Raw genomic sequence first — 57,671 nt, 5'->3', positions numbered from 1 at the left:
GGTCAGGGGACTCAATCCCTGGCCGGGGGCCCGTACAGAGCTGGAAGGCAAGGTTTTGAAAATTTGGCGGGTTTCCCTGGCCGGAGACGCTCCCGTTCAAGGGAAACCGGGCCAGGTGCTGGAGGCGTCCGCCGGCCGCGGTATTCTGGTCCGGGCGGGAAATGCCGTTCTTTCCTTGGATGAACTACAGTTACAGGGCAGGAAAAGCATGCGGGCCGCCGACTTTTTGCGGGGTAATCCACTGACTCCCGGGATTTTTCTGGGTAGCCCTTCAGGTGGTGATTGATTTGGACAACCTGGTCCGGATGCATGAAAGAAAAAGATTATATATCGGCTTGCTCGGAGCCAGCCTGCTGATAGTTAGTATGCTGACCGTGGCCATTTGGTACCTGGTTTTCAGTCCGGAAAAATCCGTGGTCTACCGGCTGGTTTTACTGGCACTGGCTGCTGTACTGATCATTGCCATCCTGCTGGCTGGATTCGGGCTGGCAGGTATCGTGCTTACCATCATACAGTCCAGGCAATTCTCGATTCTGCAAGGTCCCATGAGGGTGGCGCTGAATACTTTTTTCCCACTGGCATTAGCCCTGGGTAAAATTTTTAGAATTGACATGGACAGGATCAAGGGTTCCTTTATCGAAGTCAACAACGGCCTGGTCAACGCCCGGGGGGTCAAAATTGAGCCGGCGCAATTACTGCTGCTGGTACCGCACTGCCTGCAGAACAGCGAGTGTGATATAAAAGTAACCAATAATATCGACAATTGCCGCCGCTGTGGTAAATGCGGTGTCAACGAAATTTTAAATCTCCGTGATCGCTATGGTATCAAGGTGGGGATGGCCACCGGGGGGACGCTGGCCCGCAAGTACGTGCGTGAATACCGGCCCAAGGCCATTGTGGCCATAGCCTGCGAGCGGGATTTAACCAGCGGAATCCTGGATGCCAACCCCATCCCGGTTCTGGGGATAACCAATTTAAGGCCCAACGGGCCATGTTTTAATACTCATTTTTCCCCAGACAGGCTGGATGACGCCATAAAATTTTTTGTGCGGTCTGGATGTGATGGCAGTTGAAACCAAAATTTGAGGCCAGAGAAACGGCCCTGCAGGTGCTATTGGACGTGGACAAGCGTGAAGCTTACGCTAATCTGGCCCTGGGGGCCGTTTTGGATAAGTACAAGCCGGAAAAGCTGGACCGGGCCTTTACCACTGAATTGGTTTATGGAACTTTGCGGGCGCGCAACACACTGGATTGGGCACTTGGGAACTATCTCCGCCGCCCCGTCTCCGGGCTGACCCCGGTGGTGCGCAATATTTTGCGCCTGGGTGCGTACCAGTTGCTTTACATGGACAGGGTGCCTGATTCCGCTGCCGTAAACGAGTCGGCAAACCTGGCCCGCCGGCACGGGCATGCCGGTATCGTCAAATTTGTCAACGGTGTGCTGCGCAACCTGGCACGGGGTAAAGACAAGCTGCCCTATCCCGATCCGGCTGTTGACCCCGTGGACAGTATCGCCCTGCGCCATTCACACCCCGCATGGCTGGTGCGGCTGTGGCTGGAGGAGTTTGGCTATGACGGGACGGTGGCTTTGTGTGAAGCCAACAACCGGGCCGCCCCCAACTCGGTCCGGGTGAACAGATTGAAAACAGATCCAACTGAACTGACAGGTTTGCTTGCGGGCATGGGCATCAACGTTGAGCGGGGCAGGTACGCCGCTGACTGCCTTTACCTTTCCGGTTTTGTGGCCCTTGGCGAATTAGCGCCGTTTAAGGATGGTTTATTTCAGGTGCAGGACGAAAGCTCCATACTGGTGGGACAAGTGGTCAGCCCGCAGCCAGGCGCAAGGGTGATTGACTTAGCAGGCGCTCCGGGCGGCAAGGCCACCCACCTGGCCCAGCTAATGCAAAACCGGGGGGAAATACTGGCCCTGGACATTCATGAACACAAAATCGGGCTGATTGAGGAAAATTGCCGCAGGCTGGGTGTAACTATTGTTAAAACCATGCTGGCCGACGCCAGGTTTTTGCCGGAAAAATATTCCGGCCAGGCGGATTATGTGCTGGTTGATGCGCCCTGTTCCGGGTTGGGTGTGCTGCGCCGCCGCCCTGATGCCAGGTGGCGTAAAAGCCGGGAACAAGTCGGGGAATTAACGGTGTTGCAGGCGCAAATACTAAAAGCCGCAGCGGCTGTTTTAAAACCCGGTGGAGTGCTTGTCTATAGCACCTGCACTATCACCAGGGAGGAAAATTACGGCCAGGTTATGAATTTTTTAGCGGCACACCAGGATTTCAGACTGGAATCTATTGCCGGCCTGGTGCCGGAGAGCCTGGACCATGCCGGTACCCTGCAGCAGGGCTACTTGCAAATACTGCCCCATTTGCACGGACTGGACGGCTTTTTTATGGCCAGGTTGAGGAAACAAGGCTAAAAAGAGGAGTTTTTTACGCGACGTAGAAATAGCAACAATGCCAGGGGGTTTGAGACTGTGGCAGGTAACCCGAATATCAGGGATTTTAACCTGGCTGAATTGGAGCAGCAAGCAGGGTTAATGGGTATTGCAAAATTCAGGGCAGCCCAGCTGGCAGACTGGATTCATAAAAAAGGCGTCACTTCTTTTAACGAAATGACCAATCTGCCCAAGGAAATCAGGGACAAATTAGCTGCCCATTTCAGTGTGGGCGGTTTGGCCCTGTTGGACCGAAAAATTTCCCGGGACGGCGAGGCGGAAAAATACCTGTTGCAGCTGGCCGACGGCCAGGCTGTTGAATGTGTATTAATGCAATATCGCTATGGTGTTTCAGCTTGCCTGTCAACCCAGGTGGGCTGCCGCATGGGCTGTAAAATTTGTGCTTCAGGCCTTGAGGGACTGGTGCGCAACCTTACCCCAGGGGAAATGCTGGATCAAATCCACGCTATGCAAAGGGAATCCGGCAAACGGGTCGGCGGCGTTGTGCTGATGGGCTCGGGCGAGCCTCTGGACAATTACAGCGCCACGGTAAAATTTCTTGAACTGGTCAATGCGCCTTACGGGCTGAATATCGGGCACAGGCACATTACCTTGTCTACCAGCGGCATTGTGCCGCGCATTTATGATTTGATGAAATTGCAGCTGTCTATAACCCTGGCAGTGTCGCTGCATGCCCCGAATAACAATTTGCGCAATCAGCTGGTGCCGGTTAATAAATCTTACCCGCTGGAGAAACTGCTGCCGGCCTGCCGGAGTTATGCTGAAACCACCGGCCGGCGGGTTTCCTTTGAATATTCCCTGCTGGGCAATATCAACGATTCCAGGGAACAGGCCCGGGAACTGGGCAAAGTATTAGCCGGTATTCACTGTCATATCAATTTAATTCCGGCCAACCCCGTGCCGGAGCGCGGGATCGCACGCAGTAGTATTGATAAAATTCGCACTTTCCAAAAGACCCTGGAGGATCTGGGATACCCGGTGACCGTACGCCGGGAACTTGGCCTGGACATCGACGCGGCCTGTGGCCAGTTGAGGCGCCGGGCGCTGATGCGAGGTGATACTGGTGGGGTTTTTGTCGGAGCTGGAAGGCAGCCTGGAAAAAATTATTGAAGGCTTCTTCAAGGATAAGTTTAAAGGAAGTTTACAACCGGTTGATATGGCCAAAAGACTGGCCCGTGAAATGCGGGAGCAGCGCCGTACAGGATTAAAGGATATATTTGTCCCCAACCGCTACGAGATCCACCTTAATCCTGAAGATTACAATGCCAATGAGCCGGTAATTGAACGCCTGTCGGAAGAACTGCGGGAATATGTGGCCGGCAAGGCGGCAGAAAAGAAATATACCATGCTGGGGCGCATTGAAGTTGGCTTTGACCGGGATGAAGCTGTTGCACCCGGCGAAATGGCAGTGAAAAGTTATTTTGACGAAGAAGCAATTGAACCAGAGGAAAGTGCACCGCCTTCCGAGGCAACAATGCAGTACGTGCCCATAAAAGGGGAATTTTTGGCGCCTGCACAGGAAATGCAGGAGCCCGTGGCCGGGCTTGAGGTGCTTGAAGGTCCTTTCAGCGGGAGGCGGTACCCGGTAACAGGTAATTTAGCGGTAATAGGCCGGAGGGAATCCTGCGATATTTTTTTGCCCGATGAAAGTGTTTCCAGGCGGCACGCATTAATCAGCCGGATCGGGCGACGGTTTTACATCAAGGACCAGGCCAGCACCAACGGAACCTATGTTAATGGGTCCAGGGTGGAGCAAAAGGAACTCAGGCCCGGTGATATTATAAAAATGGGAAGAATCATATTAAGGTTCAGGGTGGAATGATGTTGGAAATCTTAATTTTTGTGCTGCGGACGGCCTTTCAGGTATTGATTTACGCTTTTATTTTTGTGGTCATAATTTATGTGGTGAAGGACCTGCGCGGGACGGGGCAGGTGGTTGAGGTGCGCCGGGGGCAAAAAATTTACCAGGGGCAGTGTTATTTAAAAGTGGAACATGCTCCTGGAGATAGCGGGCTTGCAGGGTCGGTCCTTCCGCTGGGCGCGGAAACAAGAATGGGCAGGAACCCCAAAAGCGAGATTGTCCTGTCTGAAAAAGTAATTTCCAACAACCACGCAAGAATTTATTTTGACCAAGGACAGTACTGGCTGGAAGATCTGGGCAGCACCAACGGCACTTTTCTTAACGGATTGCCGTTGAGCGAACCGGCGGTTTTGGCAAATGGTGATCGGATTAAAATTGGAGATTATATATTTAGGCTGGTGAGGTGGAAAAATGAGGTGGAGTCAGATCACCGAGTGCGGCCCGGTGCGACGTAGAAATGAAGATTGGGTGTGTGCTTGTCCGGATCTGGGGCTCTTCGCCGTTGCCGATGGTATGGGCGGGCACCGTGCGGGCAATGTCGCCAGCAAACTGGCCTTGGATGTGCTGGAGGAATATATTAGAAACTCCGCCGGTGCCGGGCAGTTGATTCAAGCAAGGACGCTTTTGTCGGAAGGGATACTGCGGGCTAATGAGGCGGTTTACCGCGCAGCATCGGAGAGTGAAGAATTGCAGGGGATGGGTTCCACCCTGAATGCCTGCCTGCTGCTGGAAAACACCCTTACTGTGGCCAACGTGGGAGATAGCAGGGCATTGTTGCTGCGCAACAATAAAATCAGCAAGTTGACCAGCGATCATTCGCTGGTGCAGGAGTTGGTGGATGGCGGCGGAATCACCGAGGAAGAAGCGTTTAATCACCCCAGACGTAACGTGCTGACCAGGGCCCTGGGGATTGGGCCGCGGGTTGAAGTGGACTTATTCGAGTATAATATTGTCAAAGGCGACAGATTGTTGCTGTGTACGGACGGGCTTTGCGGCTTTGTACCCGAGCAAAGGCTCGGTGAGTTGATGAGTTCTGCAAACGACCCCGACACGGTGGTGCACCGTCTTTTACAAGAGGCTATTGCTTCCGGCAGCAACGATAATATAACCATGATTTTTCTGGTGGTGGATTAATATTGCAAGGACGAGGCAGGGAAAGAACGCTGCTTTTTATCGCGTTTATCTATACGCTTACCGGAGGCGTCGTATTATACCTGCGTGAGCCGGGGGAGTCCAGGATGCTGGCTATTGCTGCAGCGGTGGTCATGTTTGCCGCCTTTATGCTGCTAAGTATCACCTGGCAAATAAAAGGCGTCGGCTATGATCAATACATTACCCCAATTGTCAGTTTTCTTACCGGGACCGGGATGGTGTTCCTGATTAGATTGAAACCGGCTTACGGTTACCGGCAGCTGGCCTGGCTGGTTGTCGGGATAGCGGCTTTTTATTTAACGACCGTGCTGGTTTATAATTACCGCCTGCTTGCAGATTATAAGTATGTTATAGCGTTAACAGGAATTCTTGCACTATTGTTACCCATATTTTTTGGGATAGAATTAGGGGGGGCCAAGAGCTGGCTGGACCTGGGCGTTTTTAACCTGCAGCCTTCCGAATTTGTCAAGCTGTTATTGGTACTTTTCCTGGGCGGCTATCTGGTGGAAAACAGGGTTTTGCTGCACTCAGGCGGGGATAAAAAATATTTTCTGCCCGGTCTCCGGCAGTGGGGGCCGTTGCTGGGAATGTGGCTGGTATCCCTGCTGGTGCTGGTCTTCCAGCGGGACCTGGGCACTGCCCTGATTTATTTCGCAACCTTTTTAGCCATGCTCTATGTGGCCACTTCCAGGTTGCTTTATATCCTGGCCGGCATAGTGATGTTTTCCATTGGCGGCGTTGCTGCCTACATGGCGGTTGGCCATGTGCATACCAGGGTGGCCATCTGGCTGAACCCCTGGCTTTCGGCGCAGGGCGCCGGGTACCAGTTGATTCAGTCGCTGTATGCCATTAATGCCGGCGGCATTGTCGGCGCAGGGTTGGATGCCGGTTTTCCCCGCTTTATACCTGCAGTGCATACAGACTTTATCTTTTCAGCTATTTGCGAGGAAACAGGTTTGTTTGGTGGTGTGGGTATTTTATTGGTTTTTATTTTGCTGGTGTACAGAGGCTTTAAAATTGCCCTGGCTTCACGTGACGATTATTCCGAAATTCTGGCGGCAGGGTTCACAGCACTGCTGGGCCTGCAGGTTTTCATTATTGTCGCCGGGGTAACCAAGCTTTTACCTATGACAGGTATCACACTGCCGTTTATCAGTTACGGGGGGAGTTCTCTGGTGGCAAACTTTATTCTGGCTGGAATGCTGCTCAATATCTCGGGAGAGACGCTACAGCATGAAAAATAATGTTCGCAGGCTGGCTTACGTCATCTTCACCGGCCTTGTGGCCATTTGCGTTTACCTGTCACTGATTCCTTATTATCTGAAGCACGTTCCGGGTGGGGGAGCTTTGGCCGACCCCCGGATTACCGCCCGCGAAAGCATGATCAAGCGCGGTAGTATTTATGACCGTGCGGGCCGGGTGCTGGCCCGGAGTGTGCCGCAAAAAGGCGGCGGGTTTGTCAGGGAATACCCCCTGGGCAGCTCCGCGGCGCATTTAATCGGCTATTACTCCATAAAAGCCGGCTCTGCGGGGCTGGAAAGAACCAGGGCATCAGTTTTACTGGGATTGGATGAAGGCAACCCGCTTTACAGCCTGTTAAACAGGATCACCGGCAAACCCGGGGTGGGTAACGATATAATATTGACCATTGATGCCGGTCTCCAGCAATACGTGGCCGGATTGCTCAATGGACAAAAAGGCGCGGTGGTGGTGATCGACCCTGCCACCGGTGCAATCCTGGCCTCGGCCAGCTATCCAAGTTTTGATCCCACCCGGGTTTTGGATTATATGAACAAACCGGATTCACCTCTATTGGACCGGGCGCTGCAGGGTGCCTACCCGCCGGGTTCAATATTTAAAATAGTAACCGCTGCGGGGATTTTAAAAGATTTACCCGGCATGGCCGGGGAAACGATTCACTGCAGCGGCGAGCTTGAAGTGAACGGCTTTATCTTAAAAGATAATGCGGTGCATGGAAATGTGGATTTTCAAGAGGCATTCGCCAGGTCCTGCAACGTGGCCTTTGGTCGTTACGGGCTGGCTTTGGGGGCCAAAAATTTTATCAATCTGGCCGGTACTTTCGGGATAAGTGTCAGGCCCGGTTTTCCCCTCCCGCTATATCCGGGCTATATACCGCGGGTGGATGAATTAAGCGGACCTGCGCTGGCTTCCAGCGCTATCGGCCAGGGCAAGGTGCTGGTTTCCCCGCTGCAGGCCGCGCTGGTTGCCTGTGCGGTGGCCAACGGCGGCGAGATCATGAAACCTTACCTTATTTCCAGGTATAGCGGTCCCGGTGGCTTTGCAAAAACTTTCAGGCCGGAAAAATGGCTGATGCCTATGACACCGGCAGTTGCCGGCGTATTAAAAGATGAGATGATTGCCGTGGTAAAAAGCGGCACCGGCAGGGCGGCAGCGTTGCCCGGAATTACCGTGGCCGGCAAAACCGGGTCGGCTGAGAATCCTCACGGCAAAAGTCATGCCTGGTTCGTGGGGTTTGCACCGGCTGAGCAGCCGCGGGTTGCGGTGGCCGTTGTCCTGGAAAACCAGGGATCCGGCGGGGCCAAGGCTGCGCCGCTGGCCAGGGAAATTTTGCGCCGGGCGTTGGAATGACAGGTTGGATATTAACGGTATTTTGGTTTATCTCGAGGTGTATAAAAAATGATTGGTAAGCTACTGGGAAACAGGTACGAGATAATTGAAAAAATCGGCGGCGGCGGCATGGCCATAGTATACAAGGGCAAAGACACTTACCTTAACCGTATTGTCACCATCAAAATACTGCGTCCCGAATTCACCTCGGACGAGGATTTTATCAGGCGCTTTCGCCGCGAGGCCCAGGCGGTTGCCAGCCTGTCCCACCCCAATATTGTGAATATCCATGATGTGGGGCAGGAGGACGGCATCCATTACCTGGTTATGGAATATGTCCGCGGTGATAATTTAAAGGAAATTATCAATAAAAATGGCCGCCTGTCCCCTGACGAGGCCATCCGGTTTGCCGTTCAGGTCTGCGACGCCCTGGAACATGCCCACCAGCACAATATCGTGCACAGGGATGTCAAGCCGCACAATATTCTGGTTACCGAAGAGGGCCGGGCGAAATTAACCGACTTCGGCATCGCCATGGAAGCTTCGGCTGCAACGATTACCAGGACCGATACCATTATGGGGTCGGTACATTATTTAAGCCCGGAACAGGCCCGGGGTGAAATAGCCACCCCGAGATCGGATATTTACGCCGTGGGAATACTGCTATATGAAATGCTGACCGGCTCCAAACCTTATAGCGGTGATACCCCTATTGCCGTGGCACTAAAGCATATTCAAGAAACCCCCAGGCCAATCCGGGAAGTTAACCCGGAAGTGCCCCGTGAATTGGCTGCCGTGGTAATGCGGGCCATTGAAAAGAACCCGGAAAACAGGTATCAAAGCGCCGGTGAATTGGCCCGCCACCTGGAAATGGCCCTGGATGACGGCCAGGCTACCGTCGTTTTACCGGCCGGTGAGCTGGCCCAAAGGATAAAACCCGAACCGGGCGGAAAAATTACAGGCAAATCCGGGCCGCCTAAGGTAAAAAGCCCGGCTAAAACCTGGACCTGGGTTGCTGTTGTCGTTTTGCTGGCGGGACTGCTGTCCGGAGGACTGTATGGTTTTTATAACTTATACATGAACGTGCCTGAAATTAAAGTGCCCAGCGTTGTGGGCAAAAGTTTCGAGGAAGCCAGGGACCAGCTGGAAGCACTGGGCCTGCAGGTGGACAAAAAGGAACAATTCAGTAAAGAAGCCGAGGGTATGGTAATCGCACAGGACATCGGGCCGGGTGACCCGGCGGTAAAGCCACCCCGTACCATAACCCTTACCGTTAGCAAAGGACCGGAATCTATCGTTGTGCCGGCTCTGTATGGTTTAACCAGGGCTGAGGCGGAACAGAAATTAATAGAAGCAGGGCTGTTGCTGGGGCAGGTTACAGAGGATTACAGCACGGAAATGGACGAGGGTAAAGTTTTCGCACAAAACCCGGCGCCGGAGGCCAAAGTAACCAAGGATTCCAAGGTGGACATCACACTAAGCCTGGGCCCTGAACATAAAACCGTTAAAGTACCGGACTTGACCGGTAAAACCCTTGATGAGGCCAGGCAGATTCTTGGCGACCTTAACCTGTCGTTAAACGAAGCAAATCCTGCTTGGGATTATAAAGCGGGTTACCTGCACGGGCAAATCATCGGCCAGGAACCGGCACCCGGCACTGAAGTCGAGGAAGGCAGCACGGTCAACGTGGTCTTAAACAACGGCCCGGGACCGGTGGAGAGGCAGGCGACGGTTAAGATAGAGGATGAAATACCCAATGACGGCCTTGCCCACAATGTGGAGATAGTGGTTACGGACGCCGAGGGAAGAAAGGTCCAGTACGCCAATACCCACGTTTGGGGCGATAAAATCAACAAAAAGATAACCTACGTTGGCCAGGGTATTGTTGAAGTATTTATTGACGGTAAAAAGATTATGGAAGGTCAACTTAAGTAAGGTGGATTTATGAAGGGTACCATCATCAAGTCGTATGGCGGGTTCTTTTTCGTCCTGGTGGCGGACCGGGTGCTGAGGTGCAAAATTAGGGGCAGAATTCGTCAACATTACGGGCAGGTCCTGGTAGGTGATGAGGTCGGCCTCGAACTTGCCGCGGGTTCTGCCGGCTCAGCGGGCGAAGGGGTTATTACAGAAGTTTACCCAAGGAACTCGGAACTGGCCAGGCCGCCCGTGGCCAATGTTAACCAGGCGGTAATCATCTTTTCCGTTGATCATCCCAAACCAAACACGGTACTGCTGGACCGCTTCCTTTTACAGGCACACAAGGCGGGGATCGACCCGGTACTGTGCTTTAATAAAATGGACTTAATTGACTTTGGCGACCTCGGTTTTTTTAAGGATTACGAGCCTGCCGGCTATCCCATGGTTAAAGTAAGCGCTAAAAGCGGCCGGAATATAGAATTACTTGGTCAAGTTTTAAAGGGAAAAATATCAGTTCTGGCGGGACCCTCCGGGGTGGGAAAATCCAGCCTGCTCAACGCCCTGCAACCGGGAATACAATTAAAAACGGGTGATATCAGTCATAAGCTTAAACGGGGCAGGCATACGACCAGACACGTTGAATTAATACCGCTGGCCGGTGTTGGCATGGTTGCCGATACGCCCGGCTTTTCCAGTATCTACTTGCCTGCCATGCGCAAGGAGGAGTTGGCCGCCTGTTACCCGGAATTTAATGTTTACTCGGCAGGCTGCAGGTTTTCCGGCTGCCTGCATTACCGGGAGCCGGATTGTGCTGTCAAGGAAGCCGTAACCGGAGGGCTTATTTCGCTGTTGCGCTACCAACAATATACTATGCTGCTGCAAGAAGTGACGGAAGCGGAAAGGAGATACTAGCCTTGGTAAAAATAGCACCATCCATACTTTCGGCTGATTTCGCAACCCTTGGCGAACAGGTGCGCAAGGTGGAGACTGCCGGGGCGGAATTACTGCACATCGACGTGATGGACGGCCATTTCGTTCCCAATATAACCATCGGACCCCTGGTGGTGGAAGCACTGCGCCCGGTGTCCAACCTGATTTTTGACGTGCACCTGATGATTGAAAACCCGGACCTTTATATCATACAATTTGCCCGTGCCGGTGCCGGCATTATCACTGTGCATGCCGAAGCGTGCCCCCACCTGCACAGGACCGTACAATTAATCAAGGAAACAGGGGTGAAGGCTGGAGTTGCCCTTAACCCTTCAACGCCTCCGGATGTTTTGGAGTATGTCCTGGGACAGCTGGACCTGGTACTGGTAATGACGGTAAACCCTGGTTTTGGCGGCCAGAAATTTATCCGGGAGATGCTGCCTAAAATAAGTAAGATCAAAGCAATGCTGGAACAAATCCAATCAAATGCGCTATTGCAGGTTGACGGCGGGGTTAATGTGCATACCGCCAGGGATGTGGCAGCGGCCGGAGCTGACACGCTGGTTGCCGGTTCGGCTATTTTTGGAGCTGCAGACCCGGCCCGGGCGGTTCAAAAAATCAAGGAAGCGGCCTGTTGAAAAAATCTCTAAAAAAGTGTCAAAATATAGACTTTTTAGAGGAAAAAGAGGCAATACATATAATATACTTTAGTTAAAACCGAAAGTGGGTGATTACGTGCAAAACGAGGGCCAACTGGTCATTTTTGAACTGGCTGATCAACTGTACGCCCTTCCTATCCAGGAAACGCAGGAAATCATTAGGATGACGGATATAACTAAAGTTCCGAATACTAAACACTTTGTGGAGGGAATCATTAACCTTAGGGGCAGCATTGTCCCGGTTATTAACCTTAACCGGAGGTTGGGTTTGCCGGAAAAGGAATACGATGAATCCACCAGGATAATTGTAACCGAATTCAACGGGCAAAAAGTTGGCATGATCGTGGACAACGTACAGGAAGTGGGCAGGTACACCGGTGATGAGGTTGAACCTCCGGCAGTGGCCGGGGATAACGTTGACTACCTTAAAGGTGTGGTAAAAAAAGGAGAAGAGCTTTGGCTTCTTCTCAACCTGGGCAAAGTTATTTAACAATGTCGGCCGGCGTCCGGTTTTACGGTAACCGGCCTGTTTATTATTTACATGCAAGTCCAACTGGGTGATAAAAACATGCAAAGCGCCATTGAACTGCAAAAAAAAATAGCGGGCATCGACCGGAAGACCTACGGGGCCTATAAAATACTAATGGGTGACTATCAGTTTAATAATTTCACCTTGTTTATTGATCATGTGCAAAGCGATCCTTTTGCTCCCCCCAGCCGGATGCGGGTAAGGGTGCCCCAGCAACTGGCGGGTTTTCCCGGCCGGCTTTACCAAACAAGACCGGCCAGGGTGGCGGTTGAAGATTTTTTAACCAGGTGTTTTGGTGCCGTGGCCTGTGGCTACTGTGGTAAAAAAGGCACGGGCAAAAGCGGTTTGATCACAATAGACCGCTGCGGGCAGGAGATCCTGGAGCGGACGGCGATGGTTGTCAACGATGAATTCGTCGAGGCAAGGTTCTCAGTGGGACTGCCTGCCCGGGGCAGAACGATTACAGCCGGGGCAGCCGGGGACATCCTGCTTGAATATATCCCCGGTATTGTTAGGCAGGCCTTATTTTATAAAAGTGTTGACCCGAATAAGCTGAAAACCCGGGTTGAACTGGCCGAAGACCAGACGGCATTGAGAAATATGTTACATACCATGGGCCTGGTTGCTTTTGTAGCGGACGGCTCGGTACTGCCCCGTGAGAGCGGGGGCAGCGAGCTGCCGCTGCAGGGACCCGGGGTGGTCGGGTTTAAATCCCCGCCGGAATATAGGGTGAAGGTGAATCTTCCCCACCGGGGTGAAATTACCGGCATGGGCATCCCCAGAGGGATTACGTTGATCGTCGGTGGCGGCTACCACGGGAAGTCGACCCTGTTACGGGCCATCGAGCGGGGAGTATATAATCATGTGCCGGGTGACGGCAGGGAATTTGTCATTACCCTGCCCGATGCGGTGAAAATCCGGGCTGAAGACGGGCGCAGCGTTGCCGGGGTGGATATCAGCGGTTTTATCAATAACCTTCCCTTTGGCCGGGATACCGTTAATTTTTCGACTTCCAACGCCAGCGGCAGCACGTCGCAGGCCGCCAACATTATTGAAGCCTTAGAAATAGGGGCCCCTTTGCTGCTATTGGATGAAGATACCAGTGCAACCAATTTTATGATCAGGGACGCGAGAATGCAGCGTTTAGTGGCTAAGGAGAAGGAACCGATTACACCGTTTATTGACAGGGCCAGAGATTTACTGGATAATTTTAATACTTCCACTATTCTTGTTGTCGGCGGTTCGGGGGATTATTTCGAAGTGGCCGATCAGGTTATACTCATGGAAAATTACAGTCCCCGGGATGTAACCGCCCGGGCCAAACAAATATCCGCATCCAATCCATCCGGAAGGGTGAAGGAAGTCCCGGGACGGCTCGGCGGTATTCGGGAGCGGATACCTTTACCGGAATCTTTCAGACTTGAAAGCAGGGATAAAGTAAAGGCCCGGGGAATGGATGATATTCAGTTGGGCCGCCGGAATATCGAGCTGCAGTTCGTCGAGCAGTTGGTCGACCCCGGCCAGACAGCAGCCCTGGCTCTTATTATTAAGTATGCGGCACAAAAGTACATAAATGGCAAGGCAACATTAAACCAGGTGGTGCAAGCGGTGCTGCAAGACTTGGAAAAGGAGGGACTGGACATTATTTCGGCCTATAAGGGCCGGCACCCCGGTGATTACGCGTTACCCAGGAAATATGAAATTGCTGCAGCCATAAACAGGCTGCGCGGCCTGAAAGTTCAGCAAGCTTGATATCGAAATAATAATATCAAGGAGGAGTTGCTCGTGTTTGTCAAGGATTATATGAGCCCTTCACCAATTACCATAACAACCCAAACCCCGGTATTTGAGGCGCTGAATATAATGCGCAAAAGAAAAATCCATCAACTTCCCGTGCTAAACAGCCGCGGCAAGTTGGCCGGTCTTATTACCGAACTTGAGTTGCTTACGGTTTCTCCTTCACCGGCCTCAACTCTTAGCATTTATGAGATGAATTACCTGCTTTCCAAAATGACCGTTAAAGATGTACTGGCCAAAGAGCCGGTAATAGTTGAGCCATCCTGCACCATTGAAGAGGCCGCGCTAAAAATGCGTGAACACAGCATCAGGTGTCTTCTGGTGGTGGAGAACGATGAGCTTAAGGGAATCATAACTCAGACTGACGTATTTAACGCGCTGATCAGGACCTTCGGCCTCCACAAGGCAGGTGTCCGGATGGTACTGGAAATGGATGACAAGGTAGGAGCACTGGCCGATGTATTAAATATTGTTAAGGAACATGGCATAAATGTATTGGGGGTAGCCTGCAGGGATAAGGATGACAGCACCGTTCAGGTTATGCTCAGGCTAAGGGCGGCAAAGGTGGATGAATTGGAAAAAAGTCTGAACCAAAACGGTTTTCGCGTTGTATATGTAAGTTGAGCAATTGAAATGAATTAATTGCTGCCGAACACAACATTATAAAGAAGACTTGGTTCAGGTGGGGTTTTGACCCCATCTGTTGGGGACATACCTCGACCCAAAAGTTTGACCCATAAGCAGAGGTGTGTCCCCTGACCGCTGAACCTTAGTCGCACTTATTTCGAGCTTACAGCCTGTTAATCCCCATTAGTTGGGGACATTCCTGTCCCCAGAGAAATACCCAAGCTTCAGCAGGTGTGTCCCCTTTCTTTATGCGGGGCGGGGTTTTACAGGCTGTGCGAAGATAAATCAAAAAGGGTAGGGAAAAACTGATGCATGAAGAACAACCACAGGTCCACCTGGCCAGGTATATCACCATAGCTGTGGATATTGCAACCAGAATTGTTCGCGGTGAATACCGGATCGGGCAAAAAATTTTCGGCAGGTCTACCCTGGCGGGGAAATATAATGTTTCGCCGGAGACGATCAGAAGGGCGCTCACGTTGCTTCAAGAGAGAGGCATTGTTGATGTGATGCCCGGAGTGGGCGTGGTGGTGAAATCGGACCGGGCTGCTCGTGAATATCTTGCTGACTACAATCAAAAAAAGGTATTGCTGGACATACAGGAAAGGTTGAGTGAGCTATTAAAAGAAAGGGAAAAATTAAACTACGAAATAGATAAACTCACCAACCAGCTGCTGGATTACACCTTTAAAATGGCCGGACGCCTTCAAAAACTGGATGAAATAACCGTTCCGGACAACTCACCCCTGCTGGGCAGGTCCCTGGCCGAAACAGATTTCAGGGCCAGAACCGGCGCTACGGTGCTTTCAATATACCGCAACGGCCATGAGATCCTGTCCCCGGAAGCCAAAACAACCTTGCATGCCGGTGATGTGCTGATTGTTGTTGGAACTCCGGAATCTGCCAGAATGGTGGACCAAATGGTTAACGGTAACGAAATTGACGGGTAGCAGCCAAGAAATAAGAAATAAATGTATATTTTAGGTATGAATGGTCAATAATAACCCCAAACAACCTTGGGGGGTATAAAAATGGGTTTTAAGGACCTGGAAAAAAAAGCAAGGGACTACCGGAAATCCGCAGAAGACAAAAACAGGGAAGTGGAATCGGAATTAGCATCCTATGAAGATGAAGACAGCATAGAAGAATAAACAAATGGTCTGCCGTGTTGCAGCGAGGCTCCTAAGGCACTATTACATAGGGGTCTCGCTTTTTTTCTCAGCTTTTCCCAACCGTTTAGATATAATTTTTTACTATCAGGCAGTAAAAAACTTGTGATACTTTAAGTGTTGTAATATAATGAAAATAATATTTATTTAGAAAATTTAAAAAAGGAGGGGTGTTTTTTACTGTCTCTCACTAAGTAACTGCTCAATTAGCTTTCAAAATATAGATTTTTACCAAATAAATGAGGGGAGGAATTTTTTTAATGGTGCAAAAAAAAGTGGGGACCGGCTTGATACCGCCGCATGTGCAAAAATTTATCGACTGGGCTGCAGAGGATACGGAGGGTTTTTGGAATCATGCTGCAGAGCAGGCGATGAGCGAAATTAAGTGGTTTAAAAAGTGGGACCGGGCTTTTAAGTGGGACTACCCTACTTTTCAATGGTTTGTCGGTGGACAAACAAATATCAGTTATAGCTGCCTGGACTACAATATTGAAAAAGGACGGGCCGGCCGCACCGCCATTGTCGCCGAGTCGGGGGAGACCGGTGAAAGCAGGGCTGTTACCTATGCCCAGTTATTTGAACTGGTTAAACAATATGCAAGAGCGCTGCGTGGCCTGGGGGTCCAAAAGGGAGACCGCGTCGCCATTTACATGCCTACCGGTGTTGAGTCTGTGGCAACTATGCTCGCCTGCGCCAGGGTGGGAGCAATCCACGTAGTCATTTTTGCCGGTTTTTCCTCCAATGCTGTTGCCGACCGCCTGCAAATTTCCGGCGCCAAGTACGTGATTGCCCAGGATGAAGGGTCAAGACGCGGTAAGCCGGTGGAATTAAAGCCCATCGTAGACGAAGGAATTGCCAAGTGCCCGGCTGGCTCAATCCAAAAGGTCGTGGTGCTGAGAAAGAATCAGGCACGTGAATACCCCATGGCTTCGGGCCGGGATATTTACTGGGATGAGTTTCTGGCCGGCGGAGAAGGGCAAAGTGACGCCTGTGAAATTATGGACTCCAACGAGCCGCTGTTCCTGCTGCCCACCTCCGGGACCACCGCCAAGCCCAAGGTTACGGTACAGAAGCACGGCGGTTACCAGATTTATGTTTACAGTATGTCCAAGTGGATCTACGGCCTGCAGGAGAGCGATGTCTGGTTCTGCACTTCCGATATCGGCTGGATCGTCGGTCATAGCTATAACGTATACGGCCCGCTGATGAACGGCTGTACTACCGTGCTGTACGAGGGCACACCCGACTATCCGCGTAAGGATATGTGGTGGAGTGTGGCGTCCCGGAACAAAGCAACTGCATTGTGGCTGTCGCCTACCGGCGTAAGGGGACTGATGCGCCTTGGTACTGCCGAAGCGCGTAAACACGACCTCAGTTCCGTACAGAGAATCTTCTGCGCCGGCGAAGTTTTGAACCCGCCGGCCTGGTCGTGGCTGCAGGAAGAAGTGTTCGAAAACAAAATCCCCGTTATGGACCACATGTGGCAAACCGAAACCTCGGGGCCGATCTTCGCCAACCCGTATGGCTTGGGGATTATCCCCATCAAGCCGGGTTCTGCCCATATTCCCGTGCCGGGTGTGGTGGCGGAAGTTCTGGATGAAAAGGAGGGCAATGTGCTGCCGCCCAATGAAAAAGGCGTCGTGGTTATTAAAAAGCCCTTCCCGGGCCTGGTTTCCACCCTTTGGGGCGATGAAGAAGGTTACCTCTACAATTACTGGGAGCGCCTGCCCGTCACTAAAGGTAAATACCTCTGCGGCGATGCGGCTTACTTTGATGAGGACGGCTATATCTTCTTTGCCGGCCGCTCCGACGAAGTAATTAAGATTGCCGCCCACCGTATCGGCACCGTGGAAGTCGAAAGCGCCCTGATCTCCCACCCGGCCGTGGTGGAGGCCGGTGTTTCCGGTGTCCCCGATGAACTGAGGGGCGAAGTGGCCTGTGCTTTCGTGGTGCTGAAAGGCGGCTACGAGCCTTCCGAAGAATTGAAAAAGGAACTGATCACCCACGTCCGCAACACCATGGGCGCCATTGTCGTAATGAAAGATATTCAATTCGTCGGCACCCTGCCCAAGACCCGCAGCGGTAAAATTATGAGGCGGGTGATGAAGACCCTCTGGCTGGGCAATGATCTGGGCGACCTCTCCACCATTGAAGAAGAAGCTTCAATCGGCGAAATTAAGGAAGCTATCTCCAAAATGAAGGCGTAAGCTGCAATACTAATTCAATATCAGAAAAAGTTCTGCCGGCCTGGCAGGGCTTTTTCCTTACGGGGAAGCTTTTTCATTGTCTGCAGCTTTGCCCAGGGTGATAATCCGCCGGGATAAAAATTAGGGTTAAGGTTATAATAAGGCCGCCGTTTGATTGCACGGTGGCCTTATTATTTAGTTCGTTGGGGTGATAAAATTGGGCGATTGCAACCGTGAAGTCCCGCCACAGCAAAAGAAAGTCCTGCAGCCATTGTTATTACGTTTAATAAAAAAGTCTTTAAGAACCGGGAAAATAGCTTTAACCTGCCTGGTTATAATATTCAGTCCCTTTATTGTGTGGGTAATATTATCTCTCAACAGAGAACTTATTGTCATCATGGCCGACTGGGACTGGCTTTCATCAACCTTTCCCCTGTTGTTTCATGCCCTGGGCGAGCAGGTCAATACCCCCGCTTTTGCCAGGGGGTTCAACGAGGCTGCGCTCGGTGGGCTGTTAACCCTGTTCGGTGTAATCGTCACCGTATGGTATTACCAGATGGTGAGGGTTCAGGAGGTTACGGAAAAGAGGTTGTTTGTAATCGATGAAATATTGGAAGAATTAAAAAAGAACCGGGCCATAGTCACAGCTCTCAATGACGAAACCGGTGATCAACCATGCATTATGAATAACTCTCCTGGTGAGCCTATTTTTGTTACTGAAGCCTGGCACAAGCTTGGCGCGGACGTAGCACTTTTGCCCAGGCGCCTGCACCTGCGACTCAGTATTTTATACGGGTGCCTGAACAGGTGTAGGGATAAGAACGATTACCACAGAAACAAAGCATCCATCGACCGGATTAACGGGATTATTGCCGAACTGCATAAATTCAGGTCCAGTTTGAGTAAACCGGAGATAGCCTGATCCCATCAACATAAAACCTCTTTTAGTAGCTATTAATATTGACACTCTTTTTACATGTAACTATAATTAACATAAAAAAGGGCCTTCAGGGACTGGTGAAATTCCGTACCGGCGGTAAGGTTGATCCGAGCCCGCGAGCCCCAAGGGGTTGATCCGGTGTGAATCCGGAGCCGACAGTAAAGTCTGGATGGGAGAAGGTTGTTTAGGCGTATTGTCCGCAAGGAAGTGGTATGCCTTTATCTGTATGCTGCCCTGAAGATGCTGTTTCTTCAGGGTTTTCTAATGTTTTTTCAACTTCCGACTGCTAATGTGGGGAAGGTGATCAATTGGACGATAAAGATTTAAAATATATGGAGCTGGCGCTGGAGCTGGCCGCAAAAGCACTGGGGCGCACGAGCCCCAATCCCGTGGTGGGGGCTGTGGTGGTTAAGGACGGCCGGATTGTGGGTAAAGGGTATCATGCCCGGGCCGGCACGCCGCACGCGGAGATTCATGCCCTGCGAGAAGCAGGCGAAGACGCCGCAGGCGCAACTTTGTATGTGACTTTGGAGCCCTGTTGCCATCACGGCCGTACCGGTCCCTGCACGGACGCTGTTATCCGGGCCGGCATAAAAAGAGTTGTATTGGCCATGACCGACCCCAACCCGCTGGTGGCGGGCAAGGGGGCGCAAAAGCTGCGGGACGCCGGAATCGAAGTAGTCTGCGGGGTGCGGGAGGCTGAAGCGCGGAGGTTGAACGAGGTTTTTATTAAATATATTTCCACAGGTAGGCCTTACGTGGTTTTGAAAACAGCTATGAGTTTGGATGGCAAAATCGCCACTGCCGGCGGGGAATCAAAATGGATTACGGGACCCAGGGCCAGGGAGCACGTCCACCTGCTGAGGGACAGGTATGATGCCATTTTGGTGGGGATAGGGACGGTGCTCGCCGACGACCCGTCCCTAACCACCAGGCTTCCGGACAGAGAAGGCCGGGACCCGGTGCGGGTGATTCTTGACTCCGGGGCGGCTACCCCGCCGGGTGCCAAAATATTAACTCAAAACTCACAGGCACAAACCATTATCGTAACGACCGGTGAGGCACCGCCGGATAAAGTTAAACGACTGGAGAGGGCCGGAGCCGTGGTAATAAAAGTGCCCGGCCATGACGAAGGCGTATCCCTGCCGGACACGTTGCGGGAACTGGCCGGGCGCGAAATAACCAGCGTGCTGGTCGAAGGCGGCGCCCGGGTCAACGGCTCCTTTATCAAGGAGAAGCTGGTGGATAAGGTATATTGGTATATTGCGCCGAAAATAATTGGCGGCGGCATGGCGCCTGGCCCGGTGGGCGGGCCGGGTATACAAGTTTTAAATGATGCCTTGCAGGTCGAAAACATTGAGGTTTACAATTTGGGAAATGATATTTGTATAGAAGGCTATATTTCCAAGGGTGGTTCAAAGGGTGGTCCAAAATGTTCACAGGGTTAGTTGAAGAAAAAGGCAGGTTGATTTCCATCCGCCGGGGGGCCGACTCGGCCAAGCTGAAAGTCAGCGCCGGGGTGATTATGGACGGGCTCCGGCTGGGGGACAGTATCGCTGTCAATGGCGTATGCCTGACAGTAACTTCTTTTAGCCGGGGACAGTTCGAAGCCGATGTAATGGCGGAAACACTGGCTAAAACCAACCTTGGAGAGCTGCAGCCCGGTGACCGGGTCAACTTGGAGAGGGCTTTAAGGCTCGGCGACCGCCTGGGCGGCCACCTTGTTTCGGGACATATCGACGGAATAGGCACCATACTTGGAATGGAAAAACACGATATTGCCACTGTCGTAACCATTGGCGCGCCCCCCGAAGTTATGAGATACATCATTAAAAAAGGATCCGTGGCCATTGACGGTACCAGCCTTACAGTTGTGGACTTTAACGAGGGAAGTTTCCGGGTTTCACTGATCCCCCATACCGCCCAAGCCACCGTGCTTGGTGAAAAAAAACCGGGCGACCGGGTCAATTTGGAAGGCGACATGATCGGCAAATACGTGGAGCGCTGGCTGGGCATGAAGAATGAAAATATAAATGAAGCCGGAGCTAAAACAGGCGGTGGGCTGACCGCTGACTTTTTAGCCCGGCACGGGTTTATGTAATTTATAGATAAGATAATAAGAGGGAAGGATGAAGCAACATGACATTCTGTACTATCGAGCAGGCAATCGAGGATATCAGGCAAGGTAAAATTTTGGTTGTAGTGGATGACGAGGACCGGGAAAACGAAGGCGACCTGATTATGGCCGCGGAAAAGGTCACCCCTGAGGCTATTAATTTTATGGCCACATACGGCAGGGGTTTGGTTTGTATGCCTATCGTCGGCTCCAGGCTGGATGAACTTGATCTCCCTGCTATGGTTACCCACAACACCGACCCTCACGGCACAGCTTTCACCGTGTCGGTGGACCACAAGGACACCACCACCGGGATATCGGCCCACGAGCGGGCGGCCACCGTACGGGCCATCCTTGACCGCAATACCCGTCCCGAAGACCTCAGGCGACCGGGCCATATTTTCCCGCTGCGGGCTAAAGAAGGCGGGGTGCTGCGCCGGGCCGGCCACACCGAGGCCGCCGTTGATTTGACCCGGATGGCGGGAATGTACCCCGCCGGGGTAATTTGTGAAATTATGAAAGACGACGGGACCATGGCCAGGGTGCCTGAATTGATTGAATTCTGTAAAACCCATGGTTTAAAAATGGTCACCATTGCCGATTTAATTGAATACCGCCGTCGCCATGAAAAGTTGATCCGCAGGATTGAAGCCGCCAAACTGCCTACCAAATATGGTAATTTTACAGCCATTGCCTATGAGAGCCTGCTGGATAAAAAAGAGCATATCGCTCTGGTCAAGGGCGACCTGTCCGGTGTTGAGGCGCCTCTGGTCCGGGTGCACTCCGAGTGCCTGACCGGAGATGTATTCGGTTCGTCCCGCTGCGACTGCGGCGACCAGTTGGCCCGGGCGCTGGAAATGATTGAGCATGAAGGTGCAGGCGTGCTGCTGTATATGAGGCAGGAAGGCAGGGGTATCGGCCTGATGAACAAGATCCGGGCTTATAAATTGCAAGATGAAGGGAAGGATACGGTGGAGGCCAACGAAGCCCTGGGTTTTCCCGCTGACCTGCGTGATTATGGCATAGGCGCCCAAATCCTGGTGGACCTGGGGCTGAAAAAGATCCGGCTGATGACCAATAACCCCAGAAAAATTGCCGGTTTGGAAGGGCACGGTTTAAAGGTTGCCGGCAGGGTTCCCATTGAAATCTGCCCCGGTAAAGATAATAAATTTTACCTCAGCACCAAGAAGCGCAAACTTGGCCACCTGCTTTCAATAGCAGAGAAATAATCGAAGAAAAGCTAGGAGTCAGGAGACAGAAGACAGGAGTCAGGAGACAGAATGAGGGAACCGGAAAATAAATAACGGGAACGCCTATAAGAGAATGGTTTTCAGTTTGTAGTATTTTTGAATTCTGACTACTGAATTCTGAATACCTACAATAAGGGAGAGGATTTAGTTGGTAAAATATTACGAAGGAAATTTAATTGGGGAGGGCCTGAGGTTTGGGCTGGTAGTCGGGCGTTTCAATGAATTCATCACCCAAAAACTGCTGTCCGGCGCTATTGACGCGCTCAGCCGCCACGGTGTGGCCGACCGGAACATTGAGGTGGCCTGGGTTCCCGGCGCTTTTGAAATCCCCATGGTGGCCCGCCATATGGTGGACAAGGCCTGCTATGACGCGGTGATCTGCCTGGGAGCGGTTATACGCGGCGCAACACCTCATTTTGATTATGTGGCAGGAGAAGTTGCCAAGGGTATTGCCAAGGTCGGACTGGATACCGGCAAGCCGGTGATTTTCGGCGTAATAACAGCCGACACCATTGAGCAGGCTATTGAAAGAGCCGGTACCAAGGCGGGTAATAAAGGCTGGGATGCGGCGGTAACGGCTATTGAAATGGCCAACCTGGTCCGGTCACTGGGTGCCTGATTCGCCGGAACATAAATACGGGAGGACTATATGAATAAAAGGACTGTGCAAGACTTGGCGGAAGTGGCGGCCTTCCGGGTTTCCGGTCAGCGGCTCTTTTCGGCCACCCACGAGGAAATCATCTCCGGCTTGACCACTGATATATATTTTATTCGCACGAGAGAGATATTGCGTCATCTGGGGCTGGACCGTACCAGGGTTACCGCTGAAATTTTTGCCGGCAGGCCCGGCGTTCTCGCTGGCATAGCAGAAGCGAAAGTATTGCTTGACGGTTTACCGGTAGAAGTTTGGGCGCTGCCTGAAGGAGCGGAATTTAAGGAAAAACAGGTAATTATGCGGATAACCGGTGCTTACGACGACTTTGGCATCCATGAGACCTCCCTGCTGGGTATACTGGCCAGTTCCAGCGGGTGGGCCACCGCGGCCAGAAGATGCCGGGAGGCTGCCGGGGAACACAGAATGATTAGTTTCGGCGCGCGCCATGTGCACCCGGCTGTGGCCCCTGTGATGGAGAGGGCCGCCATTATCGGCGGGGCGGATGGCGCCAGCTGTATCCTGGGCGCCAAACTGGCCGGGCAGAATCCTTCCGGCACGGTTCCCCATGCCGTGATGCTGATCGTGGGCGATACGCTGGAAGTAGCCCGGACCTACCGGAGGATCATGCCCCCGGATGCGCCTGTAATTATATTAGTTGATACATTTAAGGATGAAGCCGAGGAGGCATTGCGGGTGGCTGACAACCTGGGTGAAAAATTACAGGGCATCAGGCTGGATACGCCCAGCGAGCGGGGTGGCGTAACACCGGGGCTGGTTAAGGAAGTAAAAGCCAGGCTGCGGCAGGCCGGCCACAAACACGTGCGGGTTTTTGTCTCCGGCGGCATTACGCCGGAACGAATTACTTTACTGATTGAAGCGGGTGCCGATGCCTTCGGTGTGGGGAGTTACATCTCCGGGGCCCCTGCTATCGATATGACCATGGATATTAAAGAAATCGACGGCCGCCCGGTGGCAAAGCGGGGCAGGATCCCCGGGATGACCGAATCGGCCGGCCTGGAAAGAATACTGTAAAAAACCTGATAAAAAGCAAAAACGGCTTTAATGCCGTTTTGTTTTATATAGCCCTTTGCACCTTGCCGCTCCGGAGGCATCTGGTGCAAACCATTATCCTGCGGGGTGTGCCGTCAACTATAGCTTTTACCCTTTGCAGGTTTGGAGCCCAAGTTTTCTTGGTACGGATATGAGAGTGGCTGACTTTCATTCCAACAACTACACCCTTACCGCAAATTTCGCATTTTCTGGCCAAGGTTAACACCTCCTTTTCAGCAACACTTTATTATTTTAGCAGATATCATCAGGCTGTGCAACCGAAGGTTTGGATATATTGGAGTGTTCAACCGTAAATTATCGGGACGCGGGAGAGATGCGGGGAAAAGGACACGGTATGAAAAAGGTAGAAATATAACAATATACAGAAAAACTGGAGGAAAAGCAATGGAAAAAATCATTGTGGAAGTAATCAGCTCGGCCTGTGGCCACTACCAGTCCGGGGACAGGATTTTTATCAATGGTGCATTGATTGATAAGGAAAGAAGCGGGAATATCTGCCTGATGGCCCTGCAGGCCATATTCCCCTATATATTTGCTTTTAGAAAAGGGGTAACCCCCCAACAAATGGGTTTTCAAGAAAAAATTCAGGTGCAGTGTCCCGATTACTGTGGGCCGACTGTTTTTGAGCTCAAGCGGGAAGAATAAGGGCTTGGTTGCCAAAGTCAAACCACTCCTGCTTTTTGCAACTCCCGGTACATAAACTGGCAGGCCCGGGGAGTCCTGGCCAGCCGGGCCGAGGCCTGCTCGTAATTCAGTTTTTGCCGCCCCACCAGCAGTGCCAATCGGTAGAGCTCGGCCTCACTCCAGGCATGCTTGGTTTTGCGCCTGGGCCTGGAGTTAAAGGCAACGATCCTTTGCCGCAATAACTCGTCATGGAGCTTATCCGACTCTGCCGGCTGGCCGGGGCGTGAAAACTGCGCCCCGTCTTCCGCAGTATGGCGGCCGGTTTCCCGGCCGTCAGATAGCTTGTCCCAGTATGCCGGGAGGTTATTTTCCAGCACCTGACCGGTCTGGATGTCCACTTGAACCAGTAAATCCATTTTATCACCCCTTTTTAACTCACCCGCCGGTTAATTACAACTATTCGGCTTGTTGCTTAGGTTCTGTGCCTGTTTACAGGCAGCGTAATTATATGTCATTTGATCACAAAATGAGAGCATTTGGCTCAAAAAAATATCATCAATTTTTCCTTCTCACTTAAATACCTCTTTTAATTTCAAAACGTGAGTGATTTGAATATATTTTAATCACAAATTGCAAGCATGTCAAGTAAAAATATGGCAATGTATCACTATTAGTGAGCAATGATCTAACCTGGGAATGCGGTACTATAAATAATGGTTTAATGTGGTATTATTAAAGTGTGGTGGTTAAAAATGGAGTTAAAAGGATTGCCTAAAAATTTGAGGATATGCCGGGATAAAACCGGGCTTAGCCAAAGGGAGCTGGCCAAGCTATTAAAAATCGCTCCCAGTACCTTGGCCATGTACGAAACCGGCCGGCGCGCGCCGGATTATGCAACCCTGGAGCGTATGGCCAATTTTTTTGGTGTTTCCGTTGATTATTTGCTGGACCGGGACGAAAGAAAGTTGGACCTGCTGCACGTGCTGGAAGATGCCAATACAGAGATCACTGCCGGTGACAAGTCCCTGAGCAGGGAACAGCGCCTGGCCGTGCTGCGTGCCCTGGACGGTGCGCCGGCTGTACCTGGCCCTGAAATACCGGTTTTGGGCCGGATAAAAGCGGGCATTCCTTTGCTTTCCGAGCAAAACATCACCGGATATCTTGAGGTCCCTTCGGATTTGGCCGGTTACGTCGACTTTGCTTTGAAGGTAGTGGGGGACAGTATGATCGGCGCCGGTATCAGTGAAGGGGATATCGTCCTCTGCAAAGAAGACAAAAACCCGTATCCGGGGCAAATTGTCATAGTGCTTTTAAATAATTATGAAACCACGTTAAAATTTTTCGTCAAAGAAAACGGCCAGCCCTATTTAAGGGCGGCTAATCCAAACTATCAAGATATTGCGCTCCGGCCCGGAGACCAAATCCAGGGCCGGGTGGTACGGGTATGGAAAGACGCTCCCACGTTAAACGCTTACCGTGAATACATATACCTTAGTGAAGAAACCAAGCTGGAATGGAATGACGTAATTGAAAAAGCCATAGCCAACGGCGTTAAGCCATCGGCGCTGCGGGAGATTATCAACATGCAATTGGAATTTGCCAAAAGGTTGGCAGGTAAGTAACAATTGCGCTTAACCGCCGAACGGGGTGCTGGAAACAGCACCCTGATTATTTGCCGCAAATGGCTCAGCCAAAAGGTATTAAACGTATATATTACTTGACAAAAACCTTAACTTGATTAATACTTTACTGTGTAAATTATTTAGGCAGTAAATAATTTTGGTAATGCACCTATCCGAAAGAAAAGAGATGGTTGAATGGAGGCAAATCCAAGACGTAATATTTTACTGTTAGGGCTTATTTTAGGGATGTTTTTTTCTTCGCTGGACCAAACGGTTGTAGGTACCGCCATGCCAAGAATTATTGGAGAATTGGGCGGTTTGGACATTCTAACCTGGGTAACCACCGCTTATATGCTGTCATCAACCACCGTCGTGCCCATTGCCGGAAAATTGGCTGACTTATACGGCAGGCGCATACTATATGTTTCTGGTATTTTTCTGTTCATGCTCGGCTCTGCCATGTGCGGCACCAGCGAGAGCATGACCCAGTTAATTCTGTACCGCGGGTTGCAGGGACTGGGCGGCGGCATTATGATGCCAATGGCCATGACCATCGTAGGTGATATTTTTCCGCCGGAAAAGCGGGGCAAATGGCAGGGGGTTATGGGTGCGCTTTTTGGGCTCTCTTCGGTCATCGGCCCTACTATTGGCGGCTGGATTGTAGATCATAGCTCCTGGCGCTGGGTCTTTTATATCAACCTGCCGGTTGGCATCCTGGCCGCAATTACGATATTCACCGGTCTGCAGGGCGAAAAGCGTTTCAAGGATAAGGTGGTTATCGACTATTGGGGAGCCGTAACACTGGTGGTTGGAGTTGTGTCCCTTTTGCTGGGCCTGAGTATCGGGGGTAAGGATTATCCCTGGGGCTCCTGGCAAATCATAGGCTTGTTAAGCACGGCGTTGGTGTTCTTGCTGGCCTTTATGTTCGTGGAAAAAAAGGCACCGGAGCCGATTTTGAGCCTGAACCTGTTTAAGAACAGGGTTTTTGCGGTAACGAACATGGTCGGCTTTTTAATGGGCCTGGGCATGTTTGGCGCGATTATGTTTTTACCGCTGTTTTTGCAGGGAGTTATCGGGGTTAGCGCAACCAGGTCAGGAAATACTATGATTCCCATGATGTTTGCCATGATGATCACCAGTATTTTCGGCGGTCAAATCATCACCAAAATAAAGTTTCGCACCCAGCTTGCAACCGGCATGACGATTATGGCCGTGGGTTTTTACCTGTTAAGCACGATGACGGTGCACACCACCCAGCTTGGCGCGATTATCAATATTGTAGTTTTGGGTATCGGCATGGGCCTGGTCATGCCAACCCTGACCATTGCCGTCCAGCAGGCGTTCCCGCCGGAGCAGCGTGGGGTTGCCACCTCGGCGACCCAGTTTTTCCGCAGCATCGGCGGCACACTGGGCATGACGGTGTTGGGAGTGGTTATGAATCACCGCTCAATTGCCATGCTGCAGGAAAAATTCTTCCCGGTGGCGCAAAATATCCCGGGGCTGCAAACCGGGCCGCTGGCGGGGATGATGGCCAAAATGAAAACCGACCCGCAGGGTTTATTCAATGCCCTTTTGAGCCCGGATGCCCTTAAAAACATCCCCCCACAGCTGCAGCAAATTATGCTGCCGCCTTTAAAGGCTGCACTGGCGGACTCTCTACAGCTGGTTTTTCTGGTTGCCATGTGTGTTGTGGTAGTTGGGGTAATCGCCAGTCTCTTGATGGGTGAGGCGCGGGTGGAAAAGAAAGAGGCCGGCAACAAAGTGGTAATGAAGAGTGCCGACGAACTCACTTAATCTTTCATCAAGCCGGCCGGCTTTGGTATTGTAATCCGGATTGCAATCCGGAAAGATAATTCTGCCTTATAGACGGCATGATGCCAGCATAAAAGCATAACAACGCACGCTTGGTTGAAACTGATCTAATCGTGCGTTTTTTTATATTTAACTGATCACTTGATTGATCGCTTGATCACTGTAACCGGCAGTGTTAACTTTAAACCGGCCGGAAAGTCTTTTGTGTTTTAGGTCCAAAAAATTTAGCGAGGTGATAGGGATAATGGAAGAAATGATGAAACTGGCAGCCAACTATGGTTTTCCGATGGTGGTGGCGGGGTACCTGTTGGTAAGGCTGGAACCGTTGATTAAGGAGTTGCAAAAGTCCATTAGTTTGCTGACGCTGGTGGTGGCCAGAGAGTCGGATGCGGATGTGGAACAACTGCGGCAAATAGTGGAGGGAGGGCGCTGATGCCGGCCCCGGTCGATAGAGGTGCGCCGGTTTGCGAGTTGCAGCGGCGGCTGGCCGCGGCCGGCTTTGACCCGGGCCCGGCGGACGGGGTATACGGGCCGCGCACCCGCCGGGCGATTATGCAACTGCAACAGACTTGCAGGCTGGCGGCAGACGGCATAGCCGGGACAAATACATTAAAGGCACTGGCATTACTCCTGCCCCACCGGCCGGAGCCCGGACGACGCCTCAGCCCGCACTTTAAAGAAGAGGAATTCGCCTGCCGCTGCTGCGGTATGGTCCGGGTTAACAGCTACCTGGTGGAAAAGCTGGAGCAGTTGCGCGCCCGCTTGGGCGGCCGCCCGGTGACCATCACCTCCGGCTACCGCTGCCCGGCCCACAACCAGGCCGTTGGCGGCGCACGGCTAAGCCAGCACCTGCTGGGCAATGCGGCGGATATTATCATCAGGGACATTCCCCCGGGAAAAGTTGCTGCCGCTGCCGGTGAATTTGGTTTTCCGGGCGTGGGGCAGTATTCCGGATTTACTCATGTTGATGTAAGGCCGGGCAACCCCGCCAGGTGGAGCGGGGCCGTTTAAACGCTTTCCAGCGCTGCCTTAAATATTGCCAGACCTTCGTCAACAACTGACTTGCCGATATTCAGTGGAGTGATAAATCTAATACAATTTTTGTAGACACCGCAGTTGTGGCCCCCTCACCCCGCTCCATAATTATTTGCGTAGACCTCGCCAGGGCCGGTGATAAATGCTTTTTACCTTGATTTAACATTTCCATGTCTACCATGCCGGACTCTCCTTTCAAATTTACTAGCAGCAATTGAATAGGAACGTACATTATATATTGTTACTTTATGAGTTAATCCTCAAAATTATCTGCACTGTTAATAAAAAAAGGGATTGCTGCGTTGTTGCTCAAATGAGATTGGCATTAAATATTTGTTTTGTAACCCATTGTTGAACTTGGCTAAAATTTGGGGCAAAATCTTGTGCATTTTCCACAAAGGGATCCGTATCGCATACTCTGAATAATATACATTTATCAACAGGATTGACTCAGAGGATTGACTCAGGATTGATTTTGCCCAAATTCATGTTTTAAAATTTGATTCTAATTAAAATGCAACAAACGTTTCAGATAATACCTGTTGATAATACTGTATACAAGCATAATCAAATGGGGGTAGTTGATTTCGATTTCTGAAAATTACGATTATATAGGGGGTGAATTATTAGATTGAGGTTTAATTGATTTTGCGCTGCTGTTATATGGGAGATAGTTTGCTGGTTTTTGGTGCTTTTTAGTGTGAATTGAATTCCTAGGTAAATATTTTAAATTAGGAGGGGAAGGACTTGTCTAAAAACAAAAAATGGACTCTGGCAACTGTATTGGTCTTAATGGTTGCGTTATTATTGACCGGTTGCGGGGGCGGTAAGGAAAATAATCAAGATGCGCAAGGAAATTCAACAGCGGCCAATCAGGAAAGTATTATCAGAAGTACTGCTTCCGACGTCCCCAATATTGACCCGGGAGTAGGTTCCGATTATGCCAGTTCCATTGCCTTTGCCAATGTCTACGATACCCTGGTTTTCCCTGCTCATGACGGCTCTTTAAAGCCATGGTTGGCAACTGATTGGCAAACCAGCGAAGATGGGTTGACCTGGGTTTTTAACTTGCGACCGGGTGTTAAGTTCCACAATGGCGACGAGCTTACGGCTGATGATGTGGTTTTCTCCATGCAAAGAATGATAACTATTGGTGAAGGTTACGGCTATCTTTTCTCCGGTGTCGTTAAAGAAGCTAAAGCCCTTGACAAAAATAAAGTGCAATTTACTTTAAATAAGAAGTTTGGTCCTTTTCTTTCTACCTTGGTAAGACTATATGTTCTGGATAAAAATCAGGTCATGGCAAATAAGAAGCCGGGGCCATATGGCGATATGGGTGATTACGGCAAAGATTGGCTGGTTACCCATGATGCCGGTAGCGGTCCCTATATGGTTAAAGAGCTAAAGAAAGAAGAATATATGTATGCCGTTAAATTTAATGATTTCTGGGGCGGCTGGGAAAAAGACGCGCCGGAAGCCATAAAAATAATCGGTACAACAGCCGGACCTACAGTACGTACATTAATGACCCAAAAACAGTTGGAGCAATCGGACCAGTGGCAGACAGAGGAAGCTCTGAAGGCACTGGATAACATTCCCGGCGTTTCAATTGACGCTGGATTTACCGGCAGCATGTTGAACATTATGCTTAACAATAAGAAAGCGCCAACTGATGATGTGCACTTCCGTAAAGCGCTTGCTTATGCTTTTGATTACCAAACTGTAGTAGACAAATTATTCCCGGGTTGTAAAAAAGCTCAAGGACCGGTTCAATTTAACCTGCCCGGGTTCAACCCCAACCTGCCCCAGTATGAGCGGAATCTGGACAAGGCCAAAGCAGAGCTGGCACAATCGAAATACGCCGGTAAGCTTGATCAATATCCCGTAGATATTGTCTGGATTGCTAACGTGCCGGATGAAGAGAAAATTGCGCTTTTATTCCAGGCTAACGCAGCAGAGATAGGCATTAAAGTCAACATCGTAAAAACCCCCTGGCTGTCTTTTGTTGACCAGGTTGCCACTCCTGATAATACACCAAATGCCAGTGTAGTATTTGTGTCTCCGCATTATAACGAGGCCGGCTCAATGTTGGAATCGCGCTATCATTCTAAATCCACTGGTACTTGGGAACAAGGTGAATGGTTAAAGAACCCTGAAATTGATGCTGATATCGAAGATGCCCTTGGTACTCTGGATCAAAACGAACGCTATGCCAAATACCAAAAAATCCAGGAAAAGCTAGTAGATCTTTGCCCCAGTATCTGGGTATTTGACCAGGCTGAAAAGAGAGCTTACCAGGATTATATTCAGTGGCCGGGAGCGGAATTGAATAAACAAGGCAAACCGGTTAGCTCTGTAATGGGTTACAACTTCTATTACCACGATTACAAGGTAACATCCCAGAAGTAACAGGCTAATGTGTCAAAACCTTATTCCAGGAACTGTCATTGCGAGGGAAGCGAAGCAATCTCCTCGCAATGACAGGCCTATATAGTTAAGCAGATACCCGGTAACTGCAATAACTTTTCAGTAAAGCAAGGATATGGTGGTTTCCCTTGATCCTTAACAATTGAGGTTAACCACCATAATCTTTTAAGGGTTTGTTCTTAATTGCCTTGTAGCGGAAAAGGAGGTTGTTATGAATTTACGTGCGTACATTCTAAAAAGATTGTTTTTATCAATCTTTGTCCTGATCGGGCTGTCTATAGTTATCTTTATCATCGCCAGGGTCGTACCCGGCGACCCGGCCCGCATGGCCCTTGGCCCAAGGGCGCCTCAATACGCTGTTGACCAATTGCGGCAAGAGATGAACCTGGATCAGCCGCTTCCTACACAGTACTATTATTGGGTTAAAGGAGTTTTGGTGGGTGATTTGGGTAAATCACTTACTACAAAGCGGGCAGTAGCAGACGATGTCAAGGAGTTTCTGCCGGCAACCCTTGAACTGGCATTTATAGCTGCCATTTTTGTAGTCATTTTCTCTATTATTTTAGGAACCCTGGCTGCCAAGTACAGAAATAAGTGGGTGGATACGGTCATCCGGGTCATGGCTTATACCGGGGTCGCTGTTCCCGCTTTTGTGCTGGCGGTATTATTTTTACTCCTCTTTGGCTATATTTGGCCTGTAATTCCTGTTTTAGGCAGGCTTAGCCCGGAAATTATGCCCCCGCCCACCATAACAGGCTTAATAACTGTTGATAGCCTGATAACAGGTGATTTAAGCGCTTTTTGGGATGCGCTCAAACATTTAATCCTGCCGGCGCTGGCATTGGCTATGGGACCCCTGTTTCAGGAAGCGCGGATTGTCAGGTCTGCGATGACCGATAATATGTCCAAAGATTATCTTGCTGCGGCGGTCGGGTACGGTATACCTAGCAGCGTCATTATGAGAAAGTATCTTTTAAAGCCATCATTAATTCCGGCTGTATCTGTAATGGGCCTGGACATCGCCTCATTAATGGGGAACGCTTTCCTGGTGGAGGTAATTTTCAACTGGCCGGGCATCTCCCGTTACGGCATGGAAGCCATGCTGCGCAAAGATTTAAATGCCATCTCCGCCGTAATTATTGTATTCGGTGTGATTTTTGTCTTGGTCAATATCATAGTTGACCTGATTGTGGCCTATCTTGACCCGCGTATCCGGTTGGGAGGAAAAGTGTGATGGATATTAATACGCAAACAGCATTTGATGTCAACATTCCGTCAGCATCCACCAGATATAAAGAAGCACTGCGCAAAAATTGGTATAAGTTCTCGCGCAACAAGCTGTCTGTCGTAGGGCTTGTTATAGTGCTGGCAGTTATAGTGGTTGCTGTTTTTGCGCCTTATGTCGCCCCTTATCCGAAACATGCCGGTAGTTTTGTCGATTATCAGCATGCAAATCTCGCACCTTCGTTAACCTACTTATTGGGTACCGATAATATTGGCCGTGATATTCTCAGCCGGATTTTTTTCGCCTTCCGGGGGGCGCTGTACATGGCAGTGCTGGTATTGGTCATCTCGCTGCCGGTAGGCGTTATCCTCGGCCTGCTGGCCGGCTACTTTAAGGGCACCTGGATTGACACTATTATTATGCGTACGACAGATATCTTTTTAGCGGTGCCCCCTTTGATCCTGGCTTTGGCCATCAGCGCCGTTTTAAAGCCCAACCTGACCAATGCCATGATTGCTGTTACGGTGATGTGGTGGCCGTGGTACACCAGGCTGGTTTACGGCATGGCTACCTCTTTGCGCAATGAATATTTCGTTACGGCGGCGGAGCTTATTGGCGCCAGCAAATTTCACATCCTGTTCCGCGAAATTTTACCCAACTGCTTATCGCCTATTTTCACCAAGATGGCCCTGGATGTGGGCTGGGTAATTTTGCTGGGGGCAGCTTTAAGCTTTGTTGGCCTTGGGGAGCAGCCACCTACCCCTGCGCTGGGGCAAATGGTCTCCGACGGGTCGCGTTATATGCCGGATCTCTGGTGGATGACCATATTCCCGTCGCTGGCCATTATCATTATTATCTTAGGTTTTAATTTACTTGGTGACGGCATACGAGACATGCTGGCAAAGGGGGAACATGACCGTGGATAACCCGATTTTGGATATCAGGGACCTCCATGTTTGGTATCGCACCTATGGAGGCTATGCAAAGGTTTTGGACGGCGTGAACCTTTTTGTCCACAAGGGGGAGAAGGTTGGACTGGTGGGTGAGGCCGGCTGCGGGAAAACCACCACCATGCGGTCGGTGTTAAGAATACTTCCCGAAAGCCAGGTTCATACACCCCGGGGCCAAATTCTTTACCATGGCCAAGATATACTGCAAATGAACCAGCGGGAACTTCATCATGTTCGCACCGGCGGGGTTTCGATGATTTTTCAAGAACCTGCCGCCGCATTAAACCCAGTTTTTACTGTGGGGACACAAATAACGGATGTAATAAAATATTCCGGGTTAAGCAAACAGGAAAAGCAAAAGGATAATATAAAAAACCTGGCCATGCAGGCCATTAGTGAAGTGTATATAGCCGATCCGGAGCGTATCATGAACTCATACCCCAACCAGTTGAGCGGGGGCATGAAGCAGCGGATATGCATTGCCATGGCCATAGTAACGGCCCGCGAGCTGCTAATTGCCGACGAACCCGGGACAGCTCTGGATGTCACCATTCAGGACCAGGTGCATAAACTCCTCAGGGGCCTGGTGGAAAAGAAAGGTATGTCTTTGATTATGATCACCCACTCCCTGGGTGTTGCCCGTGAAATGACGGACCGCATCTATGTCATGTATGCCGGTAACATAGTTGAAGTTGCCAAATCCGGCGATCTTTTCCGCAAGCCCCGGCATCCCTACACTTTGGGCTTGTTGGAATCTGTACCGAAATTGACTGGCGGCGGCATGGCCGAGGGAATTTACGGGCAAATACCTGATTATTTACGACCCCCGGGTGGTTGCCGTTTCCATCCCAGATGTCCCAGGGCCATTGCAAGATGCCAGGAAGAAAAACCCAACCTTGCAGACCTTGGAGACGGCCACCAGGTGGCTTGCTTTCAGGTATAGCGAAGGAGGTGAATGAAATGACCGAACCCATCATGGAGCTTAAGGATTTAAAAAGGTATTTTTTGGTTCATAAGTCCGGTGGCAAGCAGGTGTTTGTTAAGGCTGTAGACGGGGTTAACCTGACTATCAATCAAGGGGAAGTTATGGGTCTTGTAGGAGAATCAGGGTCCGGAAAGAGTACCCTTGCTTATGCGGTCATGGGTATGTATAAACCTACCGGAGGCCGGATTATTTTTAAAAATCAGGATATCAGCGTCAGCAGCGCCAAACGCTCGCTTAGCCTAAAAAAAGACTTGCAAATTGTTTTTCAGGATCCGGGGTCGTCCTTAAACCCATCACAAAACATCAAACAAATTCTGGAACTCCCTTTGAAGGTGCATGGCCTGGCCAAGAAGGGGGATTTAGATAAGAAGATTATTGATCTACTTCAAACTGTAGAGTTGTCTCCAAATTACATGTATAAGTCCCCGGCTACAATGGGCGGCGGAGAGCGACAGATGGTATCCATAGCCCGTGCTCTGGCTACCGACCCCTCCTTTGTTATTCTGGATGAACCAACATCAGCCCTCGATGTCTCTATACAGGCCAAAATAATTAATATGCTGTTAAAACTGCAGCAAGCTAAACGTCTAACCTATTTGTTTATTACGCACGACCTGAGTCTAATGCGAAACATTGCTACCAGAGTAGCCATCATGTACCTTGGAAAGGTTTGCGAAATGGCTGATACCGTGCAGTTTTTCAAAAACCCAATGCATCCTTATACCAGAATGCTCCTTTCCTCAATTCCGGTGGTTTCGGAAGAAGAGGAAGCGTTAAAACCCCAAAAAGTGGTTTCCACTGGTGAAATTCCATCCCCGGTGGATGTTCCCCCCGGCTGCAGCTTCCATCTCAGGTGCCCGGAAAAAACCGGTCTGTGCACAAAAGCGGACCCCGTTATGATAGAAGCTGCTTCAGGCCATTTTGTGCGTTGTCATGCATACGCCAAGATGTAAAGTATTAAACACTCAATGACTCAAACATTTCGAGGAGGTTTAAGATGAGCGGGAAAAAAATTTTATTCATTAACCCGGTTGGCCATGATGCCTGGGACAATGAAGTTAAAAATTATCTCAATAGTGCAAAGGAAGAGAATACAGAAGTTGATGTAATATCACTTAAGCAAGGTCCCAAACACCTGGAATATCATTATTATGAGGCCTTGGTGGGAGTTGAACTGTTGCATATTATCAAACGAGCGGAAAACAACGGCTACGATGCAGCGGTAATCGGCTGTTTTTATGATCCTTTTTTACATGAAGCAAGAGAAATTTGCGACCGTATGGTGGTAACAGCCCCGGCTGAATCATCTTTGCAACTTGCGTCTGTGCTGGGTGATACTTTTTCAATTATTGTCGGCAGGAGAAAGTGGATTGCGGCCATGCGCAGCAACGTTCTTAAGTATGGTTATGGAGAAAAACTGTCATCATTCCGGTCCCTGGAGCTTGGTGTTCTGGATTTCCATGCTGATGAAAATCTTACTGAAAGCCGTTTGAAAACGGAGGCGCAAAAAGCTGTAACTGAAGACGGGGCGGAATCAATTATCCTGGGCTGTACGATGCAATTTGGATTTTATCAAAAACTGCAGGAGCTTTTAGGCGTGCCGGTTATTGACGTGGTACTGGCTCCGTTTAAACACGCCGAATTCTTAGTTGAAGTCAGGGATAAGTTCGGCTGGAAGACAAGCAAGGTGGGAGGCTACGAAACACCGCCGGTAGCTGAAATTCAAGAATGGCGCTTGCAAGAAACATATCATGCACCGGGGCTCTGGGATAAAAAGAAGAGGTGAAATATGGATATTTATGCTAAAAGACTGGCTAATGTGCAAGAATTAATGCTTCAGGAAAATATTGATTACCTGGTTTTAGCCCCTACAACCAATATGTTTTACCTGACAGGGTTAAAAACTGTGGCCGACGAGCGCCTGCAGGTGGCTATATTGCCGGCAAGAGGGCCATTAACATTAGTTTTGCCCGAAATGTACAGGGAAACAGCTAAAAAGATCCGTGTAAGTCATCAATTACTGACATGGGCGGATAACCAAAACCCGGTGGATTTAGTCAGGTCAGCGGTTACAGACCGGGGAGGCCGGGCGGCAATTGATGATAGGATGTGGGCCGGGCATCTACTGCAGATTATGCAGGTTTTCAACGGCTTTCAGTTTGTTGCCGCCCAAAAAGTAATGAGCCGGGCGCGCGTATGTAAAGATGAAATTGAACTGGGTTTGCTGGCGCAATCAGGGGAACTGGCTGATGCGGTAATGAAGGAAGCAATGCAAGAAATACGGGTTGGTATGACGGAAAAACAACTGGCATTTTTTATAGAAAACAAAGTCAAGGCGCTGGGGGGAGACGATATTTCTTTTAAACCCATTGTGGCATCCGGCCCTAATGGCGCTTTACCGCACCACTGCCCCGGTGATAGAAAATTTGAGCAGGGCGACTTTATTGTTGTTGATTTTGGGGCTTTGTTGCAAGGTTATTGCTCAGATATTACCCGGACATTTTGTCTGGGAAAGGCCGGTCAGGAAAGCAAAAAGATTTATCTTGCAGTTAAGGAAGCAAATGAAGCGGGCTTTAAAGCAGTTTCAAACGGAATTGCTTGCCAGGATGTGGATAAGGCCGCCCGTGGGGCGATTAATCGTGCCGGTTACGGGGATTATTTCATTCACCGCACCGGTCACGGCATTGGCCTGGATTATCACGAGGACCCGTATTTGGTTGAAGGTAATTCAGCCCCACTCCTGCCGGGAATGGTTTTCAGCGTGGAACCGGGAATTTATCTGGCGGGCAGGATGGGTGTGCGCATTGAAGACATAGTTGCTTTGACTGTGGACGGGCCTCGCCGGTTTAATAATTTCCCCAGAGAATTAATTGAAGTGTAATTGCGGTTTGTAGAAGAATGTTTTGTTGGCGAGCGACAAAGCTGCGCAGCAGGTTTTAGCGGCAGCGGATAATGATTGCCTGTAAAATATTCGCTAAAATATAAATTAGCATAGCATATTCTGCATAAAGAAAGGTGGTGATGACTAAATGCAAGTTATTCGTAAAGATAGATACCAATCAGACAATAAGCAGCCTTTAAAGCTGTTAGTTTCTAATAAAGAACATGGCGCGATGAACTGCCAGGCTGGCATGGCGGTGCTCAGCCCGGGCCAAAGACTGCCCGGGGCCGGCTATTCACAGCACGATTCAGAGGAAATTTCCTATATTTTAAGCGGCAAGGTCAGGGTTGAGACCGACCGGGGCAGCGAGATTGCTGAAGCGGGGGACTTGGTGTTCATGCCCGGCGGACAACCTCATTTTAACGTGAATATTTCGGAGGAGGAAGCAAAAATATTGTGGTTTGTCACACCGCTCACGGTACCGGAAAACTAAGACGCAGGAGGGCTGATGATGAGTTTAAGGATTGCAGTAGACATTGGAGGAACATTTACTGATTTTGTTTGTTTGGACGAAGAAACAGGTCAACTAATTGAAGAAAAGGCTCATACCACACCGGGTAACTTTGCCAACGGTGTCATTAACGCCACCAAAAAAACAGGAATTAATTTGGAGGATACCTCGTATTTCGTCCACGGCACCACGGTGGTAATTAATGCCGTTACCGAAAGGAAAGGGGCTAAAACAGCCTTGGTCACCACCGGGGGATACAGGGATGCGCTGGAAATCGGCAGGGCCAACCGGCCTGACCTGTATAATTATTTTTATCAAAAGCCAAAGCCCTATGTGCCCCGCCACCTGCGGTTTGAAGTGCATGAGCGCCTTAACTATAAAGGAGAAGTGCTCAAACCTGTATCAGAAAACGAAGTAGTTGAAATAGCAAAGAAAATAGCAAAAGAGGGAGCGACCGCCGTAGCCGTATGCCTTTTGCATTCCTACGCCAACCCTGAACACGAACGTTTGGTGGGTAAAATTTTAGCCCGGGAACTGCCGGGGGTGGAAATTACTATTTCCTCCAACTTAATTAAAGAGTGGCGCGAATATGAGCGCACCAGCACAACCGTACTTAATGCTTTTGTCAAACCGGCAGCCACTAAATACCTTGATACGCTGCAAAAACAATTGGAAGAAATGGGCTTGGGCATAGAACCGCATGCCATGCTATCCAATGGTGGTACGGCCACTTTTGCCAGGAGCAAAGAAGTGCCGATAACTCTGATCGAGTCCGGCCCCGTGGGGGGCGTTATCGGCGCTGCCGCTTTAGGTAAAATTATCGGTGAGGAAAATATCATTACTTTTGATATCGGTGGCACTACGGCCAAGACTTCACTGATCAGCAAAGGTGAAGTTAAAGTTACCACTGACTACCGGTTGGAATGGACGCCTAAATTTGCGGGCTACCCGGTTAAAACACCAATTGTGGATATTATTGAGATCGGCGCCGGTGGAGGCAGCATTGCCTGGATAGATGACGTGGGTGTTTTAAAAGTAGGCCCGCAAAGCGCGGGCGCGGACCCGGGTCCGGCCTGTTACGGCCAGGGCGGAGAGGAACCGACATTAACCGACGCCAACTTGATTGCCGGGAGAATAGACCCTGACAGTTTTTTGGGCGGTGAATTTAAAATAAGCATCGACCTGGCCAGGAAAGCCATGCAGCCCATTGCCGACTACTTCGGCATCAGCGTGGAAGAAGCGGCGCTGGGCGTGATTAAAACTGCCAATTACAATATGCTAAATGCCTTAAAACTCATTTCGGTGCGCAGGGGCCATAACCCCAGGGATTTTGCCATGGTGGCGCAGGGTGGCAACGGCGCGGTGCACGGGCCTTTTTTGGCGGCGGAGTTAAAAGTTAAAAAATTAATCGTGCCCAATTACCCGGCAACCTTTTCCGCCTGGGGCATGTTAATGACCGACCTCAGACAGGATTTCATTCAAACTCAAATCATGCCGGTGGCGGGATGCGATCTTGAAAGAGTTAACGCCATTTACCGGGAGATGGAACAAGAGGCCCTGGCAGTCTATGAAAAACAAGGAATAGCCCCGGAAAATGTGGTATTTGTCAGAACAGCCGACCTGCGGTACATCGGACAGGAACACACGGTCAGGACGCCGGTCGGCGGCGGTATTATCAAGGAGAGCGATCTGCCTTTGATCAGACAGGCTTTTGACCGCAACCACCACCAGCAATACACTTTCAGTTTGGAATCCGCCCCTACCGAGTTTGTCAATTTTAACTTAACCGCTTTCGGTACGGTCAAAAAGCCGGAGATAAAGAAAATGGACCCGGCCGGTTCTATTGAGGATGCCATCAAGAGTGAAAGAGTTATTGATTTTGACGAACAAGGCAGGTTGAAATGCCATGTTTACGACAGGGCTAAATTGGGACCCGGCCATAAAATCGAGGGACCGGCTGCAGTTGAAGAATCCAAGTCGGTGACAATTCTTTACCCCGGACAGTCCCTGGTGGTTGACGAATACGGCAATTTGATCATTGATACGGGGGTGTAATGATGGCAAAGGTTGATCCTTTCACCAGAGAAATTATAGCTCAAGGTTTGATTGCGGCGTCGGAAGAAATGTTTCTGACCTGGGGCCGAACCAGTCAGAGCACGATTATTTATGAAGTTTTGGACTACGCCGCCGGTTTAACCGACAGCAAGGGCAATTTAATCGGGCAGGCCAACGGAGTTACAGGTTTTTTAGGGGCAATAACTTATTCCGTCACTGCTACGCTGGATAAATTTGGCCTGGAAAACTTAAAACCGGGGGACATCATCCTGACCAATGACCCGTTTACCGGCAGCGGTACTCACCTTTGCGACGTATCGGCGGTGCTGCCGGTATTTTATGAAGGTGAAATTGTTGCTTTTGCTGCCAACAAGGGGCACTGGAATGAAATCGGCGGCAAGAACCTGGGCAGCTGGTCCACCAATGCCACTGAAATTTACCAGGAGGGGCTGCAGTTCCCGGTAATTAAAATTTACGAGGAAGGCAAACTCAATGAGGCGGTCAGGGATATGATCGCGGCCAACTGCCGTACCCCTGATATGACCCTTGGCGATTTGTATGCCCAGACAGCTTCACTGCGCATTGCCGAGAAAAGAGTTTTGGAACTGCTTGATAAATACGGCAAAGAGGCCGTTTTGGAAAGCATTGAAAATTTATTGGAAAACGGCAGGAAACTGGCGCTTAAAGAGCTGGCCAGGATGCCCAAGGGGTCCTTTGAGGCCGACGGCTATATTGACGCCAACGCCAACAATTTGGGAAATGTCCCGATTAAAGTTAAAGTTACCATAACCGATGAGGAATTCATCATCGACCTGACGGGCTCCGGAGAACAGGTGGCCGCGCCGATCAATTGCTGTAAATATGGTGCCTTCTCCGCGGGCAGAATTATTTATCACGCCATTTTGAACCCTGACGCCGAGCCTAATGAAGGCTTTTATTCTCCTCTGAAAGTAATAGCGCCTGAAGGCAGTGTGTTTGCCGCAGTGCGCCCGGCCCCTGTTTCAACCAACTGGGAGGCCACGTCGCATATTACCGACCTGGTCGCCAAGGCTCTGGCCCCCGTGGTGCCGGAAAGGATAACGGCCGGTCACTTTTTAAGTATCATTGGCACGATTTTAGCCGGAATAGATGATGTGACCAAACAGCCCTACGTTCTTTGCGAACCCCAGGCGGGCGGCTGGGGAGCTGGATGTAATAAAGACGGGGAAAGCGGACTGGTTGCCATTGCCGACGGTGAAACGTTCATGATTCCGGCCGAGGTTGCCGAGTATAAGTACCCCATTATTGTTGAACAGTACGCCTTTAATACTAAAACCGGCGCCGGTAAATTCAGGGGCGGCTGCGGCTTGATCAGGGATTACCGGCTGCTGAATTCCAACGGTGAATTGACCACCATAGCCAGCAAGTACCAGTTCCCGCCCTGGGGTTTTGCCGGCGGCGGCGACGGCTCGCCCAACGTGGTTGAAGTTCATAAAGCTGATGGATCGGAGCCGGTAGCGGGTGCAACCTTCTCCAATTACCCCATGTATAAAGGAGACCTGGTCAGATTTATCAGCGGCTGCGGCGGCGGTTACGGGGATCCCCTGGAACGGCCGGTGGACAAAGTATGGCAGGATATTAAAGATGAATATATTACCGTTGCAGAGGCTGCCAGTGATTACGGGGTGGTGGTGGATCCTGATACTTTGGAAGTTAACCATGAAAAAACAAAGGAACTCAGGGAAAAAATGCGTAAAACCATATAAAGGTCCGGCAAAAAGGTGTGGCAAAAGCCACGCCTTTTTTTGTTTACCCTACTTTTGTCATCGCGAGCGCAGCGAAGCAATCTCGTCTTTGCCTATTTTTATCCAAAGGTTATTATTCAGCAGATAAAGAATTATATTCAGAAACATTTCTGAAAGGGTGAAACCATTGTTTGGCGTTACTGTTAACGAGCTTTTGGAATTATTAAAAGGCCATGGCGCGATCTTAAAAGCCGGCGGTAACAGTCTGTCCAATGTTATTGAAACCGTGAGCGTTTTGGAGGTAATTGAGTACCAGCAGTGGCTGCGGGGCGGGGAATTGTTTCTGAGCACATTAAGTTATTTTACAAGCGAGGACCAAGTTTGCAACCTTGTTAAAGACTTAAGAGAGGCCGGCTCGGCAGCGCTGGCCATTCACCCGGGTGTCCGATTGGAGGTAAACGTTAAGGAGCAAGTATACAAGATAGCTGAAGATAATGATTTTCCAATCATTATCTTGCCCAGGACCATCCCATACAGTACTGTATATTCCTTAATGATGAATGCAATGATTGACAAGCAAGAAAAGTTGCTGGAACAATCGAAACGGATCAATCAATACCTCACGGAGATTTTATTAACCGGCGGCAGCTTTGAAAAGATTGCCTCGTCTTTACAAAAATTAATCCAAAAACCGGTTTTAATTGCTGACAGTTCATACAAAGTGCTGGCTGCGTTGGGGACGGATGGTTTTTTGACCGCATATTTTATCCAGTGTGCCAAACAAATTTTAAGGTATCAAAATGGAAATACCTACGAGAACGGGTCCTGGCAAGAAGGAAACCTGGGCATTCGGACCTACACCGGCACTACCCCGGACAACAAGGCGAAGATGTTGATAGCAAGGGTTGCTGTCGGACGGGATGTATACGGGTATGTGGTTACCCTGGGAGACGATATCAATAAGGAAGAATTGAGTTTTGTGAATATAGCTTTATCCCACGCGGCAACAGCAGTAGCTTTGGAAATATCAAAGGTCAACGCGGTAAAAGCAATTGAAGAAAGGCTTGTTGTGGAATTTCTGGAAGACCTTTTAAACGGTAATTATAAAAATGAAGCAGCGATAATGCAAAGGGCTGCTCAACGCGGCATCGACATAAAGGGCAAACACGTGGTGATGACGGTGGAGGTAGACCGTTCCGGGATGGAGTATGACGAGATTAAATTTATGGAAATAAAGGAAAAGTTAAATAAAATCGTTCAATTTTCTGTTACTTTCTTAAACAAAAAAAACGTTGTCATTCCAAGAAAAGACAGTTTAATTGTTCTGCCGCACTTGCCAAGTGAGATGCAGGCTGATTCAGTTAAACCGGCGCTGCTTTATTTGGCCCGCGAAATTATTGATGAAGTAAAAAGGTCGATGGGTGCAATTGCTGTTTCCATAGGCATCGGCGGCTACAGTGAAAAACTTTCCCAATTAACCCAAAGCTATTACCAAGCGGAACAGGCGTTAAAAATCGGCCGCAAAATAAAGGGAGCAATCGGAATTTTTGATTATGAGCAGCTGGGTGTTTATTCGTTCTTGTTATCATTCGGCAACGAGGAATTGAAGGAAAACTGCCGCCAGTGCCTGGCCAAAGTAATTGAATACGATCAATCAACCAACGGCGAATTAATCAAAACCATGGAAATGTACCTGGACTGCAATGAAAACATATCCAAGACCGCGGAAAAATTATACGTTCACCCCAACACAGTAAAATACCGCCTGGAGCGAATCAAGGAAATTTTGGGGAAGAATCCCTTCAGCAATGGAGAAGAAAAGTTATACTACCACATAGCGGTAAAAGCCGTGAATATTTTGTGATGGCGCTGTGCGGCCGGATTGGGGCTTAGATATCCCGGATCTGATGACCCCCTGCGTTTTGCTGACATAAAGAAGTGGAGATGCCTGCTATAGCGGGCTTTTTTGTTTGCTCAAGCAAGCCTTAAAGAATTAATTATCTATGACAAGGTTTGTTCCGGCACAGGTGCTAAAATTGTCTTAACGGGTAAATACAAAAGGCCAGGGTAACGTTTTGTAAATATAAGAAGGATTTAGAATAATCTTGGTATAAATAGTAGGTACGTTTAAGTAACAGCCAAAAAGGAGGATGGTTGTGCAATCAGTATTGGAAACGTGCAGGCCGCGGCCCGAGATACTGGCCGGTACCTTTAACCCCGAAGTTTTCACCGCCTCGTTAGGCCCCATTATCGACTATTACCGCGGCGGTAAAGGCGTCATTGACAGCATTTATACCAATGCGGAGCTTTTTTTCCGGGAAGCCACTTACCCGACGCAAGGTCTGCGCCTGACCCTGGCCGAGGTTTTTGGCCGGCTTGCCGGCGACCTTACAGTTCCGGCCATCCATCGCCTGGAAACAGCCTTCGGCGGCGGCAAAACCCACACTTTAATCGCCAGTACGCACATAGCATGTAAAGGTACGGACCTGCGCGACTCAACCAGGGACATAATTGACCCGGAACTTCTGCCGGAGCCCGGTTCGGTTTCCGTAGTCGGCGTGGCGGGCGAGGAAATCCCTGTACATAAGCCGAGCGGCAAAGCCCTGGTTCCGTACACCCTGTGGGGGGAAATAGCCTACCAGATAGGCGGAGAAAGCCTGTACCGCGAGGTTGAATCCGAAGCCGGTTCTCATGCTGCGCCCGGAAGGGTCTACTTTGATACGGTGTTTGCCGGTCGCAAGGTACTGATCATGCTGGACGAGCTGGCCCAGTATGCGGCGCGTCTTGAAGCAGCCCGCCCCGACGGCGCCGGCCAGCTGGCGGCCTTCTTGATGTCTTTACATGGTTACGCCCGTAATCATCCCGGCATAGCCATCGTACTTACTCTGGCCAGTGCAACGGACGCCTTTGCCCGGCAAACCGAACAACTGGCCAAACTAATCAGCCAAGTGCGGGGAGAAGAGATCAGCGAGGACGACGCCATAGGTATTGGCGAAAAAGCAGTCAGAGGTGTGGCTAGCGTAGTGGCCCGCGACGCAGTTCAAATTACTCCCGTGCAAGCAGCGGAGATCTCGTCCGTGCTGGCCAAGCGCCTGTTTGTTTTCGTAGACCGCGCTGCGGCCGGGACAGCCGCCGGTGCATACATGGAAATGTACCGCCGCAACTCCGCCATGCTGCCGCAGGAAGCTTCCAGCGAAAACTTCCGTGACCGTATGGTGGCCACCTATCCTTTGCACCCCACCCTGGTAGATTTCCTGAATCAAAAACTTGCTGATGCCGAAAATTTCCAGGGCACCCGTGGCGTGCTGCGTGTCCTGGCCCTGGTCGTGCGGAGCCTGTGGCAGAACCGGCAGCCCGTGCCGATGATCCAGACATGTCATATAGACATGCGTTCCGAGCGCGTGGTCAACGAGATCCTTGGCCGGACGGGCGGTTCCGATTTGTTGCTGGTCCTTAACGCAGATGTAGGCGGCGTAGATACCGGGTCGCTGGAGGGCGGCCAAAGCAACGCAGAAATTGCCGACAAGCAAAACCCGCACCCGGAAGGCTACCCCCTTTACGAGTATACCTGGAAGACCGTTTTCCTGCACAGCCTGGTTGGCCGCGAAGACGGTCTGGAATCCAAAATATTCGGCCTTACCGAGTCCGAAGCCATGTTCAGCGTATCCTTCCCCGGGCTTACACCGCCCCAGGTGCGCACCGCCCTGGATGAACTTGATAAAAACGCTTTTTATCTCCGGTACGAGCAGGGAAGGTATTTTGCCGGCGAAGAACCCACAATTAACGCTATCCTGGCCAGGATCCGCAAGACCCTGAGTACAGACCAGGTGAATGAGCTCCTGAATACAACCGCGCGTAAAATAGTAACCGGCAGTACCGGCTTATTCCATATCGAACACGACGTGGCGCAGCCCGGAGACCTGCCCGACGGCAAGGGTAAGCCGGTGCTCGGGGTGATCTCGCTGGCCGCGGAATCGGTTGACATAGAAGCAATGGTCACCACCAAAGGGATGAACAAACCCCGTGAGCAGCAAAACCTTATTTTTATTTTAGTACCCGAAACTGTAACGGTAAAAGGCACCGGGGAAATTGAAGGGCTGTTCCAAAACCAAAACCCGCGGGCCCGGGAAGCCCGGCAGAGAATCGAAACCATCGCCCGGCAGGTGAAAGCGATGCGTGTCCTGGCTGGCAGGCCGCAGAGCTACGGTGTCAACCCCCGCCGCCTGGAAGATGAGGACTTCAAGAACCGTTACGCGGAGCGCGAGCAAGCTCTTGTTACAGCTGTCTCCGGCATCTATACCGGCCTGTATTATCCTTCAACAGCTGGCCACCTGGCGCGCAAGGAGATTAAAACCGCCGGGGGAGAGGGCGGGGAACCTTTTATCGAGTTGATTCGCGATGTTTTAATCAAGGACGGAGAGCTTCTAACCGGCCGCAATGTAACCCGGTCCGATCTTTTGAGCCTGAGCAATCTCTTTTTTGAACGGGGCGACACCATCAGCCTGGAGAACCTGCGTAAAAACTTCTGTAATCTACGCAGCTGGCCGGTACTGGAGGAACCCGGCGTCCTGGAACAGATAGTGCGTGCCGGCGTACCAAAAGATGTATGGTGCCTCTTTCGCATGGGCGCCGCAGACAGCGTAAAACCAGCCGAGTTTTACCACCGGGACAACGATATACCCATGGGGGTCAATCTGGCCGCCGGGGGTTACATGCTTGTAACTCCCCAGGGAGCCAAGCAGCGCGGCTGGACCGAAACCCGCGTTATTGACCCCGGCAAACTGCGCGAAGCCGTGTATTATACCGTGGCCCAAAGCGGTATGGCCACATTTAGGGAAGTAATGGACAAGTATACCGAAAAATACGGGGAAGTACCCGCCAAAGATTTTGAAGACGCCATGGTTGATTTGATCAGAAACGAAAAAATACTGGCCTACCGGGGTTCGCCGGACCAGCAGGACAGGCCGGAACTGATTCACGGACCCGGCGCGGCCATTTATACCCCACATACCGGGGACATACTTATAACCCCGGCCAGGGCGTCCGAGCGCGGGTGGATTGCCGGCCGCCGGCGCAGCTTAAATCTTGCGGGCAGGGCAGGGGCCGAAAAACTTTTGCCGCTGCTCCGTCGCCTGGGCAGCATCTACAACCGGGGCGCCAATTCAACGATAGAGAACATGGACCTGGTGGACCTTGAGCTGCCCGGGGGCGGCACGCTCAGCCTCCGGCTCAGCGGCGTCACGCCGGAATCAATGAAAACGCTGGGTGAGATATTCGAGGTGCTGGACGGCATCGTGGCAAAAGGAGAACGCACCGAGGCGTTCCTTGAAATTTTGGATCCCAGCGACGACTGCCCCTTGATCCAGGCCTTAAAAAACAATTGATGTGAGGCGGAAAAATGACCAACCGAAAACAGACCATCGACTGGGAATTAGTACAGAACATGCAGAGGATTCGGTCTGCCGCGGAACGCTCGCCCTGGGTGCTGCGCGTTACCGAACACAAAGACAAACCCGCTCCCGTCCTGGTGGTTAAAGAGCGCTTTACGCCGGAGGAAAATAAACAGATAAACGGTAAAACCGCCGGCAGGTCAGTGCTCAGGGACCGGGGGTTGCTGTACGGCCAACCCCTGCGCCGCAGCATGCCAGTAATCCGCTCTGTCATATCCGGCGTATGTGATGATGCCGGGATACCGCTGGAACTGCAGCGTTTGGTCAATAACGGCCGCATCACGTTTCGGGGCAACCTGCCTCTCAGTGATGAAGCCGGGGTAAAACTTGCTTTGATCTTTAAACTGCAGGAGCGGATTAAGGACATGGACCGGGTCGAGCTGATCGCCTGGCGGGTGGAGCGTTTCAGCCGCGAGGAAGCCCAGTACTGGCTGACCCGGGCCACCCAGTACGGCGACGCCGCCAACCGCTGGGCCCAGGCGGGCATGCGCATCATGCTCGGCGGCCAGCCCGACGACACGGCCATCCTGCAAATGCTGGAAAAGCTGCGCAGGTAGGAGGTGCATCAATGACGGACATTATAAGTAGAAATGATACCAGGTTGATAGAAGCGGGTTTTCCCTGCCACCAGGTGGGAGCCGAGACCCAGCGGGAGCGCGATACCGGTCAGGCACCGCCCACCCACCGCCTCCACGTCTGGTGGGCCCGGCGCCCGCTGACCCCCAGCCGGGCCGCCGTTATGGGCTCGCTGCTGCCCGCGGGGACAGATCCGGACCGGTTCCTGCGCCAGCTGGGTATTGAGAAGGTACAGGCAATGGTAAACGGCGAGCCGTGGACGCTGACAGGTAAAGTCTTAGAATATATTCAAACCGATAAAACAGGTTCGGAATGGCTAATTTGTGATGATTCAGTTCTCAAGTTGCTGGAGAAAGAGCAACAGCGCCGGGACAATAATCTGAAAGTTATAAAAAAGCTTTGCGATGCAGACCAAGGTCTTTGTAAGCACCCGGTAATAGTGCGCTGGACCAGGGATTCTCAACCGCTGCCAAAGCCCTGGCCTCAAAAGGGGCAGCGCATTGAAGTAAGGCGGGTGGCCGCCGACCCGTCACATGTTAACGAACGAATAGAGTTTCGTAAATCAGACAGGGTCAAAAAGATATTGGGTGACAATTTTAAGTGGGAAGCGGAAGATCTTTACGGTTATAACAGGGCTTATGCGCATCATGCCCAGTTTATTGGTGAGAGTCTGACAGTTCTTGATCCAACTGCCGGCGGTGGATCTATTCCTTTTGAGGCGCTGCGCCTTGGACATCGTGTTATCGCAAATGACATAAATCCCGTGGCAACGGTAATTCTGAACGCTACTCTTGAATACCCGGCACGTTATGGTCTTTCTTTAGTTCAAGACATTGAAAAATGGGGTCAGCAACTAATTAATGCCCTGGAGCAAAAGATAGAACCCGTGTATCCTCGCACTTTTGCATTGCCTCAGGACGAACGGCGATTATTAGAGAATCATCTGAGCAAGTATCCGGAATTGGTGGCCAACTTCGACAAAGGAGAAGCTGTGGACTATCTTTACACCCGGCAGGTTGTATGCCCGCACTGCGGTGGTGAGGCGCCGCTGCTGAACACCTGCTGGCTTGCTAAAGAAGGTGAAAAATGGGGCGTTAGCATCTTAACAGACGGCCAGAGAAAAGGCGGCAAGGTCTGGTTTGAAACTTATCGACTGAAAGGCGGCCGGGGGCCGAGGGGGGAAGACCCCAATTTTGCCACGGTCAGCGGTGGCGTCGGCACCTGCGTCCACTGCCGCCAGGCCATCCCCGCCGAGGAAATCAAGGCCCAGGCCCGGGGTGAGTCGCCGCACGGCAGGTGGCGGGACCGGCTTTACTGCGTGGCGGCTGTGCGCCACCAGCCCAAGCTGGACAAAAACGGTGCTATACAGCGTTACAAGAGCGGTGAAAAGGCCGGTGCAAATAAAACGGAAAAGGTTCGCTTTTTCCGGCCGCCCAATGAACAGGACTTAAAGGCCCTGGTCGAGGCGGAAAAACGCCTCCGGCAGAACTGGCCCGAATGGGAGCGGCAGGGGTTGATACCCACAGAGAACATTCCCCGGGGTCACAAGACTATGGAACCCCTGCGTGTTGGTATGAACCGCTGGTGTGATATGTTCACCCCGCGCCAGCTTTTGGGGCACCTCATTTTAATTGAGGAACTAAACCGGCTAAAGCCTGTGATCATTCAGCAACTCGGCCCTGAACGCGGCCGGGCGGTGGTTACTTACCTGCAGTTTATGATTGATAAATGCGTTGATTACAACAGCCAGCAGACCCGTTGGATACCCCAGCGCGCAATCGTGTCAGGAACATTCGGAAGGCATGATTTTTCATTAAAATGGACTTTTGGTGAAATGGTTTACACCGGTCCCAATTCGGGAGCAGCCTGGGGGCTTGCCCAGGTGCTCGATGCTTACGCGGGAATAGCTGAATTGGCAGCACCTCTGCATGAAAGGCTGATGGGGGCGGCACCGCCGGTAACTATACGTTGTGGAACTGCCGCCCATACCGAACTGCCGGACTGTTCGGTGGATCTTGTTTGTATGGATCCTCCGTATTACAACAATGTGCAGTATGCAGAATTGTCCGATTACTATTATGTCTGGCAGAAGCGCACCTTGAGCGACCTTTACCCCGACCTCTTCAGGCGGCGATTGACCGACAAAAGAGACGAGGCCGTGGCCAACCCGGCGCGTGACGGTTCCGCCGCCCGGGCGGCTGAGGAATACGAGCGCTTGATGGAGGAGATTTTCGCCGAGTGCCGGCGCGTCCTCAAAGATGACGGTATTTTAACCATCATGTTCACCCATAAAACACAGGCAGCCTGGGAAGCTCTGACGCGGTCGCTGATAGACAGCGGGTGGACAATCACATCTTCATTTCCGGTTGAATCCGAATTTGCCAAATCACAGCACATCATGGAAAATGCTTCTGCCGCAAGTTCCATCTTCCTGACCTGCCGAAAACGAAATTCCACCAATAGGGCGCCTTCCACCTGGACCGGCTTCGGCGGCGCCGGGGTGGCCCGGCTTATCCGCGATGCTGTGCGCCGGGGGTTGCAGGAATTTGAGCCGCTGCGGCTGAACCCGGTGGATGAAATGGTGGCCGGCTATGGCCGGGCGCTGCACGTGCTGTCTGAAAACTGGCCGGTGCTGGACGGGGACGAGCCGGTCAGCCCGGTCAGGGCAATGAACGAAGCCAGCGCGGTGGTGGCCCAGCACCAGATTGCCCGCCTGACCAAGGGGCGCCTGCAGGTGAGCGATCTTAACCCCGAGGCCGCCATGGCCCTGACTCTTTTTGGCATCTTCGGCCTGGCTGAATTTTCCTATGACGAGGCGCTGAACCTGTCGCGCTCGCTCAACATCAGGCTGGAGGGCCGGGCCGCCGGGTACGCGGTAAGCGACCGTATGATCGGCATCAACGACGAAAGCCGGGGCGGGCGTACCGGGCGCAGCGGCAATGAAGAAGGCGGGTACCACGCGCCGCTGCTGCGCCGCGGCTCCAAGCTGCGCCTGGCGCTGCCCGAGGAGCGCAACCCGAAGCGGGTGGAAAACCCGCAGACCGAGTGGGATATCCTCCAGGGGGTAATCCTGGCCTACCGGGCAGGCGATGTGCCGGTGGCCCGCGCTTACCTGGGCCGGCATGCCCAGGGGCGGGAACGGGTGATTATGGACCTGCTCTCCATCTGGGCGGCGGAAATGGCCGGCGAGCAGCTGCGCAAGGAAGCCGAGGCGATCTTATACGGGCTGTAAAGCAAACCGTGGATGATTATGCGAGGGGATATTATGGCGGAACAAGCCGGTTCTTCTTTAACCAACAGGGGCCTGCGGTCTAAACGCTGGCTCCTTTCATACAAGACCTCTTCCACCATGATCGGCGGACGGCCGGTGGACATGCTGCAGGATTTTTACATACCTGCGCTTAACCTGGCGGCGCGTTACGACCGCGTGGCCGGTTACTTCAGGTCGTCTTCTTTGGCCGCCGCTTCCCGGGGGTTTTCCACCTTTGTGGGCCGGCAGGGCAAAATGCGGCTCATTGTTGGCGCCGACCTGGAACCCGGCGATGTGAAGGCTATCCTGGAAGGCGACGCGCAGCGGCTGGAAGCGCGGTTGAACGAGCAAATTGACCAGCCGGCAACTTGGCCCGAGGGTGTAAAAAATGGCATGGTCCTGCTGGCTTGGATGGTGGCGCACGGGTACCTGGAAGTGCGGGTGGCCTTCCGGGTGCACGGTGAAACCAAAGAACCGCTTCCCCCGGATGCGGTTGACGACGGCTACGTGCATGAAAAGTGGTTTGTCATGCACGACGAGTTCGGCAACCGGCTTTACGGGTCGGGCACGTTAAACGAATCTAAAACGGCGCTTGTTTTGAACGCAGAAAATATTGACCTGCACTGCGACTGGTGGGGGGAAACGGACCGCCTGCGGGTTGATGAGGCGGTTGAATCGTTTGAGAACCTGTGGCTGGGCCGGGTTCCGCACCTGCCGGTGCTGACGCTGCCGGAAGCGGTTAAGCGGCGGCTGGTGCGCCTGGCCGGGGGAATCGAGCGGCCGGTGGAAGTTGACGGCAGCAGCGCAGCGCCGGTAACGGTTAAACCGCCTTCAACACTGGAGCGGCTGCGCTTTGCCGTGCTGCGGGACGCACCCCGAATGCCGGGCGGCCGGTTGGTGGGCATGGAGACCGCGCCGGTGGCGCCCTGGCCGCATCAGGCCGTTGTTGTGCGCCGGTTGGTGGAAACGTGGCCGTATTCATACCTGTTGTGCGACGAGGTGGGCCTGGGGAAGACCATCGAGGCGGGGCTGGCCTTTCGTTCCTTGTACCTTGCGGGGTTGGTGAAACGTATACTTATAGCGGCGCCGGCCGGCCTGACCATACAGTGGCAGCGCCAGATGGCTTCTAAGGTGCTGCTGTCCTTCGGCCGGGTGCGCACGATGCCGGAGCCGGCCCACGAGTACATATTCCCGGTGGATGAGAGCCGGATGTCTTCGTCCATTTATGAACCCGACCTGGTGATCATGTCCACCGGGCTGCTGGCCCGCAGCGAGCGGGCGGCGGCCCTGATCGACGCGAAAGCCTACGACATTGTCCTGGTGGACGAGGCGCACGCCGCCAGGCGGCGCAACCCCGGCGGCGGGCCGGGTGCTCACCCGGACTTTGTGCACCTATACACCGCCGTTCGTGATTTTGTCAGAAATAAAGCGCGCGGGCTGTGGCTGGCCACAGCCACACCCATGCAGATAAACGCCGTGGAAGTGTGTGACCTGCTGGCGTTGACCAACAGGGTGGGTGCGTTTCAGCATGACCCGACGCTGGCGCTGCAGTATTACGAGGTTATGGGTAAATTGGTGCACGGACAGGATCCGGGGGAATCGGAGTGGGAATTCTTACGGCGCGCGGTAAGTGCCATTCAAGACCAAGACCCGGTGCTATGGCGCTTTTTGGAGGAGATCGTCGTTGACGGGCGCATTCGGGCAGTGGTCCGGCAGTGGCTTGAATACGGGCGCATTCCCCGGGGCCGGGACCGCGATTTGGTCCGCCGTTTGATTTTCAGCGCGTCGCCGCTTGCGCGGGTGATGCTGCGGCATACCAGGCGGCTGTTGGAAGTTTACCGGGACAGCGGGCAATTGCAGCAAAACCTGGCCCGGAGGCACATTCAGCAGATACCTCGCATTACTTTCAATCCCCGGGAGAAACATGTTTATGACCGGCTGGAAAAATACTGTAGCGGGCTGGTTAAACAAATGCGCGCCGGCAGGGACAGCCAGACCAGGCAAATGATGAGCTTCCTGCTCAGTTTTCTGCGCCTTCGGTTCGCGTCAAGTTTTTACGCCATCCGCAAAACGCTGCAGCGGCGCTTGCACAAAGTTGAGGCTACGTTGCGGTACCGGTTGATTATCGAATCGGAGGAGTCCGAACCGGGGTTATCTGCACTGCAGGAATTGGTCTTTGAAGGGGAGGAAGAAGACGACACCCTGGCCGTTGAATCCTTACTGAAGAACCGCAACCGGGCCGATCTGGAATGGGAGCAAAAGCAACTAAAAGAAATGCTGGCGGAGATGGCGGATCTCAGCGGTCTTTCATCCAAGATGCTGGTGCTTTTAAACACGCTAGACCAGCGGCGGAACCGCCAAACCGGGCGGATCAGGCAAACCGTTATCTTCACCCGTTTTTACGACACGTTAACGGATATTGTCAACCGGCTGCGCCAGGCCGACCCCGGGATGTTGACCGGTGGTTACTCGGGTCAGGGTGCCGAGTGTTTTGACCCGGTCACCGGACGGGTGATCCGCGTAGACCGGGAAGATGTTAAAGAGCGCTTCCTGCGCGGTGAAATTGACGTCCTTGTCTGTACCGATGCGGCTGCCGAAGGTTTAAACCTGCAATCGGCCGACTTGTTAATTAATTATGACCTTGGTTGGAACCCGATGAAAATCGAGCAGCGCATCGGCCGTATTGACCGCATAGGTCAAAAACACACCGATATTTACATTTTGAACCTTTGCTATGCCGGCAGCGCCGAGGAGATTGTTTACGGGCGTCTGCTGTCACGCCTGGCTCAGGCCAACATGATCGTGGGTACGCAGCAGTTTTCGCTGCTGCCGGTGGAGCCGGAAGATTTCCGCCGGCTGGCGGAAGGGGAACTGTCTTCGGATCAATTGATGGCCAGGGCGGAGCAAAGGTTCAGGGAGCAGCGCGAGCGCACGGAGAGCATGGAGATTAACCCCCGGGAACTCTATGAAATCTACATGCGCATGGCCCGGGAAAGTAGCCGTAAACCTGCTCCGGTCGATCTGGCCGCGATATGGGAAGCTTTAAGCGAGTCGCGCTACTTGTGTGATTTGGGGTGCGCGGCTGCGGCGGAAAGCGATAAAAAAACGCTGACTGTTGCAGGTATTGAAAACATTCCGGAGGGCGTCGTACTCACGGTATCCCGCGACCTGTACGAAGAGGGTCTGGCCGGCGGCACCCGCCTGCATTTTGCATCTTACGGCGACACTTATTTTGATGCCTTATTGGAACACTGGAAGATTTTTGAACTGCCCGGATGCGTGCGGCGGATAGCCGTTCAGGTGCCCGGTCTGGACGGCGTCGAAATGGTGGGTTACGCCGCTGCCTGCCGCGGAGAAAACGGCGGCCGCGAGGTCCGGTTTATCCGTTCCTGGGACGACCTTAAAGGACTGCAATTGACTGAAGAGGAAACGCTTGCCGAAGCCGAAATTGAACCGCTGCGAACCGTTCTTGAGCGGATGGCCGGGGAAGAATTTGCTGCCTGTCTGACCGCGGACCGCATCGAGCGGGAAAATATACGTGCTGCGCACACCCAGGAAATGCTGGATTTTTTAGTTATTTGCGATTTGCTTCAAGTCAAAAAGAGAGCTGCGGGTGAAGGGGCGTACTTCTGGCCGTTGCTGCGGGAGATTGATTCTTTAGTGCAGGAAAGGGAAAAGATTCTGGTTAACGAGCTGCCGGCGGACGTGCTCAGGCCGGTTGCCCGGCATATGCTGTTTGACTGCCAAATACCTAATGTCGGCAGTAAGGCCCATATGCTGGCGCCGCGCATCCTGGGGCGGGCGGCCGTTGACGCTGCCTGCCGGGTGGCGGACAGCATGAAGGTGCGCCGGAGCGAGCTTGCAGCTGATACGGTACTGGCGCGTTTGCAGCGTGAATTGGAAAACAGGAAGCGGAAGATTCGGTAAGGATGCCAAACGATAAATTTTTAATGATTTTAGCAGTATTGCTTACAGGATCGTTGGTTCGCCCGGGTGGAAATGTATGTGCACGGTTTTTTTTCTGAATGCAGAGGAACTTTTTCTCCTATTCCATCGACCAAACATATAAAAGGGGTTTTTATTGAACAGATCCATTAATGGAAAGGGGAAATCTATATAATGAAAAGAGTGTTGGTTGCCGTTATCGCCGGGTGCCTTGGTTTATGTTTAACCGGCGGTGCTTTGGCTGCTACAACAAACAGTGCGGTTTTTCAGCTGGCCGGCACCAAATATAAAGTAAATGACCGGGTGTTGACGATGGATGCCTCTCCATTTATCGCCAATGACCGGGTTTACGTGCCCATAAGATATTTAGCCCAGGCCCTGGGTGTGGCGGATAAAGACATCCAGTGGGATAAGGGATCTGGAGTCGCTGCTTTAACATATCGTAGTGACCGTACCATCAGAATCAGTATGAAAGCCGGTGACCGGTCCCTCACGGTTGCCGGCAGCCCGGGAGACGGAGGCGTACAACAAGACCGGTTTGTGAACAACAAGACTATTGCTATGGATGTAGCGCCGCTAATAAAGAACGGCCGCTATTACCTTCCGGCGCGTTGGGTGGCGGAGGCCCTGGATTATCATGTGCGGTGGAGCGGGCCTACCCAGTGCGTTCTGGTTTATAGCCCCGGCGATGTACCGCCGGCACCTTTTCCGAAAGTAACAACCCGAAAAATTGAATCAACAAGCGCTACATTGAAAATAACCGCGCAGATTCCCGTTATCTCCGGTTTGCAAGATACTGCCTGGCAAAAAGAATTAAACCGGCAGATTATGGATAAATTTGACAAGGCCAAAGCGGATATGGCTAAGAATGTGCAGGATTATGAAAATTACGTTAAAAGCAACGGCCGCCCTCCAATACCTTTGGAATTGTTTATCAGCTATGATCAAGTGACCACCGGCAGCGTTTTATCTTTGGCGGTGGAAACTTACGAGTTTACCGGAGGCGCGCACGGTATGGCCTGGAAGGACTATTACAATATTGATACCAAAAATAACCGGCTTTTAACTCTCCGGGATTTATTTAAAGAAAACGTTGATTACAAATCGATCATTAACCGGGAAATAAACCGGCAGATCCGGTTGAGCCTGCAAAATGGCGATGGCATCTACTTTGAAGGCGACATGGGCTTTAAATCCGTCTCCGATAACCAAAATTATTATATAGACGGGGATAACCTGGTGGTTTGTTTCGGCGAATACGAGATTGCGCCTTATGCGGCCGGTATGCCGGAAATTAAAATCCCCTTGAGCTTGTTAAAACCAAATCTTAATGAGAACTTTCTCAGCTTGGTAACCACGTAAATTTTTTCTTGTCCTTGGCTTATAATAACTTATAATAACTTAAGCAATATTATTTAAATATGGAAAGCGGGGAATTAAATGAAAAGTATCCTGGGTATGAAAGAACCCGTTAATACTTTGACCCACTTTATCGCATTTTTAACCGCCATCGCCGGACTGGTGTTTCTGGTCATCTCCGCCAAAAGCGAACCGGTTAAACTTTTGGTGATGACAGTTTATGGAACCAGCCTGGTGCTGCTTTACGGGGCCAGTTCTTTATATCACTGGATTAAGACGTCTCCCCATAAGGAATTGTGCCTTAGAAAAATTGACCATATCGCTATTTATATATTGATTGCTGGGTCTTACACGCCGGTTTTTTTCTATGGTTTGGGCGGAGCCTGGAAGTGGATAATGCTGATAGCCGTTTGGACACTGGCGTTGACCGGGATCATCTTGAAGATATTTTTCCTCAACGCACCGCGGGCCGTTTCCACTGCTTTCTATTTGTCAATGGGCTGGATTGCCCTGGTGCCCTTCGCCATGCTCGTTAAAACCATTCCGCTGGGCGGTATCATTTTGATGGTGGCGGGCGGGGTGGCCTACACCGCAGGGGCCCTTATTTATGCCACCAAGTGTTTTAATTTTTTCCCCAACCGGTTCGGCTTCCACGAAATCTTTCACCTGTTTATCGTGGCCGGCAGCGTAACCCATTATTTTATGATGCTCTTTTACATTATGCCTGAATAATCTGAAAGCTCAATGATTGCCAGGTTGCGGTAATGATTAAATGCAAGAATACAGGTCGAAATGAGCTATGGCAATAATTAATTAAGCCTTACCGTTAGCAGATCAACAAAGTCCCTTAACTGGCTAAGGTTTTTACATTCGTAGATTCCATCGCAACGGGTTTGGTAAACACTGATAAAGCTGTCACCCATTCCCCAAAAGTTTTTATCCTCGGGATTCAACCAGTAAATAGCTAATACCATATTCCGTAACTTTTCCAAAACATTAGTCCCGGGGTCAAAATAGTTGTTCCTGCCATCTCCGACAACAATTATAACGCTTTTGCCGGTAAGCTCGTTTCTATGATTTCGATAAAAGCCTTTAAAAGCATTACCGTAGTCCGTCATCCCTCGCCTGACTATTTTCGCTTCGGAGCAGATTTTTTCGACTGAACTTTTTATGTTGACCGGGTCGATTTTACTTGTTATTTCCTCCAGAGAATCTACAAACCCAAAAACCTTTACGGTACTGTAAGCTGAGGCAAAGGTAAAAACGAATTCCAGTACGAAGGGAAGATAGCCGGTCATTGAATTGGAAAAATCACAAATTAAAAA

At 51.3% G+C, this 57,671-nt stretch carries 48 protein-coding genes and 1 riboswitch (2 of these 49 running past the window's edge); of the genes, 45 read left to right on the top strand and 3 right to left on the bottom strand.

What is annotated here, in order from left to right:
• From fmt to H569_RS0102060, 23 genes are all read left to right on the top strand, one after another.
• A protein-coding gene (fmt, locus tag H569_RS0102185) for a methionyl-tRNA formyltransferase (RefSeq protein ID WP_027363629.1) crosses the window boundary here: on the top strand, positions 1-286 show its 3' end. Its footprint begins 668 nt before the window's first position; the window shows 286 of its 954 coding nt (coding positions 669-954); its start codon lies beyond the left edge, outside the window; the stop codon is at positions 284-286.
• Position 287: 1 nt separating this feature from the next.
• Positions 288-1,073: a DUF116 domain-containing protein gene (locus tag H569_RS0102180; protein ID WP_309294765.1), complete on the top strand. Its 786-nt coding sequence runs from the start codon at positions 288-290 to the stop codon at positions 1,071-1,073.
• Entirely contained in the window at positions 1,070-2,428 is a 1,359-nt protein-coding gene (gene rsmB / locus H569_RS0102175) for a 16S rRNA (cytosine(967)-C(5))-methyltransferase RsmB (protein ID WP_027363627.1), read from the top strand. The genes H569_RS0102180 and rsmB overlap by 4 nt, the downstream gene beginning before the upstream one ends.
• A gap of 57 nt (positions 2,429-2,485) precedes the next feature.
• Positions 2,486-3,577: a 23S rRNA (adenine(2503)-C(2))-methyltransferase RlmN gene (gene rlmN, locus H569_RS18950; RefSeq protein ID WP_051273142.1), complete on the top strand. Its 1,092-nt coding sequence runs from the start codon at positions 2,486-2,488 to the stop codon at positions 3,575-3,577.
• Positions 3,540-4,289, top strand: coding sequence for an FhaA domain-containing protein (locus H569_RS0102165; RefSeq protein WP_051273140.1), 750 nt, complete (start codon positions 3,540-3,542; stop codon positions 4,287-4,289). Before rlmN ends, H569_RS0102165 begins: the two co-directional genes overlap by 38 nt.
• A gap of 2 nt (positions 4,290-4,291) precedes the next feature.
• A complete protein-coding gene (locus tag H569_RS0102160; protein ID WP_051273138.1) occupies positions 4,292-4,783 on the top strand; it encodes an FHA domain-containing protein in 492 nt (163 codons plus the stop codon).
• The gene (locus H569_RS0102155) at positions 4,740-5,462 is read left to right on the top strand and encodes a Stp1/IreP family PP2C-type Ser/Thr phosphatase (protein WP_027363624.1); all 723 of its coding nucleotides are present in this window, start codon (positions 4,740-4,742) and stop codon (positions 5,460-5,462) included. Before H569_RS0102160 ends, H569_RS0102155 begins: the two co-directional genes overlap by 44 nt.
• Before the next feature lie 2 nt (positions 5,463-5,464).
• The gene (locus H569_RS0102150) at positions 5,465-6,724 is read left to right on the top strand and encodes an FtsW/RodA/SpoVE family cell cycle protein (protein WP_027363623.1); all 1,260 of its coding nucleotides are present in this window, start codon (positions 5,465-5,467) and stop codon (positions 6,722-6,724) included.
• On the top strand, positions 6,714-8,090 hold the full coding sequence (locus H569_RS0102145) for a peptidoglycan D,D-transpeptidase FtsI family protein (protein ID WP_027363622.1): 1,377 nt from the start codon (positions 6,714-6,716) through the stop codon (positions 8,088-8,090). The genes H569_RS0102150 and H569_RS0102145 overlap by 11 nt, the downstream gene beginning before the upstream one ends.
• Before the next feature lie 48 nt (positions 8,091-8,138).
• The gene (gene pknB, locus H569_RS0102140; RefSeq protein ID WP_027363621.1) at positions 8,139-10,004 is read left to right on the top strand and encodes a Stk1 family PASTA domain-containing Ser/Thr kinase; all 1,866 of its coding nucleotides are present in this window, start codon (positions 8,139-8,141) and stop codon (positions 10,002-10,004) included.
• A gap of 9 nt (positions 10,005-10,013) precedes the next feature.
• Positions 10,014-10,898, top strand: coding sequence for a ribosome small subunit-dependent GTPase A (gene rsgA / locus H569_RS0102135; RefSeq protein ID WP_027363620.1), 885 nt, complete (start codon positions 10,014-10,016; stop codon positions 10,896-10,898).
• 2 nt (positions 10,899-10,900) lie between these two features.
• Positions 10,901-11,554, top strand: a complete 654-nt coding sequence (gene rpe, locus H569_RS0102130; protein ID WP_027363619.1) for a ribulose-phosphate 3-epimerase — start codon at positions 10,901-10,903, stop codon at positions 11,552-11,554.
• Positions 11,555-11,651: 97 nt separating this feature from the next.
• Positions 11,652-12,065 carry a chemotaxis protein CheW gene (locus H569_RS0102125; RefSeq protein ID WP_034629192.1) on the top strand — a complete coding sequence of 138 codons (414 nt, stop codon included), beginning with the start codon at positions 11,652-11,654 and terminating at the stop codon, positions 12,063-12,065.
• A 78-nt stretch (positions 12,066-12,143) separates the two neighbouring features.
• Positions 12,144-13,856, top strand: coding sequence for an ABC-ATPase domain-containing protein (locus H569_RS0102120; protein WP_027363617.1), 1,713 nt, complete (start codon positions 12,144-12,146; stop codon positions 13,854-13,856).
• 33 nt (positions 13,857-13,889) lie between these two features.
• Complete coding sequence (locus H569_RS0102115) at positions 13,890-14,525, top strand: CBS and ACT domain-containing protein (RefSeq protein ID WP_027363616.1); 636 nt, start codon at positions 13,890-13,892, stop codon at positions 14,523-14,525.
• Positions 14,526-14,836: 311 nt separating this feature from the next.
• On the top strand, positions 14,837-15,478 hold the full coding sequence (locus tag H569_RS18945) for a TrkA C-terminal domain-containing protein (protein WP_051273134.1): 642 nt from the start codon (positions 14,837-14,839) through the stop codon (positions 15,476-15,478).
• A 479-nt stretch (positions 15,479-15,957) separates the two neighbouring features.
• Entirely contained in the window at positions 15,958-17,904 is a 1,947-nt protein-coding gene (locus H569_RS0102100; protein ID WP_027363615.1) for an acetate--CoA ligase, read from the top strand.
• Between the two features lie 196 nt (positions 17,905-18,100).
• Entirely contained in the window at positions 18,101-18,805 is a 705-nt protein-coding gene (locus H569_RS0102090) for a hypothetical protein (RefSeq protein ID WP_034629189.1), read from the top strand.
• A 77-nt stretch (positions 18,806-18,882) separates the two neighbouring features.
• Positions 18,883-19,008, top strand: a riboswitch (FMN riboswitch).
• A 123-nt stretch (positions 19,009-19,131) separates the two neighbouring features.
• Positions 19,132-20,271, top strand: a complete 1,140-nt coding sequence (gene ribD, locus H569_RS0102080) for a bifunctional diaminohydroxyphosphoribosylaminopyrimidine deaminase/5-amino-6-(5-phosphoribosylamino)uracil reductase RibD (protein ID WP_027363613.1) — start codon at positions 19,132-19,134, stop codon at positions 20,269-20,271.
• Complete coding sequence (locus tag H569_RS0102075) at positions 20,256-20,924, top strand: riboflavin synthase (RefSeq protein ID WP_027363612.1); 669 nt, start codon at positions 20,256-20,258, stop codon at positions 20,922-20,924. The genes ribD and H569_RS0102075 overlap by 16 nt, the downstream gene beginning before the upstream one ends.
• Before the next feature lie 38 nt (positions 20,925-20,962).
• The gene (locus H569_RS0102070) at positions 20,963-22,168 is read left to right on the top strand and encodes a bifunctional 3,4-dihydroxy-2-butanone-4-phosphate synthase/GTP cyclohydrolase II (protein WP_027363611.1); all 1,206 of its coding nucleotides are present in this window, start codon (positions 20,963-20,965) and stop codon (positions 22,166-22,168) included.
• A 169-nt stretch (positions 22,169-22,337) separates the two neighbouring features.
• Positions 22,338-22,808, top strand: coding sequence for a 6,7-dimethyl-8-ribityllumazine synthase (gene ribH / locus H569_RS0102065; RefSeq protein ID WP_027363610.1), 471 nt, complete (start codon positions 22,338-22,340; stop codon positions 22,806-22,808).
• Positions 22,809-22,838: 30 nt separating this feature from the next.
• Positions 22,839-23,876 (top strand): nicotinate phosphoribosyltransferase, encoded by a 1,038-nt coding sequence (locus H569_RS0102060; RefSeq protein WP_027363609.1) that lies wholly within the window; start codon positions 22,839-22,841, stop codon positions 23,874-23,876.
• Between the two features lie 43 nt (positions 23,877-23,919).
• Here H569_RS0102060 and rpmB read toward each other — a convergent pair whose 3' ends face one another.
• A complete protein-coding gene (gene rpmB, locus H569_RS0102055; RefSeq protein WP_027363608.1) occupies positions 23,920-24,111 on the bottom strand; it encodes a 50S ribosomal protein L28 in 192 nt (63 codons plus the stop codon).
• Between the two features lie 188 nt (positions 24,112-24,299).
• Here rpmB and H569_RS0102050 point away from each other — a divergent pair, with 188 nt between their 5' ends.
• Positions 24,300-24,560 carry a TIGR04076 family protein gene (locus H569_RS0102050; protein ID WP_027363607.1) on the top strand — a complete coding sequence of 87 codons (261 nt, stop codon included), beginning with the start codon at positions 24,300-24,302 and terminating at the stop codon, positions 24,558-24,560.
• A gap of 17 nt (positions 24,561-24,577) precedes the next feature.
• Here the strand turns inward: H569_RS0102050 and H569_RS0102045 are convergent, their stop codons facing one another.
• Complete coding sequence (locus H569_RS0102045) at positions 24,578-24,955, bottom strand: hypothetical protein (protein WP_027363606.1); 378 nt, start codon at positions 24,953-24,955, stop codon at positions 24,578-24,580.
• Positions 24,956-25,306: 351 nt separating this feature from the next.
• On the opposite strand from H569_RS0102045, the gene H569_RS21145 reads away from it, so the two are divergent.
• The 21 genes from H569_RS21145 (at position 25,307) to trhA (ending at position 57,078) form a co-directional block, all read left to right on the top strand.
• Positions 25,307-26,161, top strand: a complete 855-nt coding sequence (locus H569_RS21145; protein ID WP_169726438.1) for a helix-turn-helix domain-containing protein — start codon at positions 25,307-25,309, stop codon at positions 26,159-26,161.
• 195 nt (positions 26,162-26,356) lie between these two features.
• Positions 26,357-27,955, top strand: coding sequence for an MDR family MFS transporter (locus H569_RS0102025; RefSeq protein WP_027363605.1), 1,599 nt, complete (start codon positions 26,357-26,359; stop codon positions 27,953-27,955).
• Positions 27,956-28,217: 262 nt separating this feature from the next.
• Complete coding sequence (locus H569_RS0102020; protein ID WP_027363604.1) at positions 28,218-28,406, top strand: YvrJ family protein; 189 nt, start codon at positions 28,218-28,220, stop codon at positions 28,404-28,406.
• Entirely contained in the window at positions 28,406-28,984 is a 579-nt protein-coding gene (locus H569_RS0102015) for a D-Ala-D-Ala carboxypeptidase family metallohydrolase (RefSeq protein ID WP_238492442.1), read from the top strand. Before H569_RS0102020 ends, H569_RS0102015 begins: the two co-directional genes overlap by 1 nt.
• 771 nt (positions 28,985-29,755) lie before the next feature.
• Positions 29,756-31,417, top strand: coding sequence for an ABC transporter substrate-binding protein (locus tag H569_RS0102005; protein ID WP_027363602.1), 1,662 nt, complete (start codon positions 29,756-29,758; stop codon positions 31,415-31,417).
• Positions 31,418-31,646: 229 nt separating this feature from the next.
• The gene (locus tag H569_RS0102000) at positions 31,647-32,669 is read left to right on the top strand and encodes an ABC transporter permease (RefSeq protein WP_027363601.1); all 1,023 of its coding nucleotides are present in this window, start codon (positions 31,647-31,649) and stop codon (positions 32,667-32,669) included.
• Complete coding sequence (locus H569_RS0101995; RefSeq protein ID WP_027363600.1) at positions 32,669-33,586, top strand: ABC transporter permease; 918 nt, start codon at positions 32,669-32,671, stop codon at positions 33,584-33,586. Before H569_RS0102000 ends, H569_RS0101995 begins: the two co-directional genes overlap by 1 nt.
• Positions 33,579-34,553 carry an ABC transporter ATP-binding protein gene (locus H569_RS0101990; RefSeq protein WP_027363599.1) on the top strand — a complete coding sequence of 325 codons (975 nt, stop codon included), beginning with the start codon at positions 33,579-33,581 and terminating at the stop codon, positions 34,551-34,553. The genes H569_RS0101995 and H569_RS0101990 overlap by 8 nt, the downstream gene beginning before the upstream one ends.
• Before the next feature lie 17 nt (positions 34,554-34,570).
• Positions 34,571-35,548 (top strand): ABC transporter ATP-binding protein, encoded by a 978-nt coding sequence (locus H569_RS0101985; RefSeq protein ID WP_027363598.1) that lies wholly within the window; start codon positions 34,571-34,573, stop codon positions 35,546-35,548.
• Between the two features lie 44 nt (positions 35,549-35,592).
• A complete protein-coding gene (locus H569_RS0101980; RefSeq protein WP_034629182.1) occupies positions 35,593-36,381 on the top strand; it encodes an aspartate/glutamate racemase family protein in 789 nt (262 codons plus the stop codon).
• A 3-nt stretch (positions 36,382-36,384) separates the two neighbouring features.
• A complete protein-coding gene (locus H569_RS0101975; protein WP_027363596.1) occupies positions 36,385-37,476 on the top strand; it encodes a M24 family metallopeptidase in 1,092 nt (363 codons plus the stop codon).
• 148 nt (positions 37,477-37,624) lie between these two features.
• Complete coding sequence (locus H569_RS18930) at positions 37,625-37,969, top strand: cupin domain-containing protein (RefSeq protein WP_051273131.1); 345 nt, start codon at positions 37,625-37,627, stop codon at positions 37,967-37,969.
• Positions 37,970-37,987: 18 nt separating this feature from the next.
• A complete protein-coding gene (locus H569_RS0101965) occupies positions 37,988-40,042 on the top strand; it encodes a hydantoinase/oxoprolinase family protein (protein WP_027363595.1) in 2,055 nt (684 codons plus the stop codon).
• 2 nt (positions 40,043-40,044) lie between these two features.
• Complete coding sequence (locus H569_RS0101960; RefSeq protein WP_027363594.1) at positions 40,045-41,787, top strand: hydantoinase B/oxoprolinase family protein; 1,743 nt, start codon at positions 40,045-40,047, stop codon at positions 41,785-41,787.
• 166 nt (positions 41,788-41,953) lie between these two features.
• Positions 41,954-43,630, top strand: coding sequence for a PucR family transcriptional regulator (locus tag H569_RS0101955; protein WP_027363593.1), 1,677 nt, complete (start codon positions 41,954-41,956; stop codon positions 43,628-43,630).
• 292 nt (positions 43,631-43,922) lie between these two features.
• Positions 43,923-47,150 (top strand): ATP-binding protein, encoded by a 3,228-nt coding sequence (locus H569_RS0101950; protein ID WP_027363592.1) that lies wholly within the window; start codon positions 43,923-43,925, stop codon positions 47,148-47,150.
• A gap of 14 nt (positions 47,151-47,164) precedes the next feature.
• The gene (locus tag H569_RS0101945; RefSeq protein ID WP_027363591.1) at positions 47,165-47,773 is read left to right on the top strand and encodes a DUF7680 family protein; all 609 of its coding nucleotides are present in this window, start codon (positions 47,165-47,167) and stop codon (positions 47,771-47,773) included.
• A gap of 11 nt (positions 47,774-47,784) precedes the next feature.
• The gene (locus H569_RS0101940; RefSeq protein WP_027363590.1) at positions 47,785-51,024 is read left to right on the top strand and encodes a DUF1156 domain-containing protein; all 3,240 of its coding nucleotides are present in this window, start codon (positions 47,785-47,787) and stop codon (positions 51,022-51,024) included.
• A gap of 33 nt (positions 51,025-51,057) precedes the next feature.
• Entirely contained in the window at positions 51,058-54,969 is a 3,912-nt protein-coding gene (locus tag H569_RS0101935) for a helicase-related protein (protein WP_027363589.1), read from the top strand.
• Positions 54,970-55,161: 192 nt separating this feature from the next.
• On the top strand, positions 55,162-56,349 hold the full coding sequence (locus H569_RS21140) for a stalk domain-containing protein (RefSeq protein ID WP_051273128.1): 1,188 nt from the start codon (positions 55,162-55,164) through the stop codon (positions 56,347-56,349).
• A gap of 78 nt (positions 56,350-56,427) precedes the next feature.
• Positions 56,428-57,078, top strand: coding sequence for a PAQR family membrane homeostasis protein TrhA (gene trhA, locus H569_RS0101925; RefSeq protein ID WP_027363588.1), 651 nt, complete (start codon positions 56,428-56,430; stop codon positions 57,076-57,078).
• Between the two features lie 77 nt (positions 57,079-57,155).
• Here the strand turns inward: trhA and H569_RS0101920 are convergent, their stop codons facing one another.
• Positions 57,156-57,671, bottom strand: the end of a protein-coding gene (locus tag H569_RS0101920; RefSeq protein WP_034629176.1) for a VWA domain-containing protein. The gene runs 651 nt beyond the window's last position; the window shows 516 of its 1,167 coding nt (coding positions 652-1,167); the start codon falls outside the window, past its right edge — the gene reads right to left on this strand; it ends in the stop codon at positions 57,156-57,158.

The organism is Desulfotruncus alcoholivorax DSM 16058 (assembly GCF_000430885.1).
Taxonomy (GTDB): domain Bacteria; phylum Bacillota; class Desulfotomaculia; order Desulfotomaculales; family Desulfallaceae; genus Desulfotruncus; species Desulfotruncus alcoholivorax.
Note: the sequence above shows the minus strand (reverse complement) of the source record. Positions and strands in the feature narration are given on the sequence as shown.

Excerpts from the sequence above, each read along its gene's own strand:
- H569_RS0102155 (WP_027363624.1), top strand. The coding sequence starts at position 4,740 with ATGAGGTGGAGTCAGATCACCGAGTGCGGCCCGGTGCGACGTAGAAAT.
- H569_RS0102145 (WP_027363622.1), top strand. The coding sequence starts at position 6,714 with ATGAAAAATAATGTTCGCAGGCTGGCTTACGTCATCTTCACCGGCCTT.
- pknB (WP_027363621.1), top strand. The coding sequence starts at position 8,139 with ATGATTGGTAAGCTACTGGGAAACAGGTACGAGATAATTGAAAAAATC.
- rsgA (WP_027363620.1), top strand. The coding sequence starts at position 10,014 with ATGAAGGGTACCATCATCAAGTCGTATGGCGGGTTCTTTTTCGTCCTG.
- H569_RS0102120 (WP_027363617.1), top strand. The coding sequence starts at position 12,144 with ATGCAAAGCGCCATTGAACTGCAAAAAAAAATAGCGGGCATCGACCGG.
- H569_RS18945 (WP_051273134.1), top strand. The coding sequence starts at position 14,837 with ATGCATGAAGAACAACCACAGGTCCACCTGGCCAGGTATATCACCATA.
- H569_RS0102100 (WP_027363615.1), top strand. The coding sequence starts at position 15,958 with ATGGTGCAAAAAAAAGTGGGGACCGGCTTGATACCGCCGCATGTGCAA.
- H569_RS0102075 (WP_027363612.1), top strand. The coding sequence starts at position 20,256 with ATGTTCACAGGGTTAGTTGAAGAAAAAGGCAGGTTGATTTCCATCCGC.
- H569_RS0102070 (WP_027363611.1), top strand. The coding sequence starts at position 20,963 with ATGACATTCTGTACTATCGAGCAGGCAATCGAGGATATCAGGCAAGGT.
- H569_RS0102060 (WP_027363609.1), top strand. The coding sequence starts at position 22,839 with ATGAATAAAAGGACTGTGCAAGACTTGGCGGAAGTGGCGGCCTTCCGG.
- H569_RS0102050 (WP_027363607.1), top strand. The coding sequence starts at position 24,300 with ATGGAAAAAATCATTGTGGAAGTAATCAGCTCGGCCTGTGGCCACTAC.
- H569_RS0102045 (WP_027363606.1), bottom strand. The coding sequence starts at position 24,955 with ATGGATTTACTGGTTCAAGTGGACATCCAGACCGGTCAGGTGCTGGAA.
- H569_RS0102025 (WP_027363605.1), top strand. The coding sequence starts at position 26,357 with ATGGAGGCAAATCCAAGACGTAATATTTTACTGTTAGGGCTTATTTTA.
- H569_RS0102020 (WP_027363604.1), top strand. The coding sequence starts at position 28,218 with ATGGAAGAAATGATGAAACTGGCAGCCAACTATGGTTTTCCGATGGTG.
- H569_RS0102015 (WP_238492442.1), top strand. The coding sequence starts at position 28,406 with ATGCCGGCCCCGGTCGATAGAGGTGCGCCGGTTTGCGAGTTGCAGCGG.
- H569_RS0102000 (WP_027363601.1), top strand. The coding sequence starts at position 31,647 with ATGAATTTACGTGCGTACATTCTAAAAAGATTGTTTTTATCAATCTTT.
- H569_RS0101995 (WP_027363600.1), top strand. The coding sequence starts at position 32,669 with ATGGATATTAATACGCAAACAGCATTTGATGTCAACATTCCGTCAGCA.
- H569_RS0101985 (WP_027363598.1), top strand. The coding sequence starts at position 34,571 with ATGACCGAACCCATCATGGAGCTTAAGGATTTAAAAAGGTATTTTTTG.
- H569_RS0101980 (WP_034629182.1), top strand. The coding sequence starts at position 35,593 with ATGAGCGGGAAAAAAATTTTATTCATTAACCCGGTTGGCCATGATGCC.
- H569_RS0101975 (WP_027363596.1), top strand. The coding sequence starts at position 36,385 with ATGGATATTTATGCTAAAAGACTGGCTAATGTGCAAGAATTAATGCTT.
- H569_RS18930 (WP_051273131.1), top strand. The coding sequence starts at position 37,625 with ATGCAAGTTATTCGTAAAGATAGATACCAATCAGACAATAAGCAGCCT.
- H569_RS0101965 (WP_027363595.1), top strand. The coding sequence starts at position 37,988 with ATGAGTTTAAGGATTGCAGTAGACATTGGAGGAACATTTACTGATTTT.
- H569_RS0101960 (WP_027363594.1), top strand. The coding sequence starts at position 40,045 with ATGGCAAAGGTTGATCCTTTCACCAGAGAAATTATAGCTCAAGGTTTG.
- H569_RS0101945 (WP_027363591.1), top strand. The coding sequence starts at position 47,165 with ATGACCAACCGAAAACAGACCATCGACTGGGAATTAGTACAGAACATG.
- H569_RS0101940 (WP_027363590.1), top strand. The coding sequence starts at position 47,785 with ATGACGGACATTATAAGTAGAAATGATACCAGGTTGATAGAAGCGGGT.
- H569_RS0101935 (WP_027363589.1), top strand. The coding sequence starts at position 51,058 with ATGGCGGAACAAGCCGGTTCTTCTTTAACCAACAGGGGCCTGCGGTCT.
- H569_RS21140 (WP_051273128.1), top strand. The coding sequence starts at position 55,162 with ATGAAAAGAGTGTTGGTTGCCGTTATCGCCGGGTGCCTTGGTTTATGT.
- trhA (WP_027363588.1), top strand. The coding sequence starts at position 56,428 with ATGAAAAGTATCCTGGGTATGAAAGAACCCGTTAATACTTTGACCCAC.